Below are 44,772 nucleotides of genomic sequence, written 5' to 3' on the forward strand. Positions count from 1 at the left end.
TGGCATCCCGAACCCCCTCGCGCAAAAGCGCAAAACTGTTCGCGATGTCCTCGCACATCTGTTCGCGATGTCCCCAGTCCAAACACCCTTGTGGGAGAAGGTGGATCGGCGGGCAGCGCCGAGCCGGATGAGGGGTGCTGGAAGAAACTTGGCGTAAAATATTGAGGGATTTTAAGCGGTTATTTCTTCGCTGTAGCGATCCGTCCAACACCCTTCATCCGACCGAGCTTCGCTCGGCCACCTTCTCCCACAAGGGGAGAAGGGGCTTATTACCGCACCTCCATCCAGCGCTGTTCTGCGAACGAGCGCGCCATCGCGTGTACCGTGCGCTCGATCTCCAGGCCTTCGTCGAAATCGATGATCCGCGCCGGCTTGCCGGCAAGCCGCGTCAACAGTTCCCGGCATTCGATGATCTTGAGATCATTAAAGCCAAGGCCGTGACCGGGCGCCGGCAGGAAGGCGTCATAAGGCTTATGATGCGGCGCCACCAGGATGGTGCGGTAGCCTTGCTCGGTCGGCCGGTCGGCCGTCAGATAGAGCTGGAACTCATTCATCCGCTCCTGGTCGTACAGGATCGAGCCCTTCGAGCCAAAAATCTGGATGGCGATCCGGCCTTTGCGGCCCCAGGCCGAACGGTTGACCAGCAGCGTGCCGGCGATGCCGTTTTCGAGATGCATCAGGATGCTGGCGATGTCGTAGGTCTCGACCGCGCGGCGCCCGCCCGAGGCGACGCGGCGGTCGGCATAGGGTTTGGCCATGTCGCACATGACACGGGCAACGCGGCCGAACAGTACGGCGATGAGCGACAGCGGATGCACGGCGAAATCGTCGAGCGCGCCGTAACCGGACGCCGCCTCGTGCTTCCAGAAGAACAGCGCCTCCGGATCGGCCATGAAGTCCTCGTCCATCTCGATACGCAGATGGTTGACCTCGCCGATGATCTTCTCGTCGAGCAGCGCGCCGATATGGCGGATCGCTGGGTTCTGAATATAGTTATAGCCGAGCGCGGCGACCTTGCCGGACTTTTGGGCCGCCGCGGCCATTGCTTGCGCCTCGGCGAAGCTCGGCGCCATCGGTTTTTCACACCACAGATGCTTGCCGGCTTCGAGGATGGCGATGGCCATTTCCGGGTGGAACTGGTTCGGCGTGGTCAGCGAAACGACATCGACTTCCGGGTCGTCGACGACGGCGCGCCAATCGCCGGAGGCCTTGGCGAAGCCGAATTCGCTGGCACGGCGTTTGGCAAGATCCTCGTTGACCTCGCCCAGATGGACCAGCCTTGGCTTGGCCACATCGGGAAAGACGGTGCCGACCGCGTTCCAGGCAATGGCGTGGCACTTGCCCATGAAACCCGTGCCGATAAGACCTACCCCGACCATCCGCTTGCCTCCCTGTGTGCAAAATTTGTGTGGATGAATTAGTCCATTTTGTCTGGAGATGGAACGCTTGTCTCATTTTTTATGGTGTTCTTGCACAGGCCCGCTATGATGGGGCACAGAGGGAACCAGACGATGAGCCTGGGCGGAGCGACGATGGACGAACGGGTGCCGCGCGATTTCGAGACGCTGCGGGCGACGATCCTGGAGCGGCGCCACAGCTTGCCGAAACGTATCGCCCAGATCGCCGCCTATGCGCTCGACAACCCAGACGATATCGCCTTCGGCACCGCTGCCAGCATCGCCGCTTCCGCCGGTGTCCAGCCTTCGACCCTGATCCGCTTTGCCCAGCAGCTTGGTTTTGATGGTTTCACCAGCCTGCAGTTGGTGTTTCGCGAGCGCCTGCGCGAGCGCAACTCATCCTATGATGAAAGGCTGGCGGCATTGCGCGCCAAGGCCGAGGAAGGCGCCGGCCACCGCGCGATTTTCGACGGTTTTGTTGCCGCAGCCAGTACCTCGCTCAACGACATTTCGCGCACGCTGAATGAAGACCATTTCGAAGATGCAATCACCGTGTTGGCCAAGGCCGAAACCATTTACGTGCTGGCCAAGCGGCGCTCCTACCCGGTCGCCTCCTATATCGCCTATGCATTGGGCAAGCTCAAGATCCGCAACCAGCTGATCGAATCGGCCGCCGGCCTCAATGCAGAGATGATCGGCTTTGCCTCTCCAAGGGACGCCGTGATCGCCATCAGCTTTTCGCCCTATGCCCCGGCCACCATCGAGGAGGCGCGCGTCATTTCGGAGCAAGGCGTGCCGATCGTGGCGATTACCGACAGCTCCTTTTCGCCACTCGCCCAATTCGCCAGGGTCTGGTTCGAGGTCGCCGAGGCCGATTTCGCCGGCTTCCGCTCGCTGTCGGCGACGATGGCTTTGGCTATGGCGCTGACCGTCGCGGTCGGCGAGAAGCGGCGCGATACTGGCAAGAAGCGCAAGCCTTAGATCACCTCTATTGCCGTTTCGCCTTCTGCCGAAAGCCGCGCTGCGTCGCGGGCAGGCGGCGACCCGAACTGGCGGGCATACTCCCGGCTGAACTGGGAAGCACTCTCATAGCCGACGGCGAAGGCGACACGTGCGACGTTGCCCGGCTGGGCAATCAGCAGATGGCGGGCTTCCAGCAAGCGGATTTGCTTTTGATACTGGATTGGGCTCATGGCCGTCGCCGCCTTGAAGTGACGATAAAACGCAGCACTGCTCATACGGGCAATCTCGGCCAGATCGCCGACCCGGACCGGCTGATGGGGATGCGAACGGATCCAGGCGATCGCCCGGCCAATCCGGGACAGATGGCCATCGGCGCGCGCAAGTTCACGAAGCTTTCCGCCTTGGGGGCCTTGCAGGAGCCGAAACACCATCTCTCGCTCGATCATGGTCGCGAGCACGGGAATCTCCGCTGGCCGGTCAAGCAGCCGCATCATTCGACGCAACGCGTCGAGCAGATCGTCATCAGCGGGAGAGGTGGAGAAACTGTCGCCACTGAGGGCCGGCGCGTGCTCGACGAGGAGCGCGGCGACGGCCTGCAGGTCAAGGGTCAAGCCAATGGCCAGGTAAGGACGCGCCGCGCTCGCTTCGATTATCTGGCTGATGGTGGGCGTCTCGACAGTATAGATGAAATAGCTGGCCGGATTGTAACGAAGAGCCCGGTCGCCGATCAGAACCGTCTTCGCGCCCTGCAGTACGAATAAGATCCCCGACCCCCACACCCCTGACAATGGCGGCGTGGCGACTTCGCTGCGGCCGATCGAAACGCGGGGAACCGCCGTTCTTGTTCGTCGCCCGCGCGCATGGCGGCTGGCGATCTCGATCAACTCCTGCAGCGCTTCGCTCATTGCGCCAGCATCGCGCATTCGCACCGGCGGCGCAACAGCGTGAGAGGATTAGGCAAGAGCCGGAGAATTTCCGGCGCGCAACCCCTGCTGCCTCGCACCATTTGTGGGTCTTCCACAAGAAAAATGGAGACACCGATTATGAGAACATCGAAAAGCGCGCTGGTGACCGGCGCCAACAAGGGTATAGGCCGTGAAATCGCCCGGCGACTGGCGACCATGGGCTTCAAGGTCTGGCTCGGCGCCAGGAGCGCCGAACGCGGCATGGCGGCGGCGCAGGCATTGCGCGCCGAAGGCCTCGACGTGGAGTGGCTTGAGCTGGACGTCACGCGGGATGACAGTGTGAAGGCGGCAGCCGAGGCATTCAGGCAGGCCAGCCCCTGCCTCGACGTGCTGGTGAACAACGCCGGCGTCGCCATCAATTACGACCTGCCGCCGAGCCAGCAGCGGATCGCCGACATCCAGGCCACCTACGACGTCAATGTCTTCGGCCCGATCCGCGTGACCCAGGCATTCCTGCCGCTGCTGCTAGCAGCACCTGCTGCCCGGATCGTGATGGTGAGCAGCTCCACCGGGTCCATCGGCCGGGCGCTCGATCCCGCCACTGCGAACCACGCCGTTAACATGATGGGCTACGGCAGCTCCAAGACGGCCTTGAACGCCATCACCGTGGCCTTCGCCAGGGAGCTCGCGCCGCAAGACATCAAGGTCAACGCCGCGGCGCCCGGCTATACCGCCACCGATCTCAACGAGTATAGAGGTCACCGCACGGTGCAGCAGGCGGCCGAGATCGTCATTCACCTGGCGACCCTGGACGCCGATGGCCCGACCGCCGGGTTCTTCAACGATGATGGCCCGCTTCCTTGGTAAATCAGCTGGTTTCAGTGGTAGACACTTGACGTTCGTCTGACTTCAAAGTTTCTGAACGCGCGAGCCTTGCACAGCACTTTTCAGCCTTGGGAATGCTCGTTCCATATTGACTATGGATTGGAATTATTATTTCATATTGCCGGCGCCACGCTGCCGCTCGCGCGTGTTACCCAAGACAACAAAGCCGATGGGAGGTTCGAATGGGCGAAGCCGTGGAAGCGAGACATGCGCCGCTCGACATCATCACAATCGGCCGCGCTTCCGTCGATCTCTATGGTCAGCAGATCGGCTCGCGCCTCGAGGACATTACTTCCTTTGCCAAGTCGGTCGGCGGCTGTCCGGCCAATATCGCGGTCGGTACTGCCAGGCTCGGCCTGCGCTCGGCGCTGCTCACCCGCGTCGGCAATGAGCAGATGGGCCGCTTCATCCGCGAGCAGCTGACCCGCGAGGGCGTTTCGGTCCAAGGCCTCAAGACCGATCCGGAGCGGCTGACCGCCCTGGTGCTGCTGTCGGTCGAGGATGAAGGCGTCTCGCCGATGATCTTCTATCGCAGCGATTGCGCCGACATGGCGCTTTCGAAAGACGATATCGATGAGGCGTTTATCGCTTCGGCACGCGCGGTCGTCGTCACCGGCACGCATTTTTCACGGCCCAACAGCGACGCCGCCCAGCGCAAGGCGATCCGTGTCATGAAAGCCAAGGGCGGCAAGGTGGTGTTCGACATCGACTACCGCCCCAACCTCTGGGGTCTCGCCGGCCACGCCGAAGGCTTCGAGCGCTATGTGAAATCCGACCGCGTCTCGGCGCAGTTGAAGACGGTGCTGCCCGATTGCGATCTCATCGTCGGCACCGAAGAGGAAATCATGATCGCCTCGGGCGCAGACGATTGCCTGAGCGCGCTGAAAACCATCCGCTCGCTGTCGGCGGCAACCATCGTGCTGAAACGCGGCGCCATGGGCTGCATCGTCTATGACGGGCCGATCAGCGACGACCTCGAGGACGCTATCGTCGGCAAGGGATTTCCAATCGAGGTCTACAATGTGCTCGGCGCCGGCGATGCCTTCATGTCGGGCTTCCTGCGCGGCTGGCTCGGCGAGGAAGGCTTGGCGACGGCGGCGACCTGGGCCAATGCCTGCGGCGCCTTTGCCGTGTCGCGGCTGCTCTGCGCACCGGAATACCCGACTTTCGAGGAATTGCAGTTCTTCCTGAAAAACGGCAGCAAGCATCTGGCGCTGCGCAAGGACGAGGCGATCAATCACATCCATTGGGCGACCACGCGCCGGCGCGACATCCCCTCGCTGATGGCGTTCGCCTGCGACCACCGCGTCCAGCTGGAGGATGTCGCGGCAAAAGCCGGCGCCGATCCGTCGCGAATCCCAGCTTTCAAGGTGCTGACGGTCAAGGCTGCGGCCAAGGTTGCGGCTGGCCGCGCCGGCTACGGCATGCTGCTCGACGAAAAATACGGACGCGAGGCGATGTTCGAATTCGCCCACCATTCCTTCGCCTGGCTCGGCCGGCCGGTCGAGTTGCCGGGTTCGCGGCCGCTTCGCTTCGAGTTCTCGCAAGACATAGGTTCGCAACTGACCGAATGGCCGGTCGACCACTGCATCAAGTGCCTGTGCTTCTATCATCCCGACGATCCCGCGGCGCTGAAGAGCGAACAGCAGCAGAAACTGCGCGCTTTGTTCGAGGCCGCGCGGAAAGTGGGTAGAGAACTTCTCATCGAGATCATCGCCGGCAAGCACGGCAAGCTCGACGACATGACGATCCCGCGGGCGCTGGAGGAACTCTATGCGCTGGGCATCAAGCCCGACTGGTGGAAGCTCGAGCCGCAGGCTTCGGCCGGCGCATGGGCAAAGATCGAAGCGGTGATCCTGAAGCACGATCCGTGGTGCCGTGGAATTGTGCTGCTTGGCCTGGAAGCGCCGCAGGACGAGCTGGAAGCGGCCTTCGCCGCCACCGCCAAGGCGCCTATCGTCAAAGGCTTCGCTGTCGGCCGCACCATCTTCATTAACGCGGCCGAACAATGGCTTGCCGGCAAGATGTCGGACGAGGAGGCGGTGGCCGACATGGCATCGCGTTTCGAAAAACTGACCGAGGCATGGCTTGCCGCGCGCGGTCGCAAAGCGGCATAAGAAGGCGCGACATAAGCACTGCGGAGGAACCGACATGACCAAGACAATCCGCCTGACGATGGCGCAGGCGCTGACCCGCTTTCTTGCCCGACAGATGACCGAGATGCACGGCAAGAAAGTGCCGATCTTCGGCGGAGTCTGGGCGATCTTCGGCCACGGCAATGTCGCCGGCGTCGGCGAGGCGCTCTACCAGGTTCGCGACGAACTGCCGACCTTCCGTGCCCATAACGAGCAGGCAATGGCGCATGCGGCGATCGCCTACGCCAAGGCCAATTTCCGCCGTCGCTTCATGGCCGCGACCAGTTCGATCGGCCCCGGCGCGCTCAACATGGTGACCGCTGCGGCACTTGCGCATGTAAACAGGTTGCCTGTCCTGTTTCTGCCCGGCGACGTCTTCGCCAATCGCATTCCCGATCCCGTCCTGCAGCAGGCCGAGGATTTTTCCGACGGCACGGCGACGGTCAATGACTGCCTCCGCCCGGTGTCGCGCTATTTCGACCGCATCACGCGGCCGGAGCAGATCATGCCGGCGCTCAATCGCGCCATGCAGGTGCTGACCGATCCCGCCGAATGCGGCCCGGTGACGCTGGCGCTGTGCCAGGACGTGCAGGCCGAGGCTTATGATTATCCGGAGAGCTTCTTTGCCGAACGGGTCTGGACGCCGCGACGGCAGCGGCCGGACCGCAACGAACTGGCGGCCGCAGTCGCGGTACTCAAAGCGGCGAAAAAGCCGCTGGTGATCGCGGGCGGCGGCGTACTCTATTCGCAGGCGTCCGAGGATCTGGCAAAACTGGTGCAAGGCGCCGGCATTCCAGTTTGTGAGACGCAAGGCGGCAAATCCTCGCTCCCGGACGATCATCCGTTGAACATGGGCGCGGTCGGCGTTACCGGCACTTCGGCGGCCAACAGGCTGGCCGAAGAGGCCGACGTCGTGCTTGCCGTCGGCACCAGACTGCAGGATTTCACCACCGGCTCCTGGGCATTGTTCAAGCATGCCGGCAGGACCATCATCGGGCTCAACGTGCAGCCTTTTGACGCCGGAAAGCACCAGGCGCTGCCGCTGGTCGCCGATGCGGCGGAAGGGCTCGCCGAACTCGCTGCGGCGCTGAAAGGCTGGAAAGCCCCTTCAGGCTGGACCGACAATGCGATCGCGGGCAAGAAGAACTGGCAAGCGGATGCCGACAAGGTGACGGCGTCGACCAATGCCGCCTATCCGTCCGACGCGCAAGTGATCGGCGCAGTACAGCGCGCCATGGGCTCCGGCGTGGTACTGCTTCATGCGGCCGGCGGCTTGCCCGGCGAATTGCACAAGCTATGGCAGGCGGGCGCGCCCGGCTCCTACCACGCAGAATACGGCTTCTCGACAATGGGCTATGAAATCGCCGGCGGGCTTGGCGTCAAGATGGCCAAGCCGGACGAAGACGTCGTGGTCATGATCGGCGACGGTTCTTACCTGATGCTCAATTCCGAGATCGCGACCTCGGTGATGCTCGGCCTCAAGCTGACCATCGTGCTGCTCGACAACCGCGGCTATGGCTGCATCAACCGGTTGCAGATGGCGACCGGCGGCGCCAACTTCAACAATCTGCTGAAGGACACCCGTCACGAAACCTTGCCCGAGATCGACTTCGCCGCGCATGCTGCGAGCATGGGTGCGATTGCCGAAAAAGTGCCATCGATCGCCGGGCTGGAAACGGCGCTGGCGCAAGCGAGGAAGAACACGCGAACGACGGTACTGGTTATCGACACCGACCCGCTGGTTTCGACCGAGGCTGGTGGAAGCTGGTGGGATGTCGCAGTGCCGGAAGTCTCGGCACGGCCGCAAGTGAATGCGGCGCGCAAGAAATATGAGGAAGCGCTGAGCGGGCGGGTTCTTTAGCCATCCGCGAACGCGCCTCGAATGTCTGAAACTGGAGTGACGACTTGAAAGCCAAACTGGGCATGTCCCCCATTGCATGGTGGAACGACGATCTTGCCGAACTCAGCGATGATGTGTCGCTGGAGGAGTGCCTGCGCCAGTCGCGCTCGGCTGGCTTTACCGGAATGGAAATGGGCCGCCGCTTTCCCAACGATCCGCAAATCATGCTGCCGATCCTGAAAGAGGCCGACGTGACGCTTTGCGGCGGCTGGTTCTCGGGGACGCTGGTCGACGAAGACATGGCGAAGAACAAGGATCGTATCCAGCCGATGATCGACCTGTTCAAGGCGGTGAACGCGCCATGCATCGTCTATGGTGAAGTCGGCCGCTCCATCCAGGGCGACCGCTCGAAGCCGCTCGCCAGCAAGCCCAGGCTTTCGGACGAGGAAATGAAAGCCTACGCCCGGCGGCTCACGCAGTTCGGCGAATGGTGTGCAGAGCAAGGCATGCCGCTCTCCTACCATCATCATATGGCGGCAGTAGTTGAGACCGAGCCAGAGCTAGATGCCTTCATGCGCTATTCGGGAGAAGGCATTCCATTGCTGCTCGACGCGGGTCACCTGGCCTTTGCCGGCGGCGATGTGCTGCGCGCTATTGATAACCACCACCCGCGCATCAACCACGTGCATGTGAAGGACGTACGCATGGAGGTGATCCAAAAGCTGGATCGCAACACGCAATCCTTCCTCGACGCGGTGGCACTTGGCGCCTTCACCGTGCCGGGAGATGGCTCGCTGGATTTTGGCGCCATCGTCCAGAGGCTCGCCGACCATGGCTATGAAGGCTGGTTCGTGGTCGAGGCCGAGCAGGATCCGAAGAAGAACCCGCCGCTCAAGATGGCGCAGGTCGGCTACAAGGAATTGATGCGGGTGATGACAGCGGCCGGCTATACGGTGGAGACACAGGGCTTTCCCAATGCTTGAGGCTCGCGAGGAAGGGCTGATCCGATGCCGGGGGTGATCCGATGAAAGACTCCGAGCACCCGTTTTTCCGGCCGCTGTGGCGGCGCGTTGCCGTTGTCGCGGTCTGCCTGGTCTGGTCGGTGATCGAATTCGCCACCGGCACGCCGTTCTGGGGCGTGATCGCGCTCGGCTTCGCCGGCTATGCCGTCTGGCAATTCTTCTATCTCTACAAGCCGGCTGACGAGGACAAGTCATCGGCGGACGCCGAACCGAAGGAATGACCATGTCGAAGCTGCTCGTCAAAGCCAATAAGGGCCACGGCCGCGTCGCTCATGTGACGCCGCAAAACGCCGGCTGGACCTATGTCGGCTTCGATCTGCATCGGCTCAGGCCCGGCGAGAGCGCTTCCGGGCAAACCGCGGATCGTGAGGTCTGCCTGGTGTTCGTCACCGGCAAGGGCAAGGCCAAGGCCGGCGGCAAGGATCTCGGCTTGCTGGGCGAACGCATGTCGCCGTTCGAAGGCAAGCCTTGGTCGGTCTATGTGCCGCAGGGGTCGGAGTGGTCGGTGAGCGCCGATACCGATCTCGAACTTGCCGTCTGTTCGGCGCCAGGACTGGGCGGCGGTCTGCCGGTCCGTGTCATCGCGCCCGACGATCTCGGCCAGGAGGTTCGCGGCAAAGGCACCAACACGCGCTATGTCACCAACATCCTGCCGGAGGGCAAGCCGGCCGATTCCTTGCTGGTGGTGGAGGTCATCACACCCGGCGGCCACACATCGAGCTATCCGCCGCACAAGCACGACCAGGACAATCTGCCGGCTGAATCTTATCTCGAGGAGACCTATTACCACCGTCTCAACCCGCCACAGGGCTTTGCTTTCCAGCGCGTCTACACCGATGCCGACGAGAACGGTGCTCGTTCGCTCGACGAGGCGATGGCGATCGAGGACGGCGACGTCGTGCTGGTCCCCAAGGGTTATCACCCCTGCGCAGCCTGCCACGGCTATGATCTCTATTATCTCAACGTCATGGCCGGACCGAAGCGGACGTGGAAATTCCACAACGCGCCCGAGCACGAATGGCTGATGAAGGCCTAACCACTTCCCCTTCGCCCCAACCGCTGGTCCAAGCGAAAAATCGTCGGCTAACGACCCGGCTGTGTGGTTTTGTTACCGAAAACGCCGCAAAGCTTCGTCAATTCGTCATGGAAATCACCTATGGCAGCGGGGCTGACGAGGACTTTCGATGCGCTACGCGATCTATTTCACCCCCCGACAGGACGAACCGCTGGCACGGATCGCTGCCGACTGGCTCGGCCGCGATCCATTCGGTGCCGCTACAAAGCCGGTCGAGGCTGCGGGCGAGTTGTCGGCGGCAGAAGTTGCCTTCCATACCGCCTCGGCGCGCCGCTATGGCTTTCATGCGACACTGAAGGCGCCCTTCCGACTGGCCTCCAACGAGACGGAAACGTCGCTTCGTGCAGCACTCGACGATTTTGCCGAGGCGACGCCGGTGGTTACGATCCCGCGCCTCGTCGTCAGCCAGATCGACGGCTTCTTCGCGCTGTTGCCGGAAGCACCGCTGCCGGCGCTCAACCGCTTCGCCGACGACGTGGTGCGCGACTTCGACCGCTTCCGCGCGCCGTTGACGGAAGCCGAGATCGAACGGCGCAGCCCCGATTCGCTGAAGCCCGACGAGTTCCGCAATCTGTGCCAGTGGGGCTATCCCTATGTCTTCGAGACGTTTCGCTTCCATATGACGCTGTCCGGCCGGGTGTCGTCACAGGAAAGCCCTCGTCTTCGGCTAGCAATCGACAGCCTGTTTGCGGACGTGCTGCAACGGCCGGTGGCGGTGGACGCGCTGACGCTGTTTGTGGAAACTGAACCGGGTGCGCCGTTCATGGTGCTGTCCCATCACGCGCTCGGGCGCCGCCCGGCCAGAAGAACTGCCTGATCAGAAGAACTGCGTAAATGACTATTTGTTCTAACCGCATTTGTACGACGCCAATTGGTTCCAGTTGGCTGCAAAATCCTGCAAGGACTGCTTGAAATGACCGCCGAGACTGTTCTTGACAACGCCCGGATCGTGCTCGCCGACCAGATCGTCGAAGGGTCGATCGTGCTGCGCGACGGCATGATCGCCGCCATCGATGCCGGACCCGGCCGCAGCGGCGAGGACATGGGCGGCGACTTCATCATCCCTGGCCTGGTCGAGCTCCACACCGACCATCTCGAAGGCCATTACGCGCCGCGGCCGAAAGTGCGCTGGAACCCGATCGCAGCTGTGCTCGCCCATGACGCCCAGGTGGCGACCGCCGGCATCACCACCGTGCTCGACGCCTTGCGCGTCGGCATGGACGAGGATGCCGACCTGACGGCCGCCGACATACGCAAGCTGGCCGACGCGATCGAGGACAGCGTGCAGCAGGACCGGCTCAGGGCCGACCATTTCCTCCATCTGCGTTGCGAGGTTTCGGCGCCGGACTGCCTCACGGCCTTCGCCAATTTCGACGGCGACGAGCGGGTCAGGCTGGCGTCGCTGATGGACCATGCGCCCGGACAGCGCCAGTTCGTCAATTTGGAAACCTACGCCTATTACTACCAGCGCAAGCTGAAGCTGACCGATCGCGATTTCCAGAAATTCTGCGAAAAGCGGATGGCGGAATCGGCGAGGAATTCGAGCCCGAACCGCAGCTTCATCGCCGCTGCCTGCCAAGAGCGCGGCATCGTGCTCGCCAGCCATGACGACGCAACCGTCGGCCATGTCGACGAAGCGATCGAGCAAGGTGTGCGCGTCGCCGAGTTCCCGACCACTGAGGAGGCGGCGCGGGCTTCAAAAGAGGCAGGGCTCGGGGTATTGATGGGCGCGCCGAACGTCATGCGCGGCGCGTCGCATTCGGGCAATGTCTCGGCCCGCACGCTGGCCGGCGATGGCCTGCTCGATATCCTGTCGTCGGACTACATTCCCTTCAGTCTGATCCAGTCAGCCTTCTTCCTCGGCGACGTGGTCGAGGGCATTTCCTTGCCACAGGCGGTGGCGATGGTCTCGAAGAACCCGGCCGAGGCGGTCGGCCTCAGCGATCGCGGTGTCATCGAGCCCGGCCGGCGCGCCGATCTGGTTCGCGTGCGCGTCGACGACCATGTCCCGGTCGTCCGCACGGTCTGGCGGCAGGGACGCCGAGTCGCATGATGGTGTCGGCATCGGTCGAGCGTGAATTGTCCTCTGCGGGATTTCCGATCCGCGACGGTGTCTTCGTCGCCGTCGTCGGGCCGAGCGGTGCCGGCAAGGACACGGTGATCGGCTATGCGCGCGCCGTGTTTGCCGACGAGAGCCGGCTGGAGTTCGTGCGCCGGGTGATCACCCGGCCGAGCGATGCGGCCACCGAGGATCACGATACGCTAGCCGATGCTGCCTTCGTCGAGGCCGAAGCGGATGGCGCCTTCGCCATTTCCTGGGAGGCGCATGGCCTGCGCTACGGCATCCCGGCCGAAGTCGACTGGTCAGTCTCCAACGGCCGTGTCGCGATCGCCAACGTCTCGCGCGCGATCATCCCGGCGCTGCGGGAGCGCTACGCCAATCTGGCTATCGTCGAGATCACGGCTACACCGGAGATCCTGGCCGAGCGGCTGGCATTGCGCGGTCGCGAGTCGCGCGGCGAAGTGCTGGCACGGCTGGCGCGCAGTGCCAATGTGGCGCTGTCCGGACCGGGTGTCACCTCGATCGACAATAGCGGCCCTCGTGAAGCCGCCGGCGAGCGCTTCGCCGAGGTGCTGCGCAAGGCCGTGGCCTTCTCCGACATGTCGGGCCTTATCTAAAGTAGCGCCCATCCGATGCATTCGGTATGGGCGCTACTTGTCTACCCGATATCTTTTTGGAAACCGGTATCCACTTTTCGGGATTATGGCCTCATGCGGCGTGCCGGTCCCGACCAGCGTGACGAGTATCGGTGGCAGTGGTTGTCGAAGGCTTCGCTGGCGCATCCGCTGGTGTATCCAGAACTGCAACGTGGTGCCGATACACCATCTCCCAGCCCTTCCAGCCGGTGAACAGCAGTATACAGACCACTATGAACGACAAGAGCGCACCCCATGGGCGGACCGCGGCTTCGGCGCCTTGCGCATAGCGAAGGTAGAAATTGATCAGTGCCACAACGACCGCGGTCAAGTTGCCCAGCATGTGGTACCAGGCGTCGGACAAGGCGCGAATGCGCGGCTCGTTAAGGAAGTCGATAAAACCGGCTGTCGCAGCGAGAAGGGCCATTACTATGGCTGCCCCGATCAGCCACATCGATGCCCGTGCCCAGAAGGCATCGGCAGTCCCCCAGAAAACCAGGTCGGTGACAAACGCACCGACAAGAAACGCGACAGGAAAAGTTATCAACATCGGGTGGAGGGGGTGAGTTCCTACTTTGGCGGTACTAACTGGATTCGTGGGCATGGAACGCCTCCGCGTAGCAAAGCTTAAATAAACGCTCAGATACGGGTTTCGTTCCAAATAGAGACCGACCTGAACTGCTGTCGCGAAGCTCCGGCTGACTCTTTCACGCCACCTGCCATGGCAGTCGGCGTATTTCATCCAGCTATTTTTGCGTCACTCAGCGGCAGCACCCGCCACGCCCTTGCGTGTGGCTTCCAGCATCCGCCGCCGCGCCCTGAACACGCCCCATTGCTGGTCGACCAGCACGCCGATGAGGATCACCCCGCCCATGACGGCGAAGTTGAGCGAGGACGGGATGCCGAGCAGGTTGACGAGGTTCTGCAGCTCCTGCAGCAGCACGGTGCCGAGCAGGACGCCGATCAGCGAGCCTTCGCCGCCACGCAGCGAGAAGCCGCCGAGCACCGCGGCCGCGATGGCATAGAGCTCGTAGAACTGGCCGTGGCTCGCTGGCGAGATCGAGCGTGTGTACATGGCGAAATAGATAGCTGACAGCGCCGTCAGCACGCCGCAGATGACATAGGCGGCCATGACGATGCGGCCGGTGCGGATGCCGGAATATTTTGCCGCTTCCTCGTTCTTGCCGATGGCATAGAGATAGCGCCCGAACACCGACCGGTGCAGCACCACCCACATGACGACGGCGATGACGATCAGCGCGATGAAGCTGTTCGGCACGCCCCAGGACCGCCCCGCCGTCAGGAACTCGAGTTCCGGGAAGTTCTGTCCGAAGGCAAAGCCGGCGGTGCCGTCGGCGGTGTAGAAGCGCGCCACGCCGCGATAGATCAACAGGCCGCACAAGGTGACCACGAAAGGCTGCAATTTGAGCCGTGTGATCAGCCAGCCATGCGCCAGCCCGATGATGCCGCCGAGCACCAGGATCAGCGGCAGGGCGACCGGCCACGCCATGCCGCGCGTGGCGATGAAGTCGATGAACAGCACGCCGAGCAGCGCAACCACCGAGCCGACCGACAATTCGATGCCGCCGGTGATGATGACGAAGGCCTGGCCGATCGACAGGATGCCGAACAGCCCGATCAGGTTCGAGGTGTTGGCGAGATTGATCGGCAGCAGGAAGCGTGGGTTGATGATTGCCACCACCGCGCCGACCACCAGGATCAGGATCAGCAGGCCGAGATCTTTCTTGCTCATCGTCTTCTCCCAGTGCCTGCGAACTACTTCGGCTGCGTGCCGACCGCCAGCAGCAGCACGTTTTCCTGGCTGAACCGGTCCTTGTCGAGAATGCCGGAGATCTGGCCTTCATGCATGACGGCAATGCGGTCGGAAACGCCGATCACCTCCTCCATGTCGCTGGAGATCATCAGCACGGCGACGCCGGCATCGGCCAACGCCCGCATCAGCCCGTAGATCTCGGCCTTGGCGCCGATGTCGATGCCGCGCGTCGGCTCGTCGAGGATCATCACCTTCGGCTTCATCGCCAGCCATTTGGCCAGCACGACCTTTTGCTGGTTGCCGCCCGACAGCGTGCCGGTTCGCGTCTGGACGGAGGGCGCCCTGATGCCGAGATTGGTCTTCTGCTTCTCGGCGGTGGCGGATTCCGCGCCGGCCAAGACCAGCGAGCGCCGCGAATGCGCCGGCAGATTGGGCAGCGAGATGTTCTGGGCGATCGACAGGTCGAGCAGGATGCCGGTCAGCTTGCGATCCTCGGGGACGAGGAAAATACCGTTGGCCACTGCGTCCGCGGCCGAACCAAGAACCAGATCTTTTCCCTCAAGCTGGAACGAGCCGCCAAAGCTCTTGTCGATGCCGAACAGGACGCGCGCCAGCTCCGTCCGGCCGGAGCCGACGAGACCGGCGAGGCCGAGGATCTCGCCATGCCTGACGTCGAGGTCGACGGGCCGGTCGGGATAGGCAGCGGTGCGAATGGCCTTGACCGACAGCGCGACAGAGCCCGGCGGGCGCGCCGATTCCGCGGCCTTCTCGCGCTCCTTCAGCATGCGGCCGATCATCAGCTTGACCATCTGGTCGTGATTGATGGCGCTCTTCGGCAAGGTTCCGGCGAGCATGCCGTCCCTGAGCACGACGACGCGGTCGGCGACGCGCTCGACCTCGTGCAGGCGGTGCGAGATGAAAATGACGCTGATGCCGTCTGCCTTCAGCGCCTTGATGACACCGAGCAGCTTGTCGGTTTCGGCGATCGGCAGGCTCGATGTCGGTTCGTCGAGGATGACCAGCCGCGCCTTGATCGACAGCGCCTTGGCGATCTCGACCATTTGCTGCTGGGCCAGCGACAGCGCCGACACCGGCGTATCGGCCGAGAAATTGGCGCCCACGCGTTTGAGCAGCGGCGCCGCCAGCGCTCGCAGCCTGGCGCGGTCGACCAGCCTGAACGGGCCGGCGCGCAGCGGTTCGCGGCCGAAGAAGATATTGGCGGCGACGTCGAGGTTCTCGAACAGGTTGAGTTCCTGGTGGACGAAAGCGATGCCCGAACCGATGCTGGCCTCGACGGTCAGACTGTCATGGGCGACGCCATCGACGGTGATGGTGCCGGTGTCCGGCCGGGTCACGCCGCCGAGGATCTTCATCAGAGTCGATTTGCCGGCGCCGTTTTCGCCGACCAGGCCGATGACCTCGCCGGGCCTGACCTCGAGCGAGAATCCGTCCAGCGCGACGACGCCGGGATAGGTCTTGCGCACACCGTCGAGGCTCAGGAACGGAGCGTCCGTGGATGCAACGATGGATGGGTCGGAATAATTCATCACGCCTGACAGCAGCCGGTGAGCCGTTTGGTCTCAGACTGACGGGCCTCGCGAAGCCCGTCAATAGAACGCCGGCTCAAGGCGAACCTTTAGCCGGCGCAACCTAATTCGCTCAGTTTCCAGACATCGCCTTGAGGCTGGCGGCGTAGGCGTCAACATCGTCCTTGCCGATGATCTTGGTCGGGATGATGATCAGTCCATCGGCGGGAATGCCCGACTTGTCGCCCTCGAGATAGGCAGCCATCAGCTTCATGCCCTGATAGGCCCATTCGAAGGGTTGCTGCACGACGGTAGCGGCGACGGTGCCTTCCTTGACGCCGCCCAGCGTGATCGGATCGTCGTCGAAGCCGACGACGGTGATCTGGCCGAGCTTGCCGGCATCGCGCAGCGCTTCATAGATGCGCGGCGTGTTGTAGGAATAGAAGCCGACCATGCAGGTGACGTCGGGGCTGGCGACCAGCGCGTCCTCGACGTTCTTCTTGGCGCGAGCCTGATCGATGTCGTCGCCACGCACGTCGACCAATTCGATCTTGGTGCCCGCGAGGCCGTCCTTCATGCCCTGGATACGTTCTTTAGCATTGTCGGCGCCGAGCAGGCCAACGAAGCCGAGGCACTTGCCGCCGTCAGGCATTGCCTTCTTGGCGATCTCTGCCGCCTGCTTGCCGGCATCGACATTGGAAGAGCCGATATAGGCGACACGCTTGGTCTGCGGTGCGTCGCTGTCGGTGGTGAACAACGCCGTTTCCGAGGCGATCTTGTTCAGCCCGTCGGTCGACGTCTTGGGATCGACGGCCGAGACCATGATCGCCTTCACGCCGGCCGTCACCAGATCGTCCATCAGGCGCTGCTGGATGGCGACCGAGGACTGCTCCGGATATTTGAGCTCCAGATTGTATTTGGGCAGTTCGCCTTGAGCCTTCTTGACGCCGGCTTCGGCCGCCTTCCAGAAATCGGAAGCGCCGTTGACGACGAAGGCCAGAGTCGGCTTGTCGTCGGCCCGCGCAATTGCGCTGGCGGAAAGGCCGAGCAGCAGGGCCGCAGCGGCGACGGACGCATTTCGTATCGCAGATTTCATATTCAACCTCCCATTTGACTCAGTAATTTTCGCTGATGATGAACGTGCCGGCGCGGCTTGGACGCCCTCCTCCTCAAGGGTTTCCGGCAGCGAAGAACGACGCCATTCCAGCCGCTATCGTCGACTTTAGAGACTCATTCGCCGTTCGTAAATAGTCCGATTTGTCTGACATTTCCCGGAGCGGCAGGCAAGCTTCGACTGACGGGAACCGTCCGATACCAGGCTGACTTGCGTTCCGAACATGCGCGGTCCGACGTCGTCCGGGCATGATGGATTGACGTTATAGGGATGCTAGATATTAGTAAAGAGTATTAGTTTGGTCGGGATTCTCGCCCACAAACAAGTGAGGCCTCCCCAGTCGCAACCGTTTTGGATCGGGGACTAAATCGCCTAAGAGAGTCGATTATATCTATTAGTATCGCTTCGCCCTATAAATGCGAGATTCGCGGGACCAATGACATGAACGAACCACTGCGTGATCCCGTCCTTGAGGGTACCAGGCGGCGCAAGCTGTCCGGGAAAAACCCCAAGGGCCGCGTTACCATGACCGACATCGCAAGGGCGGCAGGCTGTTCGCAGGCGACGGTTTCGTTCGTGCTCAACAACACGCCGGGCATCAGGCTGTCGCAGCAAACCCGCGAGCGGGTGATCGAGACGGCGCGAACGCTGGGCTATTCGCCGCCCGTGTTTTCTGCCTTGCGAGCCCCGGTTGCCGCATTCGACGGGCTGGATGGCGTGATCGGCTTCGTCGTCGACCAGTTGGCGACCAGCCCGGAGGCGGTCGTCGCCATTGAAGGGGCGCGGCAAGCCTCGTGGAACGCCGGCAATGTGCTTTTGGTGGCGCAGACCATGGGCGACGAGGTGATGGAGCCCCGTGCCATCGCGGCTCTGACCAAGCGGGGCATTTCGGCGCTGATCTACATGACCATTTTCACCCGCGAGATCGTCGCGCCGGACTATCTCTACGGCCTCGACATTCCGGTCATCCTGCTCAACTGCTACACCGCCGACTATGCCTTCCCCTCCGTGGTGCCGAGCGAGATCGCCGGCGGCCAGAGCTCCACCCGCCACTTGATCGGCCATGGCCACCGGCGCATCGCCACCATCACCGGCGAGCCCTGGATGCAGGCGGCGCAGGACCGGCTGAAGGGCTACCGCCGGGCGCTGGCGACGGCCGACATTCCGTTCGACCCGGCGCTGGTCGTCGAAGGCGACTGGTCGGCGAGCGCCGGCTATGCCGCGACCGTCAAGCTCTTGGCGCTGAAGGACCGGCCGACCGCGATCTTCTGCCAGAACGACCGCACCGCAATCGGCTGCTACGAGGCGCTGAAGGAGGCCGGGCTGCACATTCCCCGGGATATTTCGGTGATCGGTTATGACGACGAGGAGATCGCGCGGCATCTGTTCCCGCCGCTGACGACGTCGATCCTGCCGCATATGGCGATGGGACAATGGGCGATCGAGCAACTCGAAGTCCCCGCTGCTCCCGGTCGTGGCCGCTATCCCATCACCAAGCTCGAATGCCCGCTGGTGGAGCGGGAATCGGTTGGCGCTCTGGCGGGCTGAGGCGAGAGCGCCGGCGATCGACAATGGCACAGGCTTGACATCGGGCCCGGCATATACCCGATTGATTTCATGAGATTGCAAAGCTGCTACAATTTTCAGGACTTCCGCCGGCTGGCAAAACAGCGCCTGCCAGGTCCGATCTTCAATTATATCGATGGCGGCGCGGACGACGAGACGACGCTGCGGCGCAACACGGCGGCGTTCGAGGACTGCGATCTCGTCCCCAATGTCCTTGCCGGCGTCGGACAGGTCGACATGTCGGTCACCGTCATGGGCCAGAAGCTGGCGATGGCGGTCTATTGTTCGCCGACGGCTCTCCAGCGACTGTTTCACCATAGCGGCGAGCGCGCCGTCGCCGCGGCGGCGGAGAAGTTCGGCACGATGTTCGGCGTCTCGTCGCTCGGCACGGTCAGCCTGGAGGAAGTCCGCAAGCACAGGACGCCGCAGGTCTATCAGTTCTATTTCCACAGGGATCGCGGCCTGAACCGCGCCATGATGGAGCGCGCCAAGACGTCCGGCGTCGAGGTGATGATGCTGACGGTCGACAGCGTCACCGGCGGAAACCGCGAGCGTGACCTGCGGACCGGCTTTTCCATCCCCTTTCGGCTTACGCTCGGCGGCATGATGCAGTTCGCGATCAAGCCGAGATGGGCTATCGACTATTTGACGCACGAAAAGTTCAGCCTGCCGCAGTTGGACGGCCATATCGATCTCGGCGGCGGAGCGCTTTCCATCAGCCGCTATTTCACCGAGATCCTCGACCCGTCGCTGGATTGGAAGGACGTCGAAGACATGGTCCGCTTCTGGAACGGCCAGTTTTGCCTGAAGGGGATCATGAGCGTCGCCGATGCCAGAAAGGCCGTCGACATCGGCTGCACCGGCATCGTTCTGTCAAATCATGGCGGCAGGCAGTTGGACGGTTCGCGCAGCCCCTTCGACCATCTGTCGGAGATCGTCGACGCGGTGGGCGACAAGATAGACGTGATCATCGACAGCGGCGTCCAGCGCGGAACGCATGTGCTGAAGGCCCTGTCGTTGGGCGCCAAGGCCGTCGGCGTCGGGCGCTACTATCTCTTCCCGCTGGCCGCCGCCGGACAGGCCGGCGTCGAACGGGCGCTCGGCCTGATGCGAACCGAGATCGAACGCGACATGCGGCTGATGGGATGCCGGTCGGTGGCAGAGCTTTCCAGGGGGAATGTGCGGTTTAGGTGATAGAGCCGGGAAGTGGCGCACGGCATAAGCTTTTCGAAGTGCGAAGCTATACCGACCTGCCGCTGCTCCTGCCGTCCGTCTCGAAGACAGCCTCGCCGGAAACAGCATCCGTATATCCGCCCTCAAGCTGCTGCAACGCATGCCGGAACCGATCAAGATTGCCCAGCATTTTGGGCCGGGCATCGACCATGTGCTGAAAAGTGTCCCACTCTCCAATCGAGAAGAAGGCGCCATCTCCCGATTTGATGAGAGCCATTTTTCGCAATCCCTCGAAATTGCGCGGAGCGCTGCTGAACAGTTCGACGAATTCGTCTTCACTACCCGGCTTGACCCGGAAGCGGACGCTGTTGAATGCCGTCATGTACGTTCCCCCGTGAAAGAACTGAAAACCTCGAGTATGCGAGGCCCCAACGCACCTCGAACCCTTCGAACAGGTGTACAGGAAAATCGGAAGGTTAGCTTCAGTCACCTCTGGCCGAAAGCCCCGTTTCTGGCGCTATTTTGCCAGGAAGAGGACGACGCTCGATCTCAATCGGTACGCCCTTCCGACCGGCAATGAAACGCGCTGTTAACGCCGTTCGCGGGTGACAGGATGTTGGCCGCAGTTCGAAGGTATAATCTGCGTCTCGCTGTCAGTTGCGGAGGCGAAAATGAATTTGCTTCGGATTGCGCTCTTGTGCACGGCCATGATCGACCTTGGAATGCCGGCCGTTCGCGCTGAGGATCGGCCTGTGCCGCAGAACAATAAAGCCGCAACAGCGCAGCCGCCCGTTCATTGTGAAGGCCAAAATTGTCTCCCGCCGGCGAAAGATCCCGTGCAGGAATGCACTGGCCAGGATTGCACGCCGGGCCCGCCGACTGAACCGGGCCCGGAGATTAAGCAGGCCGACTGAGCAGCGTTAGCTGACGATCCCCTTTTTGGCATGGATGGCGCTCAGCCCTCGCGACTTTCCGGCCACCGGTGGTAGATTCTGTTACTTATGTTCCCGGGGTAGGCATGAGTTTAATGGCGCGCCCGAAGAGATTCGAACTCCTGACCCCCAGATTCGTAGTCTGGTGCTCTATCCAGCTGAGCTACGGGCGCGCAACAGGCCATGCTTTGCATAGCCCCGCGATCCGATCCTGGCGACCGGCCGCGAATGTGAGCTGTTCCCTAGCGACTGAATTTGCGAAAAGCAAGCCGATCCTGGCCAAAAGTTTTGCCGTCATGTTTTGCCGTCATGCGCCGGCCGGCGAAGGCAAGATCGCGTCACGCGGCGGCCGAGCCGATAGGTCGTCGTCTTGGATCAGTCATTTGCTAATCGGAACGGCCCGTAACGGAACACGCCGTTGCACGGCGGCCGAGCCGATGGCTCGTAGTCTCGGACCAACCATTTGCGAATTGAAACGGTCCGTAACGAAACGGTTCGTTACGCCGGGCGGCGCAGACCGTTGCGGGCCTGGTCGAGCCGGACCGGCTGGTCGGGAATGGTGACGGCGAATGTGGTGCGACCGCCGATCGATTCGACCAGCTCCACCGTGCCGCCATGGGCGCGGATCAATTCATGGGCGATCGCCAGGCCAAGGCCGGTGCCGCCACTGCGGGCCGAGCCGCGAAATGCCGCGAACAGGTTTTCTCGCGCCTTTGGCGGCAGGCCGGGGCCGGTGTCGGTGACGACGATGCGGCTGACGCTGCCGATGCGCTCGGCCGATATGGTCAGGCGGCGCACCACGGCGCTCTCGGTGTCGGCCGCCATCGCCTGCACGGCGTTGCGGCTAAGATTGGTGAGCACGCGGAACAGTTGGTCGGAATCGGCGTCGACCTCGAGCACCGGATCGACGGCGTTGACGAATTCGATGCCGCATTCGATGTCGAGCAGGCCCTGGACGTCCTCGACCAGCTGGCGCAGCCGCAGCCTGCGGCGCGACGGTGGCGGCTCCTGGGTGCGGCCATAGGCCAGCACGCCCTCCGAGTAGGACACCGCACGGTCGAGCGCGCGCAGCAGTTTTGGTGCGAAGGCCTGCACGGTCGGGTCCTTGACCTGGCGCAGGCGGTCCGACATCAGTTGCGCCGAGGCGAGGATGTTGCGCATGTCGTGGTTGATCTTCGACACGGCCAGGCCGAGATCGGCCAGGTGCTTCTGCTCGGACAGCATCTTCTGCAGCCGCTCCTGCATCTGCGACAGCTCGCGTTCGGCGACGCCGATCTCGTCGGCCCGGGCGGCGGGGTGAATGATGCGACCGGGATCGTCGGGCGCCTCGGAAAAGGACAGCATCGAGCGTGTCATCGTCCTGATCGGGCCGATCATGATCAGGTCTATCGCGGCGTAGACCAGCATGGCGGTGAACAGCGAGATCAGCAGCGAGACGAAGGCGACGTTGCGCGAATAGATCAGCATGGCATTGCGCAGGCGGTGGTCGGGCATGATCAGCTCGAATTCCTTGTCGCTGTCGCCGACCGGCCCGAAAACGCGCAGCATCCGCTTGCCGCCGAAAAACAGCGTGTCCAGCGCGCCGGTCATACCCTCGATCATGCCGACATTGGCGATATCGATATGCTCGTCGACCTGCGGCGGCATTTCGGCCACGACCAGAAGCCGCGAGACGCCGCCGTCGCGCACGGCGATCGCCTTGGCGCCGATCGCCATCAGTACGTCGTTCTGGGCGGCACGCGACAGCGAGGCAGGTTCGCCCTGCACCAGGACGATGGAAACCGCGGCGGCGGTGCTCAGCCTCTCCTTCAGCCAACTCAGCCTGTAGCTGGCGATCCAGGGCACGAAGATGAGGATTTCGGCCAAGAGCACGAAGACGATGGTGAGCAGCAGCAACTTGGTCGACAGGCCGCGCGCCAGCGGCACCCTGCGGGTGGACGCCTTCGCCTGGGCGATGCTTTCGTCGGTTGCTGGGACTTCACTCATGCTCGTCGTCACGGCTGCCTGTCATCACGGCTGCTTGTCTTAGGGACTGCTCGTCTTCACGATCGCTTGATCGGGTGAGATTAGGCGATTGCGGCTTTTTTGCCAAATTCATCCTTGGCCGAAGCCGGACAAAGGGCCGCAAGACTTCGATGCCGGTCCGACAATGCCGGCCCGACACGCTGGATTGACTTCCAAAACCCTTCTTTCTATAAGCCCGCTCACGCTCGGGCCATTCGTCCCGGCGCGGTTTCGATCGCGCCTAAACCGGCCCGGCAAAGCTCCTGTTACAAAGTGACAGAATCAAGAAGGGCCGCACCCCGCGGTATTTAAACAAATGAAGCGTACTTACCAGCCGTCCAAACTCGTCCGCAAACGCAGGCACGGTTTCCGCGCCCGCATGGCCACCAAAGGTGGCCGCGGCGTCGTCGCAGCCCGCCGCAACCGCGGTCGCAAGCGTCTCAGCGCCTGAGCACCAAGCGAGAGACAAGATCGTTGCCCGCAACCGGCAAGCCAACGGGTGCCCATCCCAAGCGGCTTCTGAAGCGCGCGGAATTCCTGGCTGTCCGCCGCGGCGAAAAGCGCCGCGGGCGGCTTTTCCTCGTCGAGGTCCTGGGCCGCGGCGACGGCGAGGCGCCGCGCGTCGGCTACACCGTCACCAGGAAGGTCGGCAACGCCGTCGTTCGCAATCGCATCCGGCGGCGGCTCAGAGAGGCCGTGCGCACGCATGCCGCGGATGACATGGCGCCGGGCAATGATTATGTCATCGTCGGGCGCGAAGACGTGCTTACCACTCCGTTCGGCCAGTTGAAGGCCGAACTCTCCCGCAGATTGCGTGGAACACGATAGGCCAAGGGCTTCGATGGAAAACAACCGCAACTTCTTCATCACCATCGCACTGTCGGTGCTGATCCTGGCGCTTTGGCAATATTTCTATGTGATGCCGCGCAGCGAGATGCAGCGCGAAGCCGCCCGCATCGAAGAGCAGCGCGTGGCGGAGCAGAAGAAGGCCGCCCAAAGCACCAGTCCGGGCGCCAGCGAAACACCGGTGCAGCCCGGCGCCATTCCGAGCGCGCCTGGCGGCGAAGCCGTCACCGCGGCTAGCCGCGACCAGGCGATCGCCTCGACCAAGCGCGTCAAGATCGACACGCCGAGCCTCGAAGGCTCGATCAACCTCACCGGCGCACGTCTCGACGATCTCAAGCTCAAGCATTACAGGGAGACGGTCGACAAGACCTCGCCCGAGATCGCGTTGCTCAACCCGGCGTCCCTGCCGAACGGCTATTTCGCCGAGATTGGTTTTTCCGGCACGCCGGATGTGGGCAGGCTGCCGGGTCCCGACACCGTCTGGCAGACCGACGGCAATGCGACGCTGACACCGGCGACGCCGGTGACACTGACCTTCACCAACGACAAGGGCCTGACCTTCAAACGCACCTTCTCGGTCGACGCCCAGTATATGTTCACCGTGTCCGACACGGTCCAGAACGGCGGCTCGGCGCCCGCGACGCTGTCGAACTATGGCCGCGTCACCCGTTTCGACAAGCCGGCTATCGCCAGTACCTATGTGCTGCACGAAGGCCTGATCGGCGTTACCGGAAGCGAGGGCCTGCAGGAGTACAAATACTCCAGCGTCGAATCGGAAAGGGAATACAAGCCAGGCAAGTCGACCGACGGCTGGCTAGGCATCACCGATAAATACTGGGCGGTGACCCTGGTGCCGCCTGGCGGCCGCGAATTTCAGCCCAAATTCTCTTATTTCGAGTTCAAAAGCGGGCCCCATCCGCACAGCTACCAGTCCGATTTCCTGTCCGATCCGGTCACAATCGCTCCCGGGCAATCGACGACCGTGGAGTCGGAGATATTCGCCGGCGCCAAGGAAGTTTCAACGATCAACGCCTATGAAAAGGACCGTCATATCCGTCAGTTCGACCTCCTGATCGACTGGGGCTGGTTCTATTTCATCACCAAGCCGATGTTCTGGCTGATCGACACGCTTTACAAATTCTTCGGCAATTTCGGTCTGGCGATCCTCGCCACCACCGTCATTGTCAAGGCGCTGTTCTTCCCGCTCGCCAACAAGTCCTATGCGTCGATGGCGAACATGAAGAAGGTGCAGCCCAAGATGCTCGAGATCCGCGAGAAATACGCGGACGACAAGATGAAGCAGCAGCAGGCGATGATGGAGCTCTACAAGACCGAGAAGATCAATCCGCTCGCCGGCTGCTGGCCGGTGGCATTGCAGATCCCGGTGTTCTTTTCGCTCTACAAGGTGCTCTACATCACCATCGAGATGCGGCACGCGCCGTTCTTCGGCTGGATCCAGGATCTGGCGGCGCCGGACCCGACGTCGATTTTCAACCTGTTCGGGCTGATCCCCGTTACCTTGCCGCACATGCTGATGATCGGCGTCTGGCCGCTGATCATGGGCGTGACGATGTTCCTGCAGATGCGCATGAACCCGACGCCGCCGGACCCGACGCAGGCGGCGATCTTCACCTGGATGCCCGTGATCTTCACCTTCATGATGGCGGGTTTTCCGGCCGGCCTCGTCATCTACTGGGCCTGGAACAACACGCTGTCGATCCTGCAGCAGGGCGTGATCATGAAGCGGCAGGGCGCCAAGATCGAATTGTGGGACAATCTGGTCGCGCTGTTCCGCAAGAAACCGTCGCCGGCGGAATAGCCGGCGCTCCGATAGTGCGAAACCAGAAAGCCCCGGTTCGTCCGGGGCTTTTTGCACAGGCTGCCGGTCTGGATTAAGCGATTGGTACTGCCGGACGGATCGCGCTATTTTGACCTGGCTGGCAGTTGCTCGACGGAGCTCGATATGACCGGACCCAATCCATCGATCAAGCATCCGATCCCGTTGCACACACGCGTCGGCTTTCTGAAACCGCTGGTGACGGCGCCGAATATCGAGATCGGCGACTTCACCTATTATGACGACCCTGACGGACCCGACAAATTCGCCGAAAAATGCGTGCTGCATCATTATCCGTTCATCGGCGACAGGCTAGTCATCGGCAAGTTCTGCGCCATTGCCGAGGGTGCGCGCTTTATCATGAACGGCGCCAATCACGCCATGTCCGGCTTTTCGACCTATCCGTTCAACATCTTTGGTCACGGCTGGGAGGAAGGTTTCGACCCGGCGACATGGTCGAAGGAGGTGCGTGGCGACACAATCGTCGGCAACGACGTCTGGATCGGCATGGAAGCGGTGATGCTGCCGGGCGTGAAAATCGGCGACGGCGCTATCGTCGCGGCAAAGTCGGTGGTGACGCACGATGTGCCAGCCTATGCAATTGTCGCCGGTAATCCGGCCAAAGTGGTGAAGATGCGCTTCGATGACAGGACCATCCGGCGGCTGCTGGCGCTAGCGTGGTGGCACTGGCCGGTGGAAAAGATCAGCCGCAATCTCGATGCCATTCGTGGCAGCAACATTTTTCTTCTGGAGGCAGCGGTTTGAACGCGTTGAACAAGACCACGATCGGTATCGAATTGTTCACGCGAGCCTGGATCTTCATCCGCGGCGTGCCGGCGATGAAATTCCTGCCGCCGGAGGGACCGCCCGAGATCGCCTTTGCCGGCCGCTCCAATGTCGGCAAATCGTCGCTGATCAACGCGCTGGTCAACCAAAAGGGGCTGGCGCGCACCTCCAACACGCCGGGCCGCACGCAAGAGCTCAACTATTTCGTGCCTGGCGGATTTTCGGGAGAAGGCGCCGATCTGCCGCCGATGGCGCTGGTCGACATGCCAGGCTATGGCTACGCCACGGCACCGAAGGAAAAGGTCGACGAGTGGACGAAGCTCGTGTTCGACTATCTCAAGGGCCGGGTGACGCTGAAGCGCGTCTACGTGCTGATCGATGCCCGCCATGGCATCAAGGCCAAGGACGACGAGGTGCTGTCGCTGCTCGACAAGGCGGCGGTGTCGTATCAGATCGTGCTGACCAAGACCGACAAGATCAAAGCGGCGGGGGTACCGCGGCTGATCGAGGAAACGCTCCAGAAGATCAAGAAACGCCCGGCGGCATTTCCCTTCGTGCTCGCCACGTCGTCGGAAAAGAGCGAGGGCCTCGAGGAATTGCGTGCGGCGATCGTGCTCGCCGCCAATGGCGGATAGGCCACCGACCCTGGCAGCCTGTCAGGCGGGGCTGGAGGCCCGTTCCTGCTCTGCCAGCTGTTCGGTGCCGTAGGCCTTCAGGAACACGTCGACGCCCGACCTGACGATGTGTTCGATCTCGGCCGCACTTGGCGCCTTGGTGCGATAGGCGAATATGCACTGGCGGAAAAGACCGGCCAGACACAGCTCGGTGAACTGATAGGCGGCAAGTTCGACGTCGTCGATCTTCAGCAGGCCGCGTTCGATAGCCATGTTGAGGAAAACGACGACCCTGTCATGGCCACGCTTCGGGCCGCGTTCGTAGAACCGGGCACCAAGCTCCGGAATGCGTTCCGACGCGCCGATCACCGTCCGCTGCGCCAGGATGACCCTCGCCGAAGTGATCTTCATGGACAGCACGACGCCGAACTTCACCAGCGTCTGGCGAAGGTCGCCAATCTGGTCGAGCACTTCATACATGTTCTTGAAAATCGTGCCGCGCTCTTCCTCGATCAGCGCTTCGAACAGCTCTTCCTTATTGGCGAAGTAGACATAGATGGTGCCCTTGGACACGCCGGCCTCGCGCGTAATGTCGTTCATCGACGCGGCTTCGAAGCCCTTGTCGATGAAGACACGGCGCGCACCCTCGATGATCTGGCTGCGCTTGACCGGGTCTTGCCCCGCGGCCGGGCGGCCGCGCGGCAGACTGTCCAGCAGATCGCACTGGTCCTTGCCGGCGCTGGGCAATGGGCCTGAATCAGGCAAAGGAGCGGCCTTGGGGGCTTCGGCCATAATGTCACACCTCGTAAAATAATTCGAACCATCCGGTTCGATTGCTCTTGATATGGGCCTCTTTAAGCGCTAAGTCAACGTCGAGATCGAACCGAACGGTTCAGTCTGACGAAATTCAGCGCCAGTTAATTTAGAGAGATATCATGTCCTCGAACGCGCCCACCAGTGCCGAAGTCCGCCCGTTCCCCAGTGCCAAGGTCCAGCCTGCGATCGAAGCGCCGGAAGCCCCTCTCAAGCCCGCCGACGTCACCCCGCTGGCTCCCGCCAAGAAGAAGCGCTCGATGCGCTCGATGTTGCTGCCCATCATCGGCCTGGCCCTGCTGGGCGCCGGCGCCTGGTATGGCTATGATTACTGGACCGACGGGCGCTTCATGATCACGACCGACGACGCCTATGTCCAGGCCGACACGGCGTTCATCTCGCCAAAAATCTCGGGTTATGTCGATCAGGTCAAAGTGACCGAGAACCAGCAGGTGAAGGCCGGCGACCCGCTGCTGATCGTCGATGACGGCGACTACAAGATAGCCGTTGCCCAGGCCGAGGCGCAGATCGCCACGTTGAGCAAGACGCTCGACCGCATCGATGCCCAGACCGAGGCGGCGCGCGCCTCGCTCAAGCAGGCGCAGGCGCAGAAGACCGCCGACCAGGCCGCGGCCGATAATGCGAAGCGAGCTCAGGTTCGTGCCGCCCAGTTGCTCAAGACCCGCGTCGGTACTCAGGCCCAGTTGGACGATGCCCAGACGGCGGTCGAGCAAGCCAATGCCGCACTAGCCGGCGCCGACGCGCAGATCGCGGCGGCTCAGGCGAATATCGGCGTGCTCCAGGCGAAGCGGGCGGAATCGGCAAGCACGCTGGCCTCGCTGCAGCTTGCCCACGACAAGGCGGTGCGGGATCTGTCCTTCACCGTGCTGCGCGCACCCTATGACGGCGTGGTCGGCAACCGCTCGGTCGAGCAGGGCGACCTGATCAGCCCCGGACAGAAGCTCGCCGTCATCGTGCCAATGGACAAGCTCTACATCGTCGCCAACTTCAAGGAGACCCAGCTTGCCCGGCTGGTGCCTGGTGAAAAGGTCAGAGTGTCGGTCGACGCGATCGACGGTCAGGACATCGAGGGTACCGTGTCGTCGCTGGCCCCGGCTTCGGGAGCAGTGTTCTCGCTGCTGCCGCCGGAAAACGCCACAGGCAATTTCACCAAGGTGGTGCAGCGCGTTCCGGTTCGCATCGACGTGCCTGCCGATGTGCTGAAGACGGGCAAGCTGCGCGCCGGCCTGAGCGTCGTCGTCGCCGTCGACAGCCGCACCGCGCCTGCGGCATCGAAGTAAAGCGGAACCGGGAGCAAGGGTCATGGCGACCGCAACCCTAACTGCAGGATCGGCGCCGGCGCCAGCCATGCCGGTGCCGGTTGACCACATCTCGACACGCCGCGTCATCGCCTTCCTGGCAATGGTGTTCGGCATGTTCATGGCGATCCTGGACATCCAGATCGTCTCGGCCTCGCTGGCCGAGATCCAGGCGGGCCTGAGCGCCAGTTCGGACGAAATTCCGTGGGTGCAGACGGCGTATCTGATTGCCGAGGTGGTGATGATCCCGCTGTCGGGCTTCCTCAGCCGGATGCTGTCGACGCGGGTGCTGTTCACAATCTCGGCGGCAGGTTTCACCGCGGCCAGCGCGCTGGCGGCGACCGCAACCAATATCGACCAGATGATCGTCTACCGCGCCGTGCAGGGCTTCATCGGCGGCGGCATGATCCCGAGCGTCTTTGCAGCCGCCTTCACCATCTTCCCGCCGTCGCGTCGCGCCATCGTCTCGCCGATGATCGGCCTGGTAGCGACGCTGGCGCCAACCATCGGCCCGACCGTCGGCGGCTATATCAGCCATGCCATGTCCTGGCACTGGCTGTTCCTGGTCAACGTCGTTCCCGGCATTCTGGTGACGACGGCCGCCTGGTCGCTGATCGACTTCGACAAACCCAATCTCAAGCTGTTCAGCAAGTTCGACTGGTGGGGGCTTGCCGGCATGGCCGCCTTCCTGGGCTGCATGGAATATGTGCTGGAGGAAGGTCCCAACAACGACTGGCTGCAGGATCAGGCGGTGTTCATCTGCGCCGTCATCATGACCTTCGGCGCGGTGCTGTTCTTCTGGCGCGTGTTCACCGCCGAGGAGCCGATTGTCGATCTGAGGGCTTTCAGCAATATCAATTTTGCCTTCGGCTCGCTGTTCTCCTTCGTCGTCGGCATCGGCCTCTACGGTCTGACCTATCTTTATCCGGTGTTCCTGGGGCGGATCCGGGGCTACGATTCGATGATGATCGGCGAGGCGCTGTTCGTCAGCGGCCTAGCCATGTTCTTCACTGCGCCGATCTCCGGCATCCTGTCGAACAAGATGGACCCGCGCATCATGATGATGATCGGCTTCTTCGGCTTCGCCACGGGGACCTGGTGGATGACGCATCTCACCGCCGACTGGGATTTCTATGAACTGCTGATCCCGCAGATCCTGCGCGGCTGCTCGATGATGCTTTGCATGGTGCCGATCAACAACATTGCGCTCGGAACCTTGCCGCCGGAGCGGCTGAAGAATGCGTCTGGCCTGTTCAACCTGACCCGCAATCTCGGCGGCGCCGTCGGCCTGGCAGTCATCAACACCGTGCTGATCGACCGCAATGCCTTCCACTACGCCAGGCTCTCCGAGCACGTGCAATGGGGAAGTGCCGCTGCACAGCAGAAGCTGCAGAACATGACGCTCAACTTCGAGCAGACCGCCGGGCTCGACGCCTCCAAGGCGGCCATCTCCAAACTGTCAGGCATGGTCCAGCAGCAGGCGTCGCTGCTGTCGTTCATGGACGTATTCTTCATGCTGACGGTTTTGTTCGCGACGCTTGGGCTCTTCACCCTGGTGATCCGCAAGCCAGCCGCTCAGGGCGGCGGTGGCGTAGGCCATTGAGGCGCGCTGGATCCCCCGCCTGGCGCCCTCGCGCATGACCCCGAAAAGCGATTTTCGGGGTCATGCGCAAAATCAACCATTACGAACTCCTCTCGCGCTCCGACAAAGTCAGGGTCGCAGCCGTCCTCACGCCGTCGCCGGCTTGAAGGTCAAGGCAACGCCATTGATGCAGTGTCGCAACCCGGTCGGCGGCGGACCGTCATCGAACACGTGGCCGAGATGGCCGCCGCAGCGGCGACAATGGACCTCCGTGCGGGTCATGCCCAAAGACCTGTCCACGGTCTTGCCGACGGAATTCGGGATTTCCTGCCAGAAGCTCGGCCAGCCTGTGCCGGAATCGAACTTGGTCTCTGACGAATAGACCGGCAGGCCGCAGCCGGCGCAAGCGAAGATGCCTTTGCGGTGCTCGTTGAGCAGCGGACTGGTGCCCGGGTATTCCGTGCCCTCCTTGCGCAGCACATTGAAGGCCGCGTCGGACAGGATGGCGCGCCACTCGGCTTCGGTCTTGGTAACCTCGAAAGTCTCAGCCGCGCGTGCATCCTGGGCTCCGCCCATGCGCAGCGCGGTGGCGCCTGCGACAACGCCAATGGCTGCCGCACCACTCAAAAGAAGCTCGCGACGGTTCATGGCCATTCCTCCTGTCATTGCTTGTGCCAAATTCGACCGCCACACGGAAATCAAAAGCCGGTGACGATCGCTGTCCTCAAAGCGGGACTCCGCGCCTATCCATATCTTGCGTGAACGGCGCGGAGTGTGCGCAGGGAGGCCCTTAGTGATATCTTCGCCGGCAGCGTGCGTTTGTTACATCTTCGGCAGGAGAACCTTGTCGACGACGTGGATGACGCCGTTGGACTGCTCGACATCGGCGATGGTCACATTGGCGACGTTGCCGTTCTCGTCGGTCACGGTGACCTTGCCGCCGTCGGCCTTGAGCGACAGTTCGCAACCACCGACCGTCTTGACCTTGTGGGTGCCGCCGTCGTTCTTGACCATCTTGGCGACGTCGGCGGCCATCGCTTTGGCGCCGAGGACATGGCAAGTCAGGATCTTGACGAGCTTGTCCTTGTTTTCAGGCCTGAGCAGCGTCTCCACCGTGCCGGCTGGAAGTGCCGCAAAGGCCTCGTTGGTCGGCGCGAACACAGTGAAGGGGCCAGCGCTTTGCAGCATATCGACCAGGCCGCCTGCCTTGACGGCAGCGACCAGCGTCGTGTGGTCCTTCGAGTTGACAGCATTTTCGACGATGTTTTTCTGGGCATACATGGCGGCGCCGCCGACCTTCGGATTTTGAGCATAGGCAATGGTGGCGAGCGCGGAAATGGCGACCGTGCCGGCAAGCAAAAGGGTGGCGAATTTACGCATGATTTCAATCTCCTCTGGTTATCGTTCCCCTCATTTGGGAACGCAAGGAGATACGCGATAGAAATGCTGGAGTTTCGCCCTCTCCGCAAAAAAAATATTTGTCGCTGCAATTTGCCCGGCGCGGATCGACAGCCGCTAACAAGCTTTGCAGGCGTTTAAATCACGGGAGATAGATTTCAGGTCTGCTTCCGGAGATGAGAAGCGGTCAGATGCTCTTCAGATCGCCCGCTGCGACCACCGGTCCAGTCGGCTGGCCGGTCGGTGAACCGCCGGCAGGCTCAACGCTGACCGCAAGCACGGCGCCTTGCGCCAATTTCTCCTGGACGGCGGGCGGGATGGGCAAATGCGCGGTCGCACCGGCCGGGATGACGCCCATCGACACCGGCGCCTTCTTGCCTTCGATCATCCACAGCTCGAAGTCCTTGCCGGCGGCCCGCTCGCCGGAAACGTGGGAAAGACCGACCTCGTGACGGGCGGCATCGTAGACGACGAGATATTTGACGTCGCTGCCTTCGGCCGCCAGCGAGGCGACAAGCCGCGCCTGCGGCGGTTCGGTGGACGGGCGGAAGTAAGGCACGGCGATGTAGATCGCCAGCGCCGCAATGGCGGCGGCGGCAAGACCGCGCCAGAAGCCAAGGCTCGACCACAGGCCGGCGCGCGGCTCTGCAGCGAACAGCCGGCGGTCCAATGCTTCCTTGACCCTGATCGGAGGCTCTGTCTCCGGATAGGCGGCGGCCATCGGCGAAAGATGCGCCTCCCAGGCATCGACAAGGCGCGCGAAGGCGGCGTCCGCATCGATGCGGCGCGACGCGATCTCGCGTTCATCGGCGGCCAGAACGCCAAGAACGTATTCGGCGGCGAACAGGTCGTCGCTCCCACGTTCCGGTCCATTGTCGTCAGCCAGCGTCATCTTTCCAGGCATTCTCTCAGTTTCAACAGGCTGCGCCGCAGCCAGGTCCGCATCGTGTTCAGCGGTACGCCATAGCGCTCCGCCAGTTCGGCATAGCTTTTGCCATCCAGATAGGCGCCCCGGACGGCCGCCGCCCGGTCCTTCTCCAATTCCTTGAGACAATGGTAGATGCGTTCGGACTCACCGCCCGCCACGGCCATGGCCTCCGGCCCCGGCGCCGGATCGGCCACGTCGAGCGCGGCATCGATATAGGCGGCAGGCTCTCGCCGCGCCCTGATCCGATCGATCGCATGATTGCGCGCAATGGCCACCAGCCAGGAGATCGGGCTCAGATCCGAAACGGCGAAACGGTCCGCCTTCGTCCATATCTTGACGAAGACCTCTTGAAGCGCCTCTTCTGCATCTCCCCGATCCTTCAATACACGAAGGCAGACGCCGAAAAGTTTCGCGCTGGTCTGCCGGTAGAGCAGATCGAACGCAGCCCGGTCCTTCATCGAAGTCCGGACAATCAGGTTGCTGATGTCCTGCGGCGTCATCCGCCGCCAAATTAGGCGATTGCAATGTATTTGCAACGACTGAAATGGTCTTGCGCACCGGCAGCGCCAGCGTCGATTGCCAATGAAATCGCAGCCCGCTAGCTTGCAATGAGCGGGAGGGCGACCATGTCGATCGAGCGGGTTCTGTGGGAGCATGACGCAACCGGCCAGGCCGCACTCGTGCACAAGGGAGAGATCACACCGCAAGATCTCGTCGATGCGGCGATCGCCCGGGCCGAGGCCACCCACCCGGAGATCAACGCCATCGCCGAACCGCTCTATGAGGCGGCGCGGGCGCGGGCGAAAACCGTCGACCACAAGCTGCCGTTTGCCGGAGTGCCCTTTGCGCTGAAGGACCTCGGCGTCGCCATGAAGGGCGTGCCGACGCATGGCGGCAGCCGCATCCCGGCCTTCACCCCCGATTTCAGCTCGGTGATGACGGAACGCTATCTGGCCGCCGGCCTGATTCCGATCGCCACCAGCACCGCACCCGAACACGGGCTGAGGCTGGTGACCGAATCGGCGGCTTTCGGCATCACCCGCAACCCATGGGACACCGCGCATACGACCGGCGGTTCCTCGGGCGGTGCGGCTGCGCTGGTCGCGGCCGGCGTCGTGCCGGTGGCGCATGCCTCGGATGGCGGCGGCTCGATCAGGGTGCCTGCCGCTTGCACCGGGCTGATCGGGCTGAAAACCTCGCGAGGCCGCGTACCCTTGACGCCGCTCGTCACCGAAAGCTGGTACGGCTTCGTCGTCGACCATGCGTTGGCCCGCTCGGTGCGCGATACGGCCCTGCTGCTCGACCTGACCCACGGGCCCGACCCGCTGTCGCCCTACGCGGCACCCTCGCCGAACGGCAGTTTCACTGCGGCCGCCGGGCGCGATCCGGGCAAGCTCAAGCTCGCCTTCTATCGAAAATCGCCGCTCGGCCTGCCGATATCGGAAGAGACGTTGAAAGCTCTGGATGCGGCGATCGGGCTGGCGCGCGAAGGCGGACACAGCGTCGAGGAGATCGACCTGCCCTATATCGATCGCGATTTCATCGCCGATTTCGCCAGAACCGTCGCTGCGGCGGTGGCCGGCACGATGCGTGGCGAGGCCTTGCGCGTCGGCCGCTCCATCTCAGGCGACATCGAACGCGCCACGCGCGTGATGAGCCGGTTCGGTGAAATTCTCTCGGCCGGCGAAATCTATGCCGGCCTGCAGCGGCTGCACGCAACCTCGCGCCGGCTTATCGCCGAAACCGCGCATTATGATGCAGTGCTGATGCCAGTCATCGCGCACCCGCCGCTCGCCTGCGGCACCATGGACCCGAAAGGCGCCGACGAATTCATCGAGAATGTCCTGGACAGACTGCGCCTCGCCGGTCTGCTGAAGTTCAAGCCGCTATTCGGCCAGCTGATGGACAAGAGCCTGTGGTTCACCCACTGGCCGGCGATCCAGAACGTCAGCGGGCAACCGTCGATCACGCTTCCGGTTTACGTCACCGATGCCGGCCTGCCGCTCGGCGTCCAGGCCGCCGGCCGCCCCGGCGACGAGGAAACGCTTTTGTCGTTCGCCGCGCAGATGGAAAGGATCTCGGGCTGGCTGGGCCGACGGGCGCCGCTGCAGCGGCCGGCATAGGCGGTGATTTGATCGATCGTGACAGCAAAGCCGTTTGCCCCCTCGTCCAATTCCCGCTAAGACGCCGCCGTTCATGCCAAGCTGGGAACCACGCCGATGACGGATGTCGCCGCCACCGCCGAAATGCAGGCCGCGCTGCTTTCAAGGGCGCTGCCCTATATGCAGCGCTACGAGAACAAGACGGTCGTGGTGAAATATGGCGGCCACGCGATGGGCGACATCGCGCTCGGCAAGGCTTTCGCCCGCGACATCGCACTTTTGAAACAATCCGGCGTCAACCCGATTGTCGTGCATGGCGGCGGGCCGCAGATCGGCGCCATGCTCAGCAAGATGGGCATCGAATCCAAATTCGAGGGCGGCTTGCGCGTCACCGACCAGAAGACCGTCGAGATTGTCGAGATGGTGCTGGCCGGGTCGATCAACAAGGAGATCGTCGCGCTGATCAATGCCGAGGGCGAGTGGGCGATCGGCCTGTGCGGCAAGGACGGCAACATGGTGTTTGCCGAAAAGGCGCGCAAGACCATGATCGATCCGGATTCCAACATCGAGCGGGTGCTCGACCTGGGCTTCGTTGGTGAGCCTGTCGAGGTCGACCGCACATTGCTCGACCTCCTGGCGCGGTCCGAAATGATCCCGGTGCTGGCGCCGGTGGCGCCCGGCCGCGACGGCCATACCTACAACATCAACGCCGACACTTTTGCCGGCGCCATCGCCGGCGCCTGCCAGGCGACGCGCCTGCTGTTTCTTACCGACGTGCCCGGCGTGCTCGACAAGGACAAGAAGCTGATCGACGAGTTGACCGTGGCCGAGGCCAAGGCCCTGATCAAGGACGGCACTGTCTCGGGCGGTATGATCCCCAAAGTCGAGACCTGCATCGAGGCAATCGAGCGCGGCGTCGCAGGCGTCGTCATCCTCAACGGCAAGACGCCGCATGCGGTGCTGCTCGAGCTGTTCACCGAACACGGCGCCGGCACGCTGATCGTGCCGTGAGGCCGGGTGTCTGAGGGGCTCAAGCGTTTGGCGAAATAGCGGTCACGGACTGACGCGGCAGGCGTTCGACAACCATCGATTCTTCTTCCTCGTCTTGCGGCGCGCCCCAGAATTCGGCGAGCGTCGGGCCATTTTTCAGGCGGCGGTCGCGGACCAGAAAGCCCCAGACTTCGCGGAACCAGACGCGGCGGCCCATTTTGGTGTACCAGCGCATCGAATGCCGTTGCTCCGGATCCTTGTGGAACAGGATGCGCGCCAGCGCCTTGGGCCGCGACTGCACGGCCAGTTCGATCAGCTTGACGGCGAAGAACAGCATCCACGGCTTGAGGCGGGTCATCTGCAGGACCTGATGCTTGTAGTCCCACAGGCGGGCGTCCAGCTGGATCACCTTGCGGTCCCTGGCAATCCTGAAGAACGGCGTCCAGCGGTGGGGCGTTACATAGAGCGCCTGGATCTGGTCGGGGTCATAAGCGATCAGCTGGCGGAAGCCGCGCCAGAGGTCGCGCAAACTTTCGTCCTCGAAACCGGCCACCCAGGTCGCCATCGACAAGATGCCATTGAGGCGCAGCAGCCGTATCGCCTCGCGGTCGGATGAGGTGCTGCCGCCCTTGCGGATCAATGCAAGCGTCTGCTCGTCGGTATTTTCCATGCCAAGCAGCCAGCGGATGACGCCGGCCTGGCGATAAAGATGCAGGCTGTCGGCGTCGCGGACGATGTCGTCGGCGCGGGTGGAGCCGACGATCAGCACCGGCACATTCTCGGCGATCATCGCATCGAGAAAGGCGCGCCAGGCTTTTTTGGACGACGTCGGGTTCTCGTCGGCAAGGTTGATCAGCTCGACGCCATGCTTGCGGTATAGCCAGGCAATCTCCCGCGCGAACTTCACGGGGTCGCGGTGCCGCCAGCGCGTCCAGAAGCCGCGCTGGCCGCAATAGTTGCACAGATGCGGACAGCCTCGCGAGAACTGCATGACTACTGCGCGCTTGCCGCCCCAATAGCTGTAGCGACTGAAGTCGATCAGTTCCCAGCCGATGCGGTAATCGTCGAAATTGGCGATCGTCCTTGCCGGCCGGGTGGCAAAAGGACGGCGCACATCGTCAGCAAAAGCGATCCCCGCCACAGCCGAGAGCGGCTTGCGTTTCTCCAGCGCTTCGGCCAGCGCGACGATGGTCGCCTCGCCCTCGCCACGAACGATGACGTCGAAGGCATCCGTTTCGGCCAGTATGTCGCGCCAGTGATAGGTCGGAAACACGCCGCCATAAATCAGGATTGTCGCCGGATCGATGTGCTTGACCATGCCGGCGATCAGCAGGGCTGTCGGATGCGCAGAGGTCGAGCCGGAATGGCCGATCAGAATGCAGTCGGGATGATCGCTCAAGGCGTCCCGGACCAGCGTGGCAAGCGGCATCGGCCCGAATTCGGCATCGACGAGCCGCACCTCGTGTCCCGCGTCGATCAGCGGACCGCCCAGTGCCAGCAAACCGAGCGGCGGCAGATGGTCGTCCGGCACACGGCTGCCGATGGCGGTATGCGGCGGGTTGATCAGGACGATTTTCATGGCGGGCCTTATGCAATGGCGGTCCGCATGTCGTAGTCGGCGATCTAGTTCCGGAGATTGGCTCGCTTCAGCAGTTTGTGTGCAGCTTTTCCGCAGAAATGCCTATCGTCTGAGATGTGCAAGCGGGACATGGCCGGGCCCCTTGATGTTCTGCAGCACAAGCTGTGTGTGTACGTCGCGCACGCCTTCGAGCCGCATCAGCCGGTGCATGACGAAGGCATTGAGCTCGTCGACCGACGGCACCATGACATGCAGCAGGAAATCGTAGTCTCCAGTCATCGTCCAGCACGACGACACCTCGTCCATGCGCTGCACGGCGGCGATAAAGGTTTCGGGTGAGCCGTCGCTGTGGGTTACGAGGCGCACCTGGATGAACACTTCGACCATCAGCCCGACGGCGCGGCGGCTGAGCACCGCAGCAAAGCCCTTTATGATGCCCGCCTGCTGAAGGGCCTCGAAGCGCCGCGCGCAAGGTGTCGTCGACAGCCCAATCTCCTGCGCCAATTCGGAGACCGGCTTGCGCCCGTCGCGCTGCAGGATGTCGAGCATCTTGATCTCGAATTCATCAAACTGAGGCATTTTCACTCTCCCAAAGCTCGATCGTGGAGTCTTTTACCTCCAACCCCGCATTTGAGCCACCATCAAAGCTGATTTGCCTCGCGCCATCCCGCTAGAATTTCCGGCAATCCGCTGATCATGATTTCCAGGGAGAGCAAGCCATGACAATGAACGTTGCCGACTATGCCCGCGAATGCGCGGCGCGAGGCCTTCGCGGCGATTATTCGGTCTGCCGTGCCGATTTCACCGTGGCGCAAGGCTACAATTATAGCGACGAAGAACAGGCGGTGTGGCGTACGCTGTGCGACCGCCAGACGAAGCTGACCAGGAAGCTCGCCCACCACTCCTACCTCGACGGCGTCGCGGCACTCGGTCTTCTCGATAAGATCCCGGATTTCGGTGCGGTCAGCGAGAAGCTGCGCAAGTTCACCGGCTGGGAGATCGTCGCCGTGCCGGGGCTCATTCCCGCCGCGCCGTTCTTCGACCACCTCGCCAACCGCCGGTTCCCAGTCACCAACTGGCTGCGAACCCAAAAGGAGCTCGACTACATTGTCGAGCCCGACATGTTCCACGATTTCTTCGGTCACGTGCCGATCCTGACGCAGCCGGTCTTTGCCGATTTCATGCAGATGTATGGCAAGAAGGCCGACAGCGTGATTGCGCTCGGCGGCGACGAGATGATCACCAGGCTTTACTGGTACACCGTCGAATACGGGCTGATACGCGAGCCGGGCCAGCCGCTGAAGGCTTTCGGCGCCGGGCTTATGTCATCCTTCACGGAGCTTCAGTTCGCGGTCGAAGGCGGTGAGGCGCACCATGTCCCCTTCGACCTGGAAACCGTGATGCGCACCGGCTACGAGATCGACAAGTTCCAGCGTGCCTATTTCGTGCTGCCGTCGTTCGCCGCCCTGCGTGATGCTTTCGAGACCGCCGATCTTGCGGCGATCGTGGCGCGCCGCAAAGGCGAGCCAGCGCTCGACCCGGCGAGCCTATAGGCTGTCGGCTGTTTCCAAAGCCTCGGCCTTCAGCCGGGCCAGCTGGTCGCGCTGAAGGTCGAGTGACGCCGTGACGAAGCGCAGGATCGTGGCGAGTTCAGTGTCGCTGAATGTGGCGATCACCTTTTCCCCCTCCTGCGCGATCGCGCCATAATAGCGCGCCGATAGTTCTCGCGTGAGTTCCGTCGCCTCTATGACCACCTTGCGCCTGTCCTCGAGGCTGCGCGTTCGTGTCAGCAGGCCGCGTGTCTCCAGCCGGTCGATCAGCGCGGTGACCGCGGCCGGCGTCAACCCTGTTGCGGCAGCGACCTCGCCAGCCGATCGCGGGCCGCCATAGAGCAGCGCCAGGCAATGGCGTTCCGCCATACTCAGCCCAAGCCTATCGCCCACTGCCTCGTCATAAGCCTGCGTCGCGTCCTGCCAGCCCATAATGGCAAGGCTGATGGCGGTCTTCATGTCGGCCCGATTCATGCTTGACGAATTTATTTCGACCATCTAACTATCAATCTGCCTAACATTACGGCCATTATAGTAATATGCTGCATCAGGCGCAAGGCAAGGCCTATCGCAGCCTGCAAGGAGTGAAACATGAATCAGACCCCAACGCGCGGCCTACTCACACCGGCCGAGGAGTTCAAATATGCCAAGCTGGCGATGGAGTGGTATGGCTGGGGCTCTCCCATTGGCCTTGGCATCGCTCAGGTCGCGCTGGCGGCGGCCGCCCTGCTGTTCCGCATCGCCATCTTCGGATTTTGACAGTCTGGGCAGCGGCGCGGTTGAATGCAGCAGAAGGCTTAAGGCCGAGCTCAGGCGGCTTCGGAAATATCGCGGTCGATGATCGACAGATTGCGGCCGCGATGCTTGGCCTCGTAGAGCCGCTGGTCGGCGGCGCGCATTAGCTCCGACACTGCGGCGTCTCTGCCGCAGGTGATGCCGCCAATACTGACTGTCAGCGGAACCGTTCGTTCGTCGACGGGCCGGAAACGGATACGCTCGACTTCACGCCGGATGCGCTCGGCGACGCGCCTGGCCTCGTGTTCGGTGGCACCAATCAGAAGGGCGCAGAATTCCTCGCCGCCGATGCGGCCAAGCACGTCGCCGCTGCGCACGCCACGCTCTATCGCATTTGCGATCAGGAGCAGGGCATCGTCGCCGATCAGATGGCCGTAGCTGTCGTTGATGGTCTTGAAATGGTCGGCATCGACAATCAGCAATGCCCCGCGATCGGATTTGCGCCGGGAGCCGTCGAGAGCGGCAAAGAAACTTTCGCGGTTGAGCATGCCGGTCATGTCGTCGCGGCTCGCCTTTTCCGCCAAGCGCCTGTGCGCGGCGGCGAGTTGGGCATGGGCGCGGGCGAGCTCGCGATGCGCGGTCTGCAACCTTTCGCCCTGCCAGAACGTATAGGCGCCGACGCTCCAGGCAAGCGCGAGCGGGCACACGGTGGATGTCAGCCAGATGGTGCGGTTGATCGGAAACCCCATTGCCGGCACGACGATCAGCGTCAGCAAAAGCGAGACCGCGACGGAGGCGAAAGCGATGGCGGCAGACTTTAGAAATATGCGATTCATCGCTTGCTCCCACTGGTCCGTCTTGGTTCCAGCAAAGCGCTGAATGTCACCTTTCGGCGATGCTTAAGATTTTAATCATGGCGCCATTTTTACCACCCAGGGCGCGCATAGGTTGTGGATAAACCTCCTGTTAGAAAGATCGTTTCGTGCCATAAGGACGTATGACCACGCTTCCCGACCCCGCCCGCTTTGCCCATGTCACCGACTGGGTGTTCGATCTCGACAACACGCTTTATCCGCATCATTCGAATCTGTTCTCGCAGATCGATGTGAAGATGACCGCCTACGTCGGAGAATTGCTGACGCTGCCGCGCGAGGAAGCACGCAAGCTGCAAAAGGAGCTCTACCGCGAATACGGCACGACGCTGAACGGATTGATGACGCGCCACGGCATCGACCCCGACGATTTTCTCGAGAAAGTGCACGACATCGATTATTCCTGGCTGGTGCCCGATCCCGTCCTCGGCACCGCCATTCGCCAGCTTCCCGGCCGTAAATTCATCTTCACCAATGGCGATCGCCGGCATGCCGAACGCACCGCGCGGCAGCTGGGCATTCTCGAGCATTTCGACGATATTTTCGATATTGTCGCAGCCGGACTGAACCCCAAGCCGGCGCGGCAATCCTATGAGAAATTTGCCGAACTCCACGCCGTTACCGGGCAAAATGCGGTGATGTTCGAAGATCTTGCCCGCAACCTGTCGGTGCCGAAATCGCTGGGCATGACCACGGTGCTGGTGGTGCCACGCAATTTCGAGCCGACCTTCTCGGAAATCTGGGAACGCGACCCGGCCAACGAGGACGATGTGGACTTCGTCACCGACGACCTCGCCGGCTTTCTCACGGCGATCGTGGAAGTCCCTGCTTGAGGCAGCCGGCGCGCTTCAAGTCCTTGCTTGCATTTCAAAGTTTATAGAAGCGGCTGACGATCCCCCAGGCCTCGTCGGCGGTGTCGACGAAATCGATGATATCCTGGTCGCCGGGCGTGATCGTGCCTTGCTCGGCGAGGAAATCGAGGTCGATCGCCCTTGCCCAGAAAGCCTTGCCGAACAGAATGACCGGCACACGTTCCATGCGGCCGGTCTGGATCAGGGTCAGCGTTTCGAAGAACTCGTCCATCGTGCCGAAGCCGCCGGGAAATACCGCAACGGCCTTGGCACGCATGACGAAATGCATCTTGCGGACCGCGAAATAGTGGAAGTTGAAGCAGAGTTCCGGCGTCACGTAGGCGTTTGGCGCCTGCTCGTGTGGCAGCACGATGTTGAGACCGATCGAAGGCGCGCCAACATCGTCGGCGCCACGATTGCCGGCCTCCATGACACCCGGCCCGCCGCCGGTCACCACGACGAATTCGCGATAGTACGAGGTGGCCGACTGCTGTGAGCAGAGGCGGGCGAATTTGCGCGCCTCCTCGTAATATTTGCTGTTTTGCTCGAGGTTCTTCTTCTGCGTCTCGTTCTTGGCCGCCCAGGCTTCGCCGCCGGGCTCGGGAATGCGGGCGCCGCCGAACAGGATGACGGTCGATTGAATGCCGCGCTCGGCCAGGATCATCTCCGGCTTCAGCAGTTCGAGTTGCAGCCTGACCGCGCGCAACTCGCGCCGCGTCATGAAATCGGGGTCGTTCCAGGCCAGCCGATATGTCTCCGCGCGCGTTTGCGGCGTGTCCGGCACGCTTTTCGACCGCTCCAGATCCTCGTCCGAATGCGGCAGCGGCGTCCATCCCGCCTTTTCCATGGGAGTCATATTTGCTTTACCCGTCCAATCATTCACTTGCGCCGTCCCGTGACGCTGCCGCGATTGACCCTCCCCAAGCCTTCACATAGGGTCCGCGCGACTTTCAAACAGGTTAAGGCGCCGGCCCTTAACAGCTTGGTAATGGAGCGAATTCATGTCGAAGCCCGATCTCGCGAGCCTCGAGGAGATTATCGAGAACGCCTTCGAGGAACGCGACACGATTTCGACCGCAACCCGCGGCGAGACGCGCGAGGCCATCCAATCGGCGCTCGACCTGCTCGACCGGGGCGTCGCCCGCGTCGCCGAGCGGCAGGCCGACGGCAAATGGCACGTCAACCAGTGGCTGAAGAAGGCGGTGCTGCTGTCGTTCCGGCTCACCCCGATGGAGATCATAAAGGGTGGTCCCGGTCAGGCGGTATGGTGGGACAAGGTGCCCTCGAAATTCGACGGCTGGAGCGCCGTCGATTTCGAGAAGGCGGGCTTCCGCGCCGTGCCGTCGTCGATCGTGCGCCGCTCCGCCTATGTCGCGCCCGGCGCCGTGCTGATGCCGTCCTTCGTCAATGTCGGCGCCTATGTCGACAGCGGCACCATGGTCGACACCTGGGCTTCGGTCGGCTCCTGTGCCCAGATCGGGAAGAATGTGCATCTGTCGGGCGGTGTCGGCATCGGCGGTGTGCTGGAGCCGATGCAGGCGGGTCCAACCATCATCGAGGACAATTGCTTCATCGGCGCCCGTTCCGAAGTGGTCGAAGGGTGCATCGTTCGCGAAGGCTCGGTGCTCGGCATGGGCGTCTTCATCGGCCAGTCGACCAAGATCGTCGACCGCGCCACCGGCGAGATCTTCTACGGCGAGGTGCCGCCTAATTCCGTCGTCGTCGCCGGCTCGCTGCCGGGCAAGCCTTTTCCAAACAACGAGCCGGGCCCCAGCCTCTACTGCGCCGTCATCGTCAAGCGGGTCGACGCCAGAACCCGTTCCAAGACATCGATCAACGAATTGCTGCGCGATTGATCTTTCCCCACGAATACGGACGGAATTCGCTTGCCTGACAGATCAGACCTCATCTGGCTTTTCTTCAGAACTTCGGGCCGCGTCAGCCGCGCGGCCTATTTTCTGGGAGGACTGCTGGTGGCCATCATACAGGCCCTCCCACTCTACCGTTTCACGCTGGTTCCGGAAGGCACTACCGAGAGCAACATGTGGTCGTTCATTTTCTTCATCGCCTTCATTGCCTCGCTTTGGTCGAACGTGGTGCTGGCGGTGAAGCGGTTGCATGACCTCGACAAGCCGGGTGTTGCGGCGCTGGTGCTGTTCGTGCCGGTTGTCTCGATTATCGCTTTCCTCGTGCTTTGCCTATTTCCCGGGCAGCCGGGACCCAACCGCTACGGCAAGCGCACCAACGCACCGGCCGAACCCTGAGCGCCGATCGGATATTTCGTCATGCGCTACCGCTCGCTTGATTCGAAACTGATCCTCGAAACCGCCGAACGGCTGGAAGAGCGCGTCGCCGAGCGTTTTCCCGATGCCGGCTTGCGCGGCGTCGCCGCCGAGCTCGTGTCGCTGTCGCGCGATCTGGCAAAGGCAGCCAAGGCGCTGGAGGCGCCGATCTGGTGGCTGCGCGGCCTCATCATCGCCGCCTTCGTCGTCGGAGCGCTGATGTTCCTGTTCGTCGGCACAATCCTGCCGCTCGGCCGCATCTCGGGAAACCACGATGCCTTCCAGTCGATGCAAGGCATCGAAGCCTCCCTCAACATGATCATCCTCGCGGTGCTGGGCTTTCTGGCCCTGATTCGCTCCGAGGAGCGGATCAAGCGCAAGCGGGTGTTTCGCCAGCTCCACGGGCTGCGTTCGCTGATCCACGTCATCGACATGCACCAGCTGACCAAGGATCCGGCAACGCTTTCAGCCAGTTTCAAGCCGACTGCGCATTCGCCAGCCCGCATCACCAACGCCGCCGACCTTGCCCGCTATCTCGACTACTGCTCCGAAATGCTGTCGATCACCGGCAAGATCGCCGCGCTGTTCGCGCAATCTGACCGTTTGACGGGTCGAGCTAGAGTCGGATCGCCCTCGTCTTTCCCTTGAGGCCTGAACGGATACCCGGAGTTCGGCTCCGA

At 62.6% G+C, this 44,772-nt stretch carries 45 protein-coding genes and 1 tRNA gene; 27 read left to right on the forward strand and 19 right to left on the reverse strand.

The genetic code is table 11. The annotated features are described in order from the left end of the window. Nucleotides 1–269: 269 nt before the first annotated feature. Nucleotides 270–1,379 (reverse strand): Gfo/Idh/MocA family protein, encoded by a 1,110-nt coding sequence (locus NKI97_RS29790; RefSeq protein ID WP_352453015.1) that lies wholly within the window; start codon nt 1,377–1,379, stop codon nt 270–272. A 153-nt stretch (nt 1,380–1,532) separates the two neighbouring features. Between NKI97_RS29790 and NKI97_RS29795 the strand changes: the two genes are divergently transcribed. Then, nucleotides 1,533–2,378 (forward strand): MurR/RpiR family transcriptional regulator, encoded by an 846-nt coding sequence (locus NKI97_RS29795; RefSeq protein WP_023677514.1) that lies wholly within the window; start codon nt 1,533–1,535, stop codon nt 2,376–2,378. On the opposite strand, the gene NKI97_RS29800 is transcribed toward NKI97_RS29795, so the two are convergent. Further along, nucleotides 2,375–3,265 (reverse strand): AraC family transcriptional regulator, encoded by an 891-nt coding sequence (locus tag NKI97_RS29800; protein ID WP_352453014.1) that lies wholly within the window; start codon nt 3,263–3,265, stop codon nt 2,375–2,377. The genes NKI97_RS29795 and NKI97_RS29800 overlap by 4 nt on opposite strands. A 138-nt stretch (nt 3,266–3,403) precedes the next feature. Here NKI97_RS29800 and NKI97_RS29805 point away from each other — a divergent pair, with 138 nt between their 5' ends. The 9 genes from NKI97_RS29805 (at nt 3,404) to phnN (ending at nt 12,901) form a co-directional block, all read left to right on the forward strand. Continuing rightward, nucleotides 3,404–4,132 (forward strand): SDR family oxidoreductase, encoded by a 729-nt coding sequence (locus tag NKI97_RS29805; RefSeq protein ID WP_352453013.1) that lies wholly within the window; start codon nt 3,404–3,406, stop codon nt 4,130–4,132. Nucleotides 4,133–4,332: 200 nt separating this feature from the next. Continuing rightward, nucleotides 4,333–6,267: a bifunctional 5-dehydro-2-deoxygluconokinase/5-dehydro-2-deoxyphosphogluconate aldolase gene (locus NKI97_RS29810; RefSeq protein ID WP_352743959.1), complete on the forward strand. Its 1,935-nt coding sequence runs from the start codon at nt 4,333–4,335 to the stop codon at nt 6,265–6,267. 34 nt (nt 6,268–6,301) lie between these two features. Next, the gene (gene iolD, locus NKI97_RS29815) at nt 6,302–8,146 is read left to right on the forward strand and encodes a 3D-(3,5/4)-trihydroxycyclohexane-1,2-dione acylhydrolase (decyclizing) (protein ID WP_352743961.1); all 1,845 of its coding nucleotides are present in this window, start codon (nt 6,302–6,304) and stop codon (nt 8,144–8,146) included. 44 nt (nt 8,147–8,190) lie between these two features. Continuing rightward, nucleotides 8,191–9,108 (forward strand): myo-inosose-2 dehydratase, encoded by a 918-nt coding sequence (gene iolE / locus NKI97_RS29820; protein WP_352743962.1) that lies wholly within the window; start codon nt 8,191–8,193, stop codon nt 9,106–9,108. Nucleotides 9,109–9,149: 41 nt separating this feature from the next. Beyond that, nucleotides 9,150–9,368, forward strand: coding sequence for a DUF3329 domain-containing protein (locus tag NKI97_RS29825; RefSeq protein WP_352453009.1), 219 nt, complete (start codon nt 9,150–9,152; stop codon nt 9,366–9,368). A gap of 2 nt (nt 9,369–9,370) precedes the next feature. Then, nucleotides 9,371–10,183 (forward strand): 5-deoxy-glucuronate isomerase, encoded by an 813-nt coding sequence (gene iolB, locus NKI97_RS29830; RefSeq protein ID WP_352743965.1) that lies wholly within the window; start codon nt 9,371–9,373, stop codon nt 10,181–10,183. Between the two features lie 148 nt (nt 10,184–10,331). Further along, on the forward strand, nt 10,332–11,039 hold the full coding sequence (locus NKI97_RS29835; RefSeq protein ID WP_352453007.1) for a DUF1045 domain-containing protein: 708 nt from the start codon (nt 10,332–10,334) through the stop codon (nt 11,037–11,039). A gap of 96 nt (nt 11,040–11,135) precedes the next feature. Then, entirely contained in the window at nt 11,136–12,275 is a 1,140-nt protein-coding gene (locus NKI97_RS29840; RefSeq protein ID WP_352837981.1) for an alpha-D-ribose 1-methylphosphonate 5-triphosphate diphosphatase, read from the forward strand. Next, on the forward strand, nt 12,272–12,901 hold the full coding sequence (gene phnN / locus NKI97_RS29845) for a phosphonate metabolism protein/1,5-bisphosphokinase (PRPP-forming) PhnN (RefSeq protein ID WP_352837983.1): 630 nt from the start codon (nt 12,272–12,274) through the stop codon (nt 12,899–12,901). Before NKI97_RS29840 ends, phnN begins: the two co-directional genes overlap by 4 nt. A 91-nt stretch (nt 12,902–12,992) precedes the next feature. Here phnN and NKI97_RS29850 read toward each other — a convergent pair whose 3' ends face one another. The 4 genes from NKI97_RS29850 to NKI97_RS29865 all read right to left on the reverse strand — a co-directional run bounded on the left by NKI97_RS29850 (nt 12,993) and on the right by NKI97_RS29865 (nt 17,315). Next, nucleotides 12,993–13,523 carry a DUF2231 domain-containing protein gene (locus tag NKI97_RS29850; RefSeq protein WP_352837985.1) on the reverse strand — a complete coding sequence of 177 codons (531 nt, stop codon included), beginning with the start codon at nt 13,521–13,523 and terminating at the stop codon, nt 12,993–12,995. 153 nt (nt 13,524–13,676) lie between these two features. Then, a complete protein-coding gene (locus NKI97_RS29855) occupies nt 13,677–14,672 on the reverse strand; it encodes an ABC transporter permease (RefSeq protein WP_023677502.1) in 996 nt (331 codons plus the stop codon). Nucleotides 14,673–14,695: 23 nt separating this feature from the next. Then, nucleotides 14,696–16,240 carry a sugar ABC transporter ATP-binding protein gene (locus NKI97_RS29860; RefSeq protein ID WP_352837987.1) on the reverse strand — a complete coding sequence of 515 codons (1,545 nt, stop codon included), beginning with the start codon at nt 16,238–16,240 and terminating at the stop codon, nt 14,696–14,698. 112 nt (nt 16,241–16,352) lie between these two features. Then, on the reverse strand, nt 16,353–17,315 hold the full coding sequence (locus NKI97_RS29865) for a sugar-binding protein (protein ID WP_352453003.1): 963 nt from the start codon (nt 17,313–17,315) through the stop codon (nt 16,353–16,355). 543 nt (nt 17,316–17,858) lie between these two features. Here NKI97_RS29865 and NKI97_RS29870 point away from each other — a divergent pair. Further along, nucleotides 17,859–18,881, forward strand: a complete 1,023-nt coding sequence (locus NKI97_RS29870) for a LacI family DNA-binding transcriptional regulator (RefSeq protein ID WP_502904531.1) — start codon at nt 17,859–17,861, stop codon at nt 18,879–18,881. A 69-nt stretch (nt 18,882–18,950) separates the two neighbouring features. Next, nucleotides 18,951–20,093 carry an alpha-hydroxy acid oxidase gene (locus tag NKI97_RS29875; protein WP_352837989.1) on the forward strand — a complete coding sequence of 381 codons (1,143 nt, stop codon included), beginning with the start codon at nt 18,951–18,953 and terminating at the stop codon, nt 20,091–20,093. A 46-nt stretch (nt 20,094–20,139) separates the two neighbouring features. Here the strand turns inward: NKI97_RS29875 and NKI97_RS29880 are convergent, their stop codons facing one another. From NKI97_RS29880 to NKI97_RS29890, 3 genes are all read right to left on the reverse strand, one after another. After that, nucleotides 20,140–20,454, reverse strand: a complete 315-nt coding sequence (locus tag NKI97_RS29880) for an antibiotic biosynthesis monooxygenase family protein (RefSeq protein WP_352453000.1) — start codon at nt 20,452–20,454, stop codon at nt 20,140–20,142. A gap of 646 nt (nt 20,455–21,100) precedes the next feature. After that, nucleotides 21,101–21,177: transfer RNA gene (locus NKI97_RS29885), tRNA-Arg, on the reverse strand. A 325-nt stretch (nt 21,178–21,502) separates the two neighbouring features. Further along, on the reverse strand, nt 21,503–22,990 hold the full coding sequence (locus tag NKI97_RS29890; protein ID WP_352452999.1) for an ATP-binding protein: 1,488 nt from the start codon (nt 22,988–22,990) through the stop codon (nt 21,503–21,505). Between the two features lie 334 nt (nt 22,991–23,324). Here NKI97_RS29890 and rpmH point away from each other — a divergent pair, with 334 nt between their 5' ends. From rpmH to yihA, 5 genes are all read left to right on the forward strand, one after another. Then, nucleotides 23,325–23,459, forward strand: a complete 135-nt coding sequence (gene rpmH, locus NKI97_RS29895) for a 50S ribosomal protein L34 (protein WP_008833937.1) — start codon at nt 23,325–23,327, stop codon at nt 23,457–23,459. Nucleotides 23,460–23,482: 23 nt separating this feature from the next. Beyond that, nucleotides 23,483–23,836: a ribonuclease P protein component gene (rnpA, locus tag NKI97_RS29900; protein WP_352452998.1), complete on the forward strand. Its 354-nt coding sequence runs from the start codon at nt 23,483–23,485 to the stop codon at nt 23,834–23,836. A 13-nt stretch (nt 23,837–23,849) separates the two neighbouring features. Then, a complete protein-coding gene (gene yidC, locus NKI97_RS29905) occupies nt 23,850–25,673 on the forward strand; it encodes a membrane protein insertase YidC (RefSeq protein WP_352452997.1) in 1,824 nt (607 codons plus the stop codon). Between the two features lie 144 nt (nt 25,674–25,817). Further along, complete coding sequence (locus NKI97_RS29910) at nt 25,818–26,456, forward strand: CatB-related O-acetyltransferase (protein ID WP_352452996.1); 639 nt, start codon at nt 25,818–25,820, stop codon at nt 26,454–26,456. Next, complete coding sequence (yihA, locus tag NKI97_RS29915; RefSeq protein WP_031193748.1) at nt 26,453–27,112, forward strand: ribosome biogenesis GTP-binding protein YihA/YsxC; 660 nt, start codon at nt 26,453–26,455, stop codon at nt 27,110–27,112. Before NKI97_RS29910 ends, yihA begins: the two co-directional genes overlap by 4 nt. Before the next feature lie 21 nt (nt 27,113–27,133). Here yihA and NKI97_RS29920 read toward each other — a convergent pair whose 3' ends face one another. Further along, on the reverse strand, nt 27,134–27,883 hold the full coding sequence (locus NKI97_RS29920; RefSeq protein WP_352452995.1) for a TetR/AcrR family transcriptional regulator: 750 nt from the start codon (nt 27,881–27,883) through the stop codon (nt 27,134–27,136). Nucleotides 27,884–28,026: 143 nt separating this feature from the next. Here NKI97_RS29920 and NKI97_RS29925 point away from each other — a divergent pair, with 143 nt between their 5' ends. Both NKI97_RS29925 and NKI97_RS29930 read left to right on the forward strand, forming a co-directional pair. After that, nucleotides 28,027–29,205, forward strand: coding sequence for an HlyD family secretion protein (locus NKI97_RS29925; RefSeq protein ID WP_352837992.1), 1,179 nt, complete (start codon nt 28,027–28,029; stop codon nt 29,203–29,205). Nucleotides 29,206–29,272: 67 nt separating this feature from the next. After that, entirely contained in the window at nt 29,273–30,826 is a 1,554-nt protein-coding gene (locus NKI97_RS29930) for a DHA2 family efflux MFS transporter permease subunit (protein WP_352453017.1), read from the forward strand. Nucleotides 30,827–30,952: 126 nt separating this feature from the next. Here NKI97_RS29930 and msrB read toward each other — a convergent pair whose 3' ends face one another. From msrB to NKI97_RS29950, 4 genes are all read right to left on the reverse strand, one after another. Beyond that, complete coding sequence (gene msrB, locus NKI97_RS29935; RefSeq protein WP_023677487.1) at nt 30,953–31,453, reverse strand: peptide-methionine (R)-S-oxide reductase MsrB; 501 nt, start codon at nt 31,451–31,453, stop codon at nt 30,953–30,955. Nucleotides 31,454–31,627: 174 nt separating this feature from the next. Then, nucleotides 31,628–32,185 (reverse strand): fasciclin domain-containing protein, encoded by a 558-nt coding sequence (locus tag NKI97_RS29940; RefSeq protein ID WP_352452993.1) that lies wholly within the window; start codon nt 32,183–32,185, stop codon nt 31,628–31,630. A 205-nt stretch (nt 32,186–32,390) separates the two neighbouring features. Beyond that, entirely contained in the window at nt 32,391–33,095 is a 705-nt protein-coding gene (locus NKI97_RS29945; protein WP_352453016.1) for an anti-sigma factor, read from the reverse strand. Further along, entirely contained in the window at nt 33,092–33,631 is a 540-nt protein-coding gene (locus NKI97_RS29950) for a sigma-70 family RNA polymerase sigma factor (protein ID WP_023677484.1), read from the reverse strand. The genes NKI97_RS29945 and NKI97_RS29950 overlap by 4 nt, the downstream gene beginning before the upstream one ends. A gap of 126 nt (nt 33,632–33,757) precedes the next feature. Here NKI97_RS29950 and NKI97_RS29955 point away from each other — a divergent pair, with 126 nt between their 5' ends. Continuing rightward, the gene (locus NKI97_RS29955) at nt 33,758–35,254 is read left to right on the forward strand and encodes an amidase (protein ID WP_352837994.1); all 1,497 of its coding nucleotides are present in this window, start codon (nt 33,758–33,760) and stop codon (nt 35,252–35,254) included. A 96-nt stretch (nt 35,255–35,350) separates the two neighbouring features. Next, nucleotides 35,351–36,244: an acetylglutamate kinase gene (argB, locus tag NKI97_RS29960; protein WP_023677482.1), complete on the forward strand. Its 894-nt coding sequence runs from the start codon at nt 35,351–35,353 to the stop codon at nt 36,242–36,244. 19 nt (nt 36,245–36,263) lie between these two features. Here argB and bchE read toward each other — a convergent pair whose 3' ends face one another. Both bchE and NKI97_RS29970 read right to left on the reverse strand, forming a co-directional pair. Beyond that, a complete protein-coding gene (gene bchE, locus NKI97_RS29965) occupies nt 36,264–37,802 on the reverse strand; it encodes a magnesium-protoporphyrin IX monomethyl ester anaerobic oxidative cyclase (RefSeq protein WP_352452991.1) in 1,539 nt (512 codons plus the stop codon). Nucleotides 37,803–37,904: 102 nt separating this feature from the next. After that, nucleotides 37,905–38,381, reverse strand: a complete 477-nt coding sequence (locus NKI97_RS29970) for an Lrp/AsnC family transcriptional regulator (protein WP_023677481.1) — start codon at nt 38,379–38,381, stop codon at nt 37,905–37,907. 140 nt (nt 38,382–38,521) lie between these two features. On the opposite strand from NKI97_RS29970, the gene phhA reads away from it, so the two are divergent. After that, nucleotides 38,522–39,355 carry a phenylalanine 4-monooxygenase gene (gene phhA, locus NKI97_RS29975; RefSeq protein ID WP_352452990.1) on the forward strand — a complete coding sequence of 278 codons (834 nt, stop codon included), beginning with the start codon at nt 38,522–38,524 and terminating at the stop codon, nt 39,353–39,355. On the opposite strand, the gene NKI97_RS29980 is transcribed toward phhA, so the two are convergent. Then, entirely contained in the window at nt 39,350–39,850 is a 501-nt protein-coding gene (locus NKI97_RS29980; RefSeq protein ID WP_352837996.1) for a MarR family winged helix-turn-helix transcriptional regulator, read from the reverse strand. The two genes, phhA and NKI97_RS29980, sit on opposite strands and share 6 nt — an antisense overlap. A gap of 93 nt (nt 39,851–39,943) precedes the next feature. Between NKI97_RS29980 and NKI97_RS29985 the strand changes: the two genes are divergently transcribed. Next, the gene (locus NKI97_RS29985; RefSeq protein ID WP_352452988.1) at nt 39,944–40,111 is read left to right on the forward strand and encodes a hypothetical protein; all 168 of its coding nucleotides are present in this window, start codon (nt 39,944–39,946) and stop codon (nt 40,109–40,111) included. Between the two features lie 50 nt (nt 40,112–40,161). On the opposite strand, the gene NKI97_RS29990 is transcribed toward NKI97_RS29985, so the two are convergent. After that, nucleotides 40,162–40,923, reverse strand: a complete 762-nt coding sequence (locus NKI97_RS29990; RefSeq protein WP_352568520.1) for a GGDEF domain-containing protein — start codon at nt 40,921–40,923, stop codon at nt 40,162–40,164. Between the two features lie 161 nt (nt 40,924–41,084). Here NKI97_RS29990 and NKI97_RS29995 point away from each other — a divergent pair, with 161 nt between their 5' ends. Further along, nucleotides 41,085–41,792 carry a pyrimidine 5'-nucleotidase gene (locus NKI97_RS29995; protein ID WP_023677476.1) on the forward strand — a complete coding sequence of 236 codons (708 nt, stop codon included), beginning with the start codon at nt 41,085–41,087 and terminating at the stop codon, nt 41,790–41,792. 34 nt (nt 41,793–41,826) lie between these two features. On the opposite strand, the gene NKI97_RS30000 is transcribed toward NKI97_RS29995, so the two are convergent. Next, nucleotides 41,827–42,666, reverse strand: a complete 840-nt coding sequence (locus tag NKI97_RS30000) for an LOG family protein (protein ID WP_023718198.1) — start codon at nt 42,664–42,666, stop codon at nt 41,827–41,829. A gap of 145 nt (nt 42,667–42,811) precedes the next feature. Here NKI97_RS30000 and dapD point away from each other — a divergent pair, with 145 nt between their 5' ends. Genes dapD through NKI97_RS30015 form a run of 3 tightly spaced genes read left to right on the forward strand, consistent with a single transcriptional unit; the run spans nt 42,812 to nt 44,740 of the window. Further along, a complete protein-coding gene (gene dapD / locus NKI97_RS30005; protein ID WP_023677474.1) occupies nt 42,812–43,666 on the forward strand; it encodes a 2,3,4,5-tetrahydropyridine-2,6-dicarboxylate N-succinyltransferase in 855 nt (284 codons plus the stop codon). A 30-nt stretch (nt 43,667–43,696) separates the two neighbouring features. Then, nucleotides 43,697–44,074, forward strand: a complete 378-nt coding sequence (locus NKI97_RS30010; protein ID WP_023677473.1) for a DUF805 domain-containing protein — start codon at nt 43,697–43,699, stop codon at nt 44,072–44,074. Between the two features lie 21 nt (nt 44,075–44,095). After that, nucleotides 44,096–44,740, forward strand: coding sequence for a hypothetical protein (locus NKI97_RS30015; RefSeq protein WP_352452987.1), 645 nt, complete (start codon nt 44,096–44,098; stop codon nt 44,738–44,740). Nucleotides 44,741–44,772: the final 32 nt, after the last annotated feature.

The organism is Mesorhizobium sp. M0296 (assembly GCF_040321675.1).
Classification (GTDB): Bacteria; Pseudomonadota; Alphaproteobacteria; order Rhizobiales; family Rhizobiaceae; genus Mesorhizobium.

Excerpts from the sequence above, each read along its gene's own strand:
- NKI97_RS29800 (WP_352453014.1), bottom strand. The coding sequence starts at position 3,265 with ATGAGCGAAGCGCTGCAGGAGTTGATCGAGATCGCCAGCCGCCATGCG.
- argB (WP_023677482.1), top strand. The coding sequence starts at position 35,351 with ATGACGGATGTCGCCGCCACCGCCGAAATGCAGGCCGCGCTGCTTTCA.
- NKI97_RS29850 (WP_352837985.1), bottom strand. The coding sequence starts at position 13,523 with ATGCCCACGAATCCAGTTAGTACCGCCAAAGTAGGAACTCACCCCCTC.
- NKI97_RS29990 (WP_352568520.1), bottom strand. The coding sequence starts at position 40,923 with ATGAATCGCATATTTCTAAAGTCTGCCGCCATCGCTTTCGCCTCCGTC.
- NKI97_RS29930 (WP_352453017.1), top strand. The coding sequence starts at position 29,273 with ATGCCGGTGCCGGTTGACCACATCTCGACACGCCGCGTCATCGCCTTC.
- NKI97_RS29925 (WP_352837992.1), top strand. The coding sequence starts at position 28,027 with ATGTCCTCGAACGCGCCCACCAGTGCCGAAGTCCGCCCGTTCCCCAGT.
- NKI97_RS29890 (WP_352452999.1), bottom strand. The coding sequence starts at position 22,990 with ATGAGTGAAGTCCCAGCAACCGACGAAAGCATCGCCCAGGCGAAGGCG.
- NKI97_RS29870 (WP_502904531.1), top strand. The coding sequence starts at position 17,859 with ATGACCGACATCGCAAGGGCGGCAGGCTGTTCGCAGGCGACGGTTTCG.
- NKI97_RS29970 (WP_023677481.1), bottom strand. The coding sequence starts at position 38,381 with ATGCCTCAGTTTGATGAATTCGAGATCAAGATGCTCGACATCCTGCAG.
- phnN (WP_352837983.1), top strand. The coding sequence starts at position 12,272 with ATGATGGTGTCGGCATCGGTCGAGCGTGAATTGTCCTCTGCGGGATTT.
- NKI97_RS29910 (WP_352452996.1), top strand. The coding sequence starts at position 25,818 with ATGACCGGACCCAATCCATCGATCAAGCATCCGATCCCGTTGCACACA.
- NKI97_RS29805 (WP_352453013.1), top strand. The coding sequence starts at position 3,404 with ATGAGAACATCGAAAAGCGCGCTGGTGACCGGCGCCAACAAGGGTATA.
- yidC (WP_352452997.1), top strand. The coding sequence starts at position 23,850 with ATGGAAAACAACCGCAACTTCTTCATCACCATCGCACTGTCGGTGCTG.
- NKI97_RS29945 (WP_352453016.1), bottom strand. The coding sequence starts at position 33,095 with ATGACGCTGGCTGACGACAATGGACCGGAACGTGGGAGCGACGACCTG.
- NKI97_RS29865 (WP_352453003.1), bottom strand. The coding sequence starts at position 17,315 with ATGAAATCTGCGATACGAAATGCGTCCGTCGCCGCTGCGGCCCTGCTG.
- NKI97_RS29920 (WP_352452995.1), bottom strand. The coding sequence starts at position 27,883 with ATGGCCGAAGCCCCCAAGGCCGCTCCTTTGCCTGATTCAGGCCCATTG.
- NKI97_RS29825 (WP_352453009.1), top strand. The coding sequence starts at position 9,150 with ATGAAAGACTCCGAGCACCCGTTTTTCCGGCCGCTGTGGCGGCGCGTT.
- iolD (WP_352743961.1), top strand. The coding sequence starts at position 6,302 with ATGACCAAGACAATCCGCCTGACGATGGCGCAGGCGCTGACCCGCTTT.
- NKI97_RS29835 (WP_352453007.1), top strand. The coding sequence starts at position 10,332 with ATGCGCTACGCGATCTATTTCACCCCCCGACAGGACGAACCGCTGGCA.
- msrB (WP_023677487.1), bottom strand. The coding sequence starts at position 31,453 with ATGAACCGTCGCGAGCTTCTTTTGAGTGGTGCGGCAGCCATTGGCGTT.
- dapD (WP_023677474.1), top strand. The coding sequence starts at position 42,812 with ATGTCGAAGCCCGATCTCGCGAGCCTCGAGGAGATTATCGAGAACGCC.
- NKI97_RS29980 (WP_352837996.1), bottom strand. The coding sequence starts at position 39,850 with ATGGTCGAAATAAATTCGTCAAGCATGAATCGGGCCGACATGAAGACC.
- NKI97_RS29940 (WP_352452993.1), bottom strand. The coding sequence starts at position 32,185 with ATGCGTAAATTCGCCACCCTTTTGCTTGCCGGCACGGTCGCCATTTCC.
- NKI97_RS29955 (WP_352837994.1), top strand. The coding sequence starts at position 33,758 with ATGTCGATCGAGCGGGTTCTGTGGGAGCATGACGCAACCGGCCAGGCC.
- NKI97_RS29855 (WP_023677502.1), bottom strand. The coding sequence starts at position 14,672 with ATGAGCAAGAAAGATCTCGGCCTGCTGATCCTGATCCTGGTGGTCGGC.
- phhA (WP_352452990.1), top strand. The coding sequence starts at position 38,522 with ATGACAATGAACGTTGCCGACTATGCCCGCGAATGCGCGGCGCGAGGC.
- NKI97_RS29840 (WP_352837981.1), top strand. The coding sequence starts at position 11,136 with ATGACCGCCGAGACTGTTCTTGACAACGCCCGGATCGTGCTCGCCGAC.
- NKI97_RS29995 (WP_023677476.1), top strand. The coding sequence starts at position 41,085 with ATGACCACGCTTCCCGACCCCGCCCGCTTTGCCCATGTCACCGACTGG.
- iolB (WP_352743965.1), top strand. The coding sequence starts at position 9,371 with ATGTCGAAGCTGCTCGTCAAAGCCAATAAGGGCCACGGCCGCGTCGCT.
- NKI97_RS29860 (WP_352837987.1), bottom strand. The coding sequence starts at position 16,240 with ATGAATTATTCCGACCCATCCATCGTTGCATCCACGGACGCTCCGTTC.
- NKI97_RS29810 (WP_352743959.1), top strand. The coding sequence starts at position 4,333 with ATGGGCGAAGCCGTGGAAGCGAGACATGCGCCGCTCGACATCATCACA.
- NKI97_RS29795 (WP_023677514.1), top strand. The coding sequence starts at position 1,533 with ATGGACGAACGGGTGCCGCGCGATTTCGAGACGCTGCGGGCGACGATC.
- NKI97_RS29875 (WP_352837989.1), top strand. The coding sequence starts at position 18,951 with ATGAGATTGCAAAGCTGCTACAATTTTCAGGACTTCCGCCGGCTGGCA.
- NKI97_RS29985 (WP_352452988.1), top strand. The coding sequence starts at position 39,944 with ATGAATCAGACCCCAACGCGCGGCCTACTCACACCGGCCGAGGAGTTC.
- NKI97_RS30015 (WP_352452987.1), top strand. The coding sequence starts at position 44,096 with ATGCGCTACCGCTCGCTTGATTCGAAACTGATCCTCGAAACCGCCGAA.
- NKI97_RS30000 (WP_023718198.1), bottom strand. The coding sequence starts at position 42,666 with ATGACTCCCATGGAAAAGGCGGGATGGACGCCGCTGCCGCATTCGGAC.
- bchE (WP_352452991.1), bottom strand. The coding sequence starts at position 37,802 with ATGAAAATCGTCCTGATCAACCCGCCGCATACCGCCATCGGCAGCCGT.
- NKI97_RS29880 (WP_352453000.1), bottom strand. The coding sequence starts at position 20,454 with ATGACGGCATTCAACAGCGTCCGCTTCCGGGTCAAGCCGGGTAGTGAA.
- NKI97_RS29790 (WP_352453015.1), bottom strand. The coding sequence starts at position 1,379 with ATGGTCGGGGTAGGTCTTATCGGCACGGGTTTCATGGGCAAGTGCCAC.
- NKI97_RS29950 (WP_023677484.1), bottom strand. The coding sequence starts at position 33,631 with ATGACGCCGCAGGACATCAGCAACCTGATTGTCCGGACTTCGATGAAG.
- rpmH (WP_008833937.1), top strand. The coding sequence starts at position 23,325 with ATGAAGCGTACTTACCAGCCGTCCAAACTCGTCCGCAAACGCAGGCAC.